Here is a 57,325-nt window from a genome sequence, read left to right as displayed (position 1 = left end):
AACAGCTCTGCGCCCGCGGTGAGGTTGCCGTGGGTCACCACGGCGGCCTTCGGCACTCCGGTGGTGCCCGACGTGTACAGCAGCAGAGCGGGGTCGTCGCGGCCCGGATCGGCGCCGCGTACCGGGCCGGACCACGGCAGCGCGGGCAGCGATCCCGGCGCCGGGTCGGTCTTCGCCGCCCAGTCGCCGATCGAGGTCAGCACCACCGTCCGCACATCGGTGTCGCCGTCGGCGATCACCGCTTGCGCACCCGCGGCGTACAACTCGTCGAGACACACGAGCGCCCGCGCACCGGTGTCGACCAACGCGAACGCCGTCTCCCGCCGGGTGTTCATCGGGTTGAGCGGTACCGCGATCCCGCCGGCCTTCCACGCGGCGACGAGGGCGATGACGAATGCGGGGCTGTTCTGCGTGAGGATCGCCAGCCGGTCGCCCGAGGAGAATCCCTGTCCGATCAAGTGGTGCGCGAGCGCATCCGAATGCCTGTCGACGTCGCGCATCGTGAGCACGCCGTCGAAGTAGCGGATCAGCGGACGGCCGGAGCCGGCGGCGACCGCCTCGTGGAACATCGTGAGCCCGGATGTCGGCCTCGGCAGGTCGGATCCGTCGTCGATCATCAGTTCGCGCCCTCATTCGTCGCTGGTTGCCCGCACCCGCGATTGTAAGCGGCGGCAACCGGGACAAGGTCGCTTTCGCGGCCCGGTCGCGCCCCGGAACCGTTGCGGCCTATTACCGTTGACCCCATGCCCGATCCATGCGCCCGCGCGCAGCTGATGATCCGGCCGGCTCGCGAGCTCGCCGGGATCTCGATGCGAGAGCTCGCCCGTCGCGTGGGAGTCAGCGTCGGGACGATGAGCGGGATCGAGACCGGCAAGACCGCGGCCTCACCGGAACGGCTCGCGGCCATCGCCGCCGAACTCGACACGACGATCACCGCGCTCACCGAGCTCCAGTCACCACAGCCGGCCGACGCGGCCAAGGAGTTCGACTGGCGCGACTATCCCGACCGCGAGATCGACCCCGCCCTCGCCGCGGCCATCGGTTGCTTCGTGGAGACCGGATATCACGGCGCGACCATGAGGACCGTCGCGGCCGCGGCCGGACTCAGCGCAGCCGGCGTGTATCACCACTATCCGAGCAAGCAGTCGTTGCTCACCGCCGTCTTCGACCTCGCGTACACCGAGCTCGCGGCACACGTCGAGGCCGCCGCGGACGTCGACGACCGGGTGCTCGCACTCGGCAACGTCTGCGAGGCGGTCGCGCTGTTCGCCGCGGTTCGGCGCGACGTGATGCGGATCGTCGTGACCGACCGTGCCAACCTCGACCCCGCGGACCGGCCGCGAATAGAGGCGGTGTCGGGGCGGCTGCTCGAGGTGGTCCGCGCGCAGTTGCCCGACGGCGACGACGAGGACTCCACGGCGACCGCGCGCGCCGTCCTCGACCTCTGCACCGGCGTCTGCCGGCTGGAGCGCATCGACGATCCCGCCGACATCGCGGTCCGCTACCGCCGTTTCGGTCTCCGTCTCGCGGGACTAGACGGCGTCGGGTCCCGGCCGGGCTGAGCCGGTCGGGACCCGACCGCCGACAGGCGCGGGGCGACGCCGTTCAGGCGCGCGCGGCCGCCTGGTCGCGCAGCGTGCGGCGCAACACCTTGCCGGTCGCGGTCTTCGGCAGTTCGTCGAGGATCTCCACCGATCTCGGGTACTTGTAGGCCGCCATCTGCGACTTGCAGAACTCGACGATCTCCTCGCCGGTGGCGGCCTTGCCCGGTTGAAGGGAGACGAAGGCCTTCACCGTCTCCCCCCGGTACTCGTCGGGCACGCCGACCACCGCTGCCTCGGCGACGGCCGGATGACCGTACAAGACGTCTTCCACTTCACGGGGCCACACCTTGTAACCGGATGCGTTGATCATGTCCTTCTTGCGATCGACCAGGTAGAACCAGCCGTCGGAGTCCATGAAGCCGACGTCGCCGGTGCGCAGTTCACCGCCGGGAATCGACTCGGCGGTGGCGTCCGGACGGTTCCAGTATCCCGGCACCACCTGGGGCCCCGAGGTCGCGAACTCGCCGATCGCACCCACCGGCAGGTCTTCACCGTCGTCGTCGACGACCCGGACCACGGTGTTGAACACCGGCACCCCGACCGACAGGGCCCCGGACTCGCCGTCCACCGGCGCCCGCACTCCGAAGGGCACCGCATGCGACGGTGAGTTGGTCTCCGTGAGGCCGTAGATGTTGTGGATGTACGCACCGAACACCGATTCGAGACGATCGGCCACCGCGGGCGCGATCGGCGCGCCGCCCGAGTACAGGGCCCGCAGCGAGTCGAAGTCACCCGGCCGCGCGCCGCCGGAGTCGGCGAGGGCGATGTAGGCGGTGATCGCACCGACGGTGAACGTCGGACGGTGTTCGCGCACGGCGTCCACCATCACCGCGGGCGCGAACCGGTGCGTGAGGACCAGCGGAATCCGGAGCAGCGGAGCGAGCATCACGTGGCCCACGAGACCGGTGATGTGGAACAGCGGCGCGACGCCGAGCACCACGTCCTCACCGGTGAGCCCGATCCAGTCCCGGTAGGTCTGCGCATTGAACGCCAGGTTGCCGTGAGTATTCAACGCACCCTTGGGTTTTCCAGTGGTACCGGACGTGTAGGTCAAGACCGCCAGATCGTCCGCAGACGGCGCCGTCGGCGTCACGGGAGTGCCGTCGTGCTCGGCGATGATCGCCGACAGGGCACGGGTGCCGACCGGCACGTCGGCGCTCTGGTCGCCGAGCACCCGGTCGTCGTCGCGCGACTGACCGTCGAGCGCCGACACCGAGATCACCGTGCGGACGGCGGTCGTGCCGCCCGCGATGACCTCCGCGGCCACCTCGTCGTACAGAGTGTTCAGCGTCAGCAGCGCCGTCGCCCCCGAATCCTCGAGGAGGTAGGCGAGTTCTCGCTGTCGATTCATCGGGTTGACGGCCACGGCGGATCCGCCGGCCTTCCACGCCGCGAGGAGTCCGATCACGAACGCCGGGTTGTTCTGCACGTAGACCGCCAAGCGATCCCCGGCCGTGAAGCCGTCGGCGCGCAGTGCACCGGCGAGCGCGTCCGCGGCCGCGTCGAGTTCGCCGTAGGTCAGCACTCCGTCGAAGTACTTGATCGCCGGAGCGTCAGGAGCGTGGGCGGCGGCGCTCATGAAGATCTGGAGTGCGGACGCGTTCTCCGCGGTGATGTCCGTCGGCGTACCGGCCCGATACCGCGCGAGCCAGGGACGGTCGGTGTACGCGCTCACTTGATCGCCACCGGGTTCACCGGGGCACCGGTGGCGCGGTGGATCTTGAGCGGGGCCGCGACGTAGAACGACGTGTAACGACCGTCCGCCGCGGAGTCCTCGGCGAGTCGCTCCAAGTCGCAGATCTCGGTGAACGCGATACCGAGATTGCGCATCAGCGCGTTGTGCAGCACCAGCGCGACTCCGCTGTCGGGGTCGAAGGTCACCTCGTTGGCGATGGTGTCGGTGACCAGGTTCGGGATCTCCATCTCCTGGAACCACTCGACGAGCTCCGGCGAGTACACCAGTCCCGACTCGCAGAAGTCCTCGTAGAAGGCGTCTCCCTTCTCGAAGAACAACTGCAGGTGGTTGGTCCGGATCATGAGGATGTCGCGCTCGGCGATCGGCGTGCCCTGCGCTTCGGCGCAGGCGATCAGATCCTCGTGCGTGAACGTCTCCCCCGGGTCGAGATAGTCCTTCCCGCGGAATCGGGCCATGTCTAGCAGATTCGCCCGCCCCGCGACACCGCGCTGGGCGATCGGCTCCACGCTCGCCTTGTCGAGGCCACCGATGGTGGTGCGGGCGTCGAAGCCGTTCCAGATCTTGCCGTCGTACCAGACGTGGCCGAGCGCGTCGTATTGCGTGGACCCCTGCAGGAATGCGTTCAGCTTGTCGTCGGCGTAGTGCAATCCGCCCGGGAACGCCGGCCCGTCGCCGCCCTCGTCCCAGTGCGACTCGTCCAAGATCATCTCGCGGGTGGCCGGACTGCGGCCCGGCCACACCGGATCGCCGGCGGGGTCTCCGATGAGCCGCTGCAGCGTGAACAGTTCGCCCTTCCGGATCTCCGACGCCCCCGCGAGAACCTGGTCCGGGGTCAGGTAGTTCAACGATCCGACCTCGTCGTCGGGGCCCCACTTGCCCCAGTTGGACGGTGCGTCGGCCAGCAGATCGGTAAGGTCGGGAGCATCGGTCATGGGAGTCACACCTTCCAGAATTGAACACTCACTACCGAGCGTTCGGTTTGTTCAGGTGTGACTACACTCACCCCTCTTCTTCCAGATGTCAAGGCTTCGCCGCGGAATCGCGTGAAAGCCGACGTCAGCGATCCCGTCGCGACGGAGCGAACGGTGTGATGAACTCCGGGGCCCCACCGGTTCGGCGCAGCAGCGGCGAGCCGAAGAACGGCGCCACCAGCCGGCAGGGCACCACGCGCACGTCGCGGCCCTCGAGAGCGTTGACGACCATCGCCGCGGCGCGCGGCGAGCCGCAGATGCCCAGGTGGTCGGAGAAGTCCTTGCCGCACCCGTCCTGCAGGACGATGTTGGTGACGTCGTGACCGGGTCCGCCCTCCACCTGCCCCGAGGTGTACGGGCGCACCAGTTCGTCGTGAACCGTGGAGATGTTGGTGTACGCGGTCCCGCGCACGTACGGACTGCCGCCGGAGTTCAGGCGGCGCAGGAACGTCGACCCCTGCATCATCTGCGGCAAGGCATGACATGGGATCACCGCGCTCGGATCGATCCCCAGCCGGCGCTCGAGTTGCGCGGCCACAGGGCGTGCGCGGGCGAAAGTCGAGGTCCCCTGCCACAAGGGGGCGAGGGAGACGTATCGTCGGATCCGGTCCTCCCCGCCCAGGAACTTGGCCCAGTACGCCGGGACGAGCGTGCCCTGCGAATGCCCCACCACGTCGATGCGGTCGGTTCCCGTCGATGCCATCACCTTCTCGGCGAATCGGCCGAACTCGGCGGCGCTGTCCTCGATCCGGCGCATGCCGCCGAGCGCGGAGATGGGCCACCTGGCGCCCTCCGTGGCTCCGTAGGTGAGCGTGAACACCGAGAATCCCGCACCCACCAGGAGCGGAACGTACGTGCCCCAGTTGGTCTGCGCACCGCCCGCCGTGCCGTGCACGAGGATCACCGGAACCGGATGCTCCGGATCACACGGAACGTCCCACCGATTCGCGCCCGGCAGCGATCCGCCGGGATGCGCCAGTTCGGGACCGATTCCGGAGAAGAAGTCGTAGACCACCCGGTTGGACGCGCGCTGCCGTTCGCTGCCGACCTCCACGAGCAGGTCGAGAGGCAGAGCCTGCGCGAGCGTCTGCGCCGCACGCAACGCCGGCGCGGCCGCCTTCTGGCCGGCGCGGATACCCGCGGTGATCGCATCGGCGACCGGTCGGCCCCACGCTCGGTGCAGAATGCTCACGTCTCGCAGCACGCCTCTCGTCCGGCCGCGACTCCGTGGGCCGGGTCGATCAGCTCTCGAATACCTCCACCACGACGGCCTTCGCTCGCCGCGTCACCCGCATGTAGTGCTCCAGGAACTCCTGCGCCTCGTCCTGCGGCCATCCCGCAGCGTACGCGACCGATCGCAGAGCGCGCCCCGGCCCCGGCAGTTGATCGACCGGCTTGCCGCGCACCAGCACGAGCGCGTTGCGCGCCTTGGTCGCGGTCAGCCAGGCGTCCGCCAGCATGTCCACCTGGTCCTCGGTGAGCAGCTCCAGCTCCCGGATCGCCTCGAGTGTCTCGAGCGTGGACGTGTTGTGCAGTTGCGGGTACTTGTGCGCGTAGCGCAACTGCATCAACTGCACCGTCCACTCGACGTCGGCGAGCCCGCCGCGGCCGAGTTTGGTGTGAGTGGCCGGATCGGCGCCGCGCGGCAGTCGTTCGGAGTCGACGCGGGCCTTGATGCGCCGGATCTCCCGAACAGCCTCCGCGGACACCCCGCCCTCGGGGTACCGCGTCACGTCGATCATGTGGAGGAAGCGCAGCCCCAGGTCGGAATCGCCGGCCACCGAGTGGGCGCGCAACAGCGCCTGCACCTCCCACGGCTGGGCCCATTGGCGGTAGTAGGCCTCGTACGATCCGAGGGTCCGGACGATTGGCCCGTTCTTCCCCTCGGGCCGCAGACCGACGTCCACCTCGAGCGGCGGATCGGCGCTCGGCGTCCCCAGCAGACTGCGGACCTGGTCGGCCACCGTCTGCGCCCAGCGCAGCGCCTCCGATTCGTCGACGCCGTCGGCCGGCTCGCACACGAACAGCACGTCGGCGTCCGACCCGTAGCCGAGTTCGCCACCGCCGAGCCTGCCCATCCCGATGACGGCGATCCGGGCCGGCGCCCGCGCCCCGCGGTCCAGCGTCGACGCGATCACCTTGTCGAGCGCCGCGCCGAGCACCGCCGCCCAGACGGTCGACAGCGCCCGGCACACCTCCTGCACCGACATCAGCCCGAGCAGATCGGCCGAGGCGATCCGCGCGAGTTCGGCGCGTCGATGCGACCGCGCCACGGCGATCGCCCGGTCGAGGTCGGTGGCCCGCATGGTGGAGGCGACCAGACCTTTCACCACGTCGGCCGAATCGACCTCGGTGAGCTTGGGTCCGGTCGCCCCCGTCGAATACAGCTGGATCACGTCGGGCGAGCGCATCAGCAGGTCGGCGATGTACTCGCTGGTGCCGAGAACGTGCATCAGCCGTTCGGCGACCACCGCGTCGTCGCGCAGCAGGCGCAGGAACCAGTCGACGCCCACCACCTCGTCGCACAGCCTGCGGTAGTTCAGCAGGCCGGCGTCGGGATCGGGGGTGTCGCTGATGTGCTCGAGCAGACTCGGCAGGATCAGCATCTGGATCTGGCCGCTGCGCCCCGGCTCCGATCCGAGCACCCGGATATGCGCGAGCGCGCGATCGGGGAACGCCCAGCCCAGCACGGCGAGCTGACGCTTGGCCGACTCGTCCGACAGCCGCAGCGCCCCCTTGTCGAGTCGGGCGACCGACTCCAGCAGCGGACGGTAGAAGAGCTTCTCATGCAGCTGCCGGACCCGGGTCCGCTGTTTGCGCAGCTCGCGGCCGAGGACCTGGGTCGCGTCCTTGTCGCCCTCGGGCCGCACGTGCGCCGCCCGCGCCAACCACCGCATGGCCGCGGTGTCGTCGGGATCGGGCAGCAGATGAGTGCGCTGCAGGCGCTGCAGTTGCAGGCGATGCTCCAGCATCCGCAGGAACTGGTACGACGCCGAGAAGTTCGCGCCGTCGTCACGCCCGATGTACCCGCCGTCGGTGAGCGCGGCGAGAGCGTCGACGGTCGACTGGACGTGCAATTCCGGATCCACGCGGCCGTGAACCATCTGGAGCAGCTGCACCGCGAACTCCACATCGCGCAGTCCGCCGCGCCCGAGCTTGAGATTGCGAGCCTTCTCCTCCGGCGGCACCAGTGCCTCGACCCGGCGGCGCATCGCCTGCACCTCCGGTACGAAGTCGTCTCGTTCGGACGCGTCCCAGACCATCGGCGAAGTGGCCTCGATGTAGGCGGCGCCGAGCTTCATCGATCCCGTCATCGGGCGGGCCTTCAGCAACGCCTGGAACTCCCAGGTCTTGGCCCACCGACGGTAGTACGCCACATGCGATTCCAGCGTCCGCGTGAGGGCGCCGCGCTTTCCCTCCGGCCGCAGTCCCGCATCGACGTCGAAGAACGCCGACGAGCCGATGCGCATCATCTCCCCCGCGATGCGCGCCGACACCGAGTCCGCCGGCTCGGCGACGAAGACCACGTCTACATCGCTGACGTAGTTCAGTTCGCGCGCCCCGCATTTGCCCATCGCGATCACCGCGAGATCGATCTCGAGGGGATCCTCGTCGAGCACCGTCGCGATCGCCACCGCCAGGGCCGCGGTCATTGCGGCGTCGGCGAGATCGGACAGGCGTGCCCCCACCTCGGGCAGATACAGGACGGGCTCGTCTTCGACCGTCGCCGCCAGATCGTGTGCCGCCAGGACGAGTAACTGGTCCCGGTAGGCGCAGCGCAGCGCGGCTACCGCGTCCGGACCGGTGACCCCGGCGCGGTACAGGAGATCTCCGCGTTCGTCCGCGCCCGGCTCGGGGGTCGCGGCCACCGCGCTCAGCAGCGACTCGCGGACCGCGATCTCGTCCGGCAGCTCGTCGTCGAGAAGCAGCCGCCACGTGCCGGGCTCGGCGACCACGTGGTCGCCCAGCGCGTCCGACCCGCCGAGCACGGAGAGCAGACGCCCCCGGAAATGCTTGTTACGGGCCATCAGCCGGCTGATCTCCGGCCAGGCGTCGGGGTCGGCGTCGCGGAGCCGGATCAGCGCGGCGAGGGCCAGATCGGCGTCGGCCGCCCGCGAGAGCGACCACAACAGGTCGATGTGCTCCGGTTCGGTCCAGCCGAGTGAGGCCAGACGCGCGCGCGCCTCGGGCTGCAGCAGACCGAGGCGGCCGGGGCTGGGGACGGTGGAACGGCCACGGGAAACAGTCACACGTGCCTCCCTTACAGCGGCAGGTAGTTCTCGAGCTCGTACGGCGTCACCCGGCCGCGGTACGCGTTCCACTCCGCGCGCTTGTTGCGCAGGAAGTAGTCGAAGACATGCTCACCCAGCGTCTCGGCCACCAGTTCCGACTTCTCCATCTCGACGAGCGCATCGGCGAGTGAGCCCGGGAGCTCGCGGTAGCCCATCGCGCGACGTTCGGCCTCGGTGAGCGCCCAGACGTTGTCCTCGGCCTCGTCCGGCAGCTCGTACTCGTTCTCGATCCCCTTCATGCCCGCGGCCAGGAGCACCGCGAACGTCAGGTAGGGATTGCACGCGGAGTCGGGTGTCCGGATCTCCACGCGGCGCGACGACGCCTTGTTCGGTGTGTAGAGCGGCAGCCGGATCATCGCCGAGCGGTTGGCGCCGCCCCATGTGGCGGCGGTGGGGGCCTCGTCGCCGTAGATGAGGCGCTTGTAGCTGTTCACCCACTGGTTGGTGACGGCGCTGATCTCACCGGAATGCTTCAGAATCCCCGCGATGAACTGCTTGCCGACCGTCGACAGCTGCATCGGGTCGTCGGGATTGTGGAAGGCGTTGGTGTCGCCCTCGAACAGACTCATATGCGTGTGCATCGCCGAGCCCGGGTACTCGCTGAAGGGCTTGGGCATGAAAGTGGCGCGGACCCCGTCGCTGAAGGCCACCTGCTTCACCAGGTAGCGGAAGGTCATGACGTTGTCGGCCATTGACAGTGCATCGGCGTAACGCAGGTCGATCTCCTGCTGCCCCGGCGCGCCCTCGTGATGCGAGAACTCCACCGAGATGCCCATCGCCTCCAGCGCGTCGATCGCGTGGCGGCGGAAGTTCGGTGCCAGGGCATGGAACGCCTGATCGAAGTAGCCGCCGCGGTCGGCCGGAATCGGCGGCGTGCCGTCGATCGGCTTGTCCTTCAACAGGAAGAACTCGATCTCCGGATGGACGTAGCAGGTGAACCCCTGATCGGCCGCACGGTTGAGCTGCCTGCGCAGCACGTTGCGAGGGTCGGCCCAGGACGGCGAACCGTCGGGCATCGTGATGTCGCAGAAGATGCGCGCCGAGTACAGGTCGCCCTCGTCGCGCCACGGCAGGATCTGGAAGGTCGACGGGTCGGGCTTGGCCACCATGTCGGCTTCGGACACGCGAGAGAAGCCTTCGATCGCCGACCCGTCGAAACCGATGCCCTCGGCGAACGCGCCTTCCAGTTCGGCCGGCGCGATCGCCACCGATTTCAGATAGCCGAGGATGTCGGTGAACCACAGTCGGACGAAGCGGATGTCCCGCTCTTCGAGGGTGCGCAGCACGAATTCCTGTTGGCGGTCCATACCCGAACCTTAGAGGGCCGCGGTTACGCGCGTGTTACACACGCGCGTAACCGCGCCCGCGCGCCAGGGCTTGTCACGACGGGCCCGCCGTGTGACCAATCCCACCGAACCGCGGGTTCTCCCCTCCTCGGCCCGGTGGAACAATCGAGGGCGTCCACACCAACCCGGGTACCCGCACGAGCGGGACTCGAGGCAGAAATGAGGCAGATCATGTCGGATGCACCCGTCTACGGCTCCACTCCGGACACCGGCACGCAGGCACCTCGCCGCGCGACCCGCGTCCACCATCTCGCGCAGTGGAAGGCCGAGGGTCACAAGTGGCCCATGCTGACCGTGTACGACTACTCCACCGCCCGCATCTTCGACGAGGCCGAGATCCCGGTCCTGCTCGTCGGCGACTCGGCCGCCAACGTCGTCTACGGCTACGACACCACCATCCCGATCTCGATCGACGAGTTGATTCCGCTGGTCCGCGCGGTCGTCCGCGGAGCACCGCACGCCCTCGTCGTCGCAGACCTGCCGTTCGGCACCTACGAGGCCGGTCCCCAGCAGGCGCTCGAGACCGCCGTGCGCTTCTTCAAGGAGGGCGGCGCGCACGCGGTCAAGCTCGAGGGAGGCGAGCGCGTCGCACCGCAGATCGCGGCGCTCACGGCTGCGGGCATCCCGGTCATGGGCCATGTCGGGTTCACCCCGCAGAGCGTCAACGGACTCGGCGGATTCCGCGTTCAGGGGCGCGGCGACGCCGCCGATCAGTTGGTCGCCGACGCCATCGCGGTGCAGGAGGCGGGCGCGTTCTCGGTCGTCATGGAGATGGTCCCGGCCGACGTCGCCGGGCAGATCACCCGCAAGCTGACCATCCCGACCGTCGGTATCGGCGCGGGCAATGAGACCGACGCCCAGGTGCTGGTCTGGCAGGACATGGCCGGATACACGCACGGCAAGACCGCCAAGTTCGTGAAGCGCTACGCCGCGGTCGGCGACCAGCTCCGCGAGGCCGCCCGCACCTACGCCGCCGAGGTCGCCACCGCCGCCTTCCCCGGCCCGGAGCACTCGTACTGATCCGAGCCGCGGTCACATCAGCCAGCGCCGATCACCGGTCTCGCACGGGCATGAGCGCCGTCGGCGCGTGACTTAGGCTGAGGGTATGCGCACCCTGTACCCACCGATCGAGGCCTACGAATCCGGACATCTGAACGTCGGTGACGGACAAGAGATCTATTGGGAGACTTCGGGTGACCCCGAAGGCAAGCCCGTCGTCTTCGTCCACGGCGGGCCGGGCGGAGGAACGGCGCCCAGACAGCGCCGGTTCTTCGATCCGGCCCGCTACCGGATCGTCCTGTTCGATCAGCGCGGCTGCGGACAGTCGCGGCCGCACATCGCCGACGGCGGCGACCTCTCGGTCAACACCACCGACCATCTGATCGCCGACATGGAGGCGCTGCGCGTCCATCTGGGTATCGACGCCTGGCAGGTCTTCGGAGGCTCGTGGGGATCGACCCTCGGCCTGGCCTACGCCCAGGCCCATCCCGAGCGCGTCACCGAACTGGTGCTGCGCGGGATCTTCCTGCTGCGCCGCAGCGAGATCGACTGGTACTACAACGGCGGCGCGGCGAACATCTTCCCCGATCTCTGGGAGACCTACCTCGATCCGATCCCGGAGGATCAGCGCGGCGGCGATCTGGTGGAGGCGTACCACCGGATTCTCACCGGCGCCGACCGCGAACGGGCACAGCGGGCCGCGACTGCATGGAGCACGTGGGAGAACAAGACGAGTTATCTTCTGCCACAAGATAACTCGGATCAGACTGATCGATTCGACCTGGCCTTCGCCACCATCGAGAACCACTACTTCATGAACCGCGGATTCCTCGCGGATGGACAACTGCTGGCGAACATCGACCGCATCGCGCACATCCCGGCGGTCATCGTCCAGGGCCGTTACGATGTGGTCTGCCCGATGCGCAGCGCCTGGGATCTGCACCGCGCCTGGCCCGCCGCGCAGTTGGAGATCGTCGACGACGCCGGTCACGCATCGTTCGAGCCGGGCATCGTCCACCATCTCGTCGAGGCAACCGACAGTTTCTCCCGCAGCAGGAGCGTATGACATGAGCCCCTCCGATTCGATCGAGATCGAGCTGAAGTTCGACGTCGACGCCGGACTCCCCGCCCCCGACCTCACCGGTCTCGTCGACGGCGGCACCGTCGGCGAGCCCACCACCTACCTGCTCGAGGCGACCTACTTCGACACCGCCGACACCGCGCTCGCCAGGAACCGGATCACCCTGCGTCGCCGGACCGGCGGCACCGATGCGGGCTGGCATCTGAAGCGACCGTCGTCCGTGCCCGGCGGACGCAAGGAGACCGCGGTCGGCTTCGACGAGGCCGGCGACGCCCAGGTGCCAGCGCACCTGCGCGAGCAGGTGCTGACCATCGTCCGGTCGGCGCCGCTGGTGCCGGTCGCGACGATCACCACCGACCGGACCGTCACACGCGTCCTCGACGCCGACGGCCGCTCGCTCGCCGAGTTCTGCGAGGATCTGGTCTCGGCCGAGTCCCTGCTGCCCGGCGGCTCCGTACACCGCTGGGCCGAGTGGGAGTTCGAGCTCACCGGCGGCGATGCGAAACTGCTCAAGCGGGCCAAGGGCGTCCTCCGCTCAGCGGGCGCGCGTGAGGCGTCGAGCGTCTCCAAACTGGCGCGGGCCATCGGCAGCCGGCCGCACGACGACCTCGTCCGGGCACTCCCGAAGAAAGCGACTGCGCTCGGCCTGGTGCAGTACGACCTCGCGGCACACCGCGACGCCCTCGTCGCCTGGGACCCGATCGCGCGGGAGAACGGCGAAGACGCGGTCCATCAGATGCGAGTGGCGGCACGAAAGATCCGGTCGATTCTCGCGTCGTACCCGGGCGTCATCGCACCCGAGGCCGCGGCACCGGTGGCCGAGGAATTGCGCCTGCTCGGCGAAGTTCTCGGCGACGCACGCGATCGCGAGGTCCGTCTCGCCGCCAACGCCCAGTTGCTGCACCGCGAGCAGGCGCCCGACGATCTGGTCCGGGCACTGATCGACGACGAGCGGCTCCACCACGAGCGCGCACTCAAGTCGATGCGTTTCGCACTCACGACGCTCCGCTATCTCCGACTGCTCGACGATCTCGACGCGTTGATCGAGGCGCCCATCCCGGGCCCCGCGGCCGCCCGGGACGCCCGCGACGTGGCCGCCGACGCCATCGGCCGCGCCTACTCACGGATGGTCTCGGCCGAGAAGCGGCTCAAGAAGTACAGCCCCTGGTCCGCGGAGTGGGTGGAGCAGTTGCACACGATCCGCAAGCGCGCCAAGGCGGTCCGGTACACCGCCGAGTCGGCCGATCCGCTCGGCAAGCGCGCCTTCCACCGGGCCGGCAAGGAGGCCAAGCGCGTGCAGAACCACCTCGGCGTCTTTCACGACACGGTGGTCAATCGGCGGCACCTGGCCGGGGTCGCGGCGAATCCGGATCTGAGCCGCGAAGCCCTGTTCGTCCTGGGCCGGCTCGACGCGCACGAGGAAGCCCGGGGACGTCGCGCGGTGAAGAAGTACCGCCGCACGAGGTGATCGCGCGGACTCACACCGCGCGGAAGGACACCTCCGGCACCGCCGGATCGGCCGTGACCACCTCCACCGTGCAGGGAGTCCCCGCCGCGGGTGCGTTCTCGCAGCGGGCGACGATCGCCGGGGATTCGATGAAGATCTCCGGCGGCCGCCGGCCGTCGGCTCCGCGCATCACGACGGCGTCGAACCGACGGCCGACCTGGTCGGACAGCACGACTGCCTCGGTGAGGTCGATACTCTTGCGCTCGGCGGTCGCGGCCACCGAGTCCGAGCCGCTCATGGTCTTCGGCAGTTCCGGCAGCACTTCGCGCACCCACGTCGGCACCTCCGCCCCCGCCGTGACGGCCAGCGCGACCTCGGTGGCGTATCGGTCGCCCAGACGACGCAGGGGTGCGGTCACGTGTGCGTAGAGTCCGCCGACCCCGGCGTGCTCGCGGCGCTCCGCGGGCAGTGCCGAGGACTCACCGGCGAGGGACAGGTAGCCGGCGCCGCGCATCAGTCGCGCCCCGACCGTCATCAGCGCGAGGGTGGTCGGCGCATCGGGTTCGAGCGTCGCGAGGAACTCTCCCGGAGAGAGTCCGTCGCGCCACTCGATCCCGAGGTGTGCGGCAGCCCGGCGCAGATCCTCCACCGCCTCCGTCGAGGCCGGCGGCAGGGTTCTGAGCAGACCGATCCCCGCGTCATTCTGGATCCGGCCCGCACACATCCCGATCAACAGCGACACCTGCGCATTCCATTGGTCGGCCGGCGTGCGCGGCGCCATCCGCAGCGTCCATGCTCGTCCGGGTTCGGTGTGGGGCACGATCTCCTGGTCGGGGAGGTCGAGTTGCACCGCACCGCGGGCGAGCGACCATGCCAGGCGCGTGCGGCCGAAGTCCGGCAGCGCCGCGATCGCCGGATGGAGCCGGTCTGCGGACAGGTCGGCCATCACCCCGGCGTAATCGAGGCGAGCCCGGGACCGGACGAGTGCCCGCGAGACCTCGACGCCCCGGCACTGGCCGTCGACCGCCACATCGGCCGTCCACAGAACGGCCGGTCGTCGTTGATCCGGCAAGAGCGAGCCGGCCCCCTCCGAGAGCGCCCGCGGATGCAGCGGAACGCTCCCGTCGGGGAAGTAGACGGTCTGTCCCCGCCGCCGGGTCTCCAGATCGAGGGCGCTGCCGGGCTCCACCAGTGCCGCGACGTCGGCGATCGCATAGTGGACCAGGAAGCCTCCGTCGTCGGCCCGGATCACCCGCAGCGCCTGATCGAGGTCCATCGATCCCGGTGGGTCGATCGTCACCAGCTCGAGGTCGGTGCGATCGACGCGCGCGTCCGCGAAGCGGTCCACGGCCGCGGCCGCCTGCTGCTGAGCCTCCGCGGAGAACTCGCCTGCGATCCCCATGTCACGGCGCAACTGAGCGAAATCGATTGCCGGCGCCCGCATTCTCCGCTGCATATCTGAACAGCATAGGAGCCGTGGCGGGCGGACGCCGGGCCCGCCTCGGGTCAGCCGGCCGGTGTCACGGTCACCTTGCCGCCGACGAACTTGATCGTGCCGTTGTCGTAAGTCTGTTCGAGACCGCCCTCGATCTTCGTCTCATCGCTGGTCGGGTAGCCCAAGCGGCCGTTCTCGTGGTTCAGCCGGCCCCACTCGTCGCCGATCTCGCCGTGCACGGCGTAGACCGCGCCGGTGGCCGGATTCTGGTACAGCGAGCCGTGTTCGAAGGTGATGAACGAACCGCCGGACTTGAGCTTCACGACGGGACCGAGCGGCTTGCCCAGGTAGCCGTCGGGTCCGCCGCGTTCGCCGTACGACTTCGCGATCGCCTCGTCGCCGATGGTGATCTGCTGACCGCCGACGGTGGTCAGCTCGGTGTCGGTGGTGATCGTCGTGGGTTTGGACGCCCCCGAATCCATCCCGTTCGGCTCCATCGCATCGGACGACGCGGTCGCACCGCTCGCGTTCGACATCGGGCTCGACATCGCCGCCGACGTGTTCGACGCCGAGTCGTCGTCGGACGAGCACGCGGTACCCAGCAGCCCGATGGCCCCGACGGCCACGACGACGGCGGCCACTTTCCTGGAATCGACATTCATGAACAGTCCCCTGCCTCGTTCGGTGCGTGTTGCCGCCCGCCGTCCTCCGCGGCGGTGCGTGGGCGAGATGCTATGTCGCGCCGTCCGCTTGCGCGGTGTTCGATGGCCGGATCACCGCGTATGAGTGATACGCGAGCCGGAATCGTGATGTGCGCTCGACCGAACCGTGAGAAAAGTGCGGTGCCCGCACCGCGCAGGCGGGCGAAGGAGAGAGCGAACGAGCCGGCGTGTAAGCCGGATCCTGTACCGGCCCGAGAGCCGGTGGCGACCATCCATCTGGACACACCGTCGCCGGGTGCCTCGAGCGGCCAACCCGCGAGCTCGGACGAGCAGTCCTCGGTCACTCGCGCACTCGCACACGCCGGCCGGCGGTGCGAGCTTCGGCCTTGCTCCGGGTGGGGTTTACCGAGCCGACACGGTCACCCGCATCGCTGGTGCGCTCTTACCGCACCGTTTCACCCTTACCCGCACGCCATGCGTGCGGGCGGTCTGTTCTCTGTGGCACTGTCCCGCGGGTCACCCCGGGTTGCCGTTAGCAACCACCCTGCTTCTGTGGAGTCCGGACTTTCCTCGACTCGGGCCTGCACGATCGCTCGTGCGGTTCCCTCGCCGCGGCCGCCCGGCCGACTCGTTCGCGAGATTCAGGATAGCCCGGCGGGCGGTCGGACACCGAATGCCGCGGGCTACTGCAGGTGTGCGGTGTCGTTCACGAGCCGGACCACCGATCCGCCATCGGGGAAGAACTCGACCACGGAGATCGACGCGAGGTCCAGATGCAGCCGGAAGAGCAGTTCCGGTCCCACCGTCAGCGCCTGTCGCAGCATCGATTTGATCGGCGTCACGTGTGAGACGGCGAGCACGGTCCGGCCGGGGAATCGGGCGACGATGTCCTCGCGGGTCGCGGCGATCCGCTCCTGCACCTGGGCGAAGCTCTCTCCGCCGGGCGGGGCGACGTCGGCGTCGGCGAGCCACCGGCCGTGCACCTCGGGGTCGCGGCGGGCGGCTTCGCCGAAGGTGAGTCCCTCCCACGCACCGAAATCCGTCTCGATCAGCCCGTCGCACACTTCCACCTCGGCGCCCAGCCGTTCCGCGGCGGCGGTCGCGGTATCCATCGCCCGCACCAGCGGAGAGGACAGCACCGCGTCGATTCGACCGAGGCCTCCCCCGCCGATCCGCTCGCCTGCCGCGGAGGCCTGTGCGCGGCCGAGGGCGGTCAGTTCGGGATTGCCGCGGCCGGAGTACCGACGGTCCACCGAGAGCGCCGTCTGGCCGTGCCGGAGCAGGACGATCCGGGTCGGCTCCTCCATCTGTCCCTGCCAGTTCGGCGACTTCCGCGGTCCGGTCCGGCGGTCGGCGGTCACTGAGCCGATCCGGGTCGCGGCAGACCCGACTGCTCGGTCCGCACCATGATCGCCCCGCACTCCTCGCAGCGCACCACCTCGTCCTCGTCGGCGGCGGCGATTCTCGACAGCGTCCGCGGATCGAGTTCCATCCGGCACGCGCCGCATCGACGCTGGCGCAGCAGTCCGGCGCCGACCTTGCCCTGCGACCGCAGCCTCTCATAGACCGCCAGCAGCGACTCGTCGACGCCCTCCACCACGGCCGTCCGTTTGACGGCGAGGTCGTCGATGCGTTCGTCGACCGCGACGCCCGCGGCGTCGCGCCGTGCGATCAGGTCGAGTTCGCGTTCGGTGGCGTGCAACAGCGCGGCCTCGGTGCGCTCGGCTTCCGCCGTCGTCGCCTCCTGCTGCTCCATGATCTCGAGGAGTTCGGTCTCCAGGTTCTCCGACCTGCGCTGCAGACCGGTCACCTCGTGCTGGAGTTCGGCAAGTGCCTTGTGGTTGAGCGCACCCGACTCGATCTGCGCCTGGTCGCGCCGCAGGTGCTCCGTCGTGCCCGACAGTTCCGCGTCGATGCGCTCGTACTCGCTCTGCAGATCGTCGACCGCCACCTGAGCACGGGCGCGGTCCTCACGGATCTTCTCCATCTCCTCGGTGAGTCGGGCCAGCTCCGCGACCTCCGGGAGGCTGCGGCGTTCGTGGCGAGCCTTCGCGAGATCGGCATCGATCTCGGCCAGGTCGAGCAGTCGGCGCTGCTGAGCGTTCGGGACCTTCACTGCTGCTCCTTGGGGCCGGCGATCACCGTGAAGGGATCGGTCGGGTCTTGGAATACGGTCGTCCGGCAACCGATCTCGGTCAGGATATCGGCGACGCTCTCGCACCACGGGAACTCGGTGGCCCAATGGCCGGCGTCGACCAGGGCCGGCGATCGGTCGCGTAGCGATTCGTCGACCACGTGGTGGCGCAGATCGCCGGTCAGGTAGACGTCGGCGCCGGCCGCGCTCGCCGCACCGATGAGCGAGTCACCGGCACCACCGCACACCGCGACGGTCTCCACCGTCGCAGCCGGATCACCCGCCCCGCGGACCGGCCACGCCGCGGCGGGCAGGACGCGTCCGGCGTGGGCGACGAACTGGCCGAAGGTCATCGGCTCGGGCAGTCGTCCCACCCGGCCCAGACCCACGTCACCGTCCGTGACGGCCTGCTCGAACACGTCGAAGGCCGGTTCCTCGTACGGGTGCGCCTCGCGCAGCGCACCGAGGACCAACCGGCGCAGATGCCGCGGCGCGACCATCTCGAGCCGTTCCTCATCCACCCGGGTCAGGGCTCCGACGGCCCCCACAGCGGGCGAGGCACCGTCCACCGGCAGGAATTGTCCGGTACCGACCACACTCCATTGGCAATTGCGGTACTCGCCCAGAGCGCCCGCCCCGGCGTTGAACATCGCCTCACTCACCTGATCCGCGCTGCCCTCGGGGACCATCACCACCCATTTGTCCAATGCCGGCGCGGGCTCGGGAGCCAGCGGCACGGTGTCGAGGAGACCGAGCGTCTCCGCGAGCGCATCCGACACGCCCCGGCGTGCCTTGTCCGCGTTGGTGTGCGCGGCGTACAGCGCGCATCCGCCCCGGATGAGGCGATGCACGATGCGGCCCTTGGGAGTGTCGGCGGCCACCGACGTGACGCCCCGCATCAGCAGTGGGTGGTGGGCCACGATGAGCGTCGCACCGGCTTCGAGCGCGGCGTCGACCACGGCGTCGGTGACGTCGACGCAGACCAGCACGCTGTCCGCGGGTTCGGCCGGGTCGCCGCAGACCAAGCCGACGGCGTCCCAGCTCTCGGCGAGCCGGGGCGGGTACACGCGCTCCAGCTCCGCGATCACCTCGTCCAGTCGCGGGCTCGGCAGACGGGGACTCATGTGGCCTCACTCTCTCGGCTCTGTCGGGTGAAGGGCGGTGCGTTCTCCGCCATCACATCTTGCAACGCGCCGACGAGCACGTCGGTGAGTTCCGGGCTCCGGACCGCGATGCGCAGATGGTCCGGTCCGAGCCCGACGAAGTTGGCGCAGCTGCGAACGCCGATCCCGCGGTGACGCAGGCGTTCCTTCACCTGCAGCGCGTTCGGCACCCGGATCAGCACATAGGATGCCGCCGCGTCCGCCGCGGGCGGCCACCCGCACTCGGCGAGCCGGGTGCTCAGATACGCGCGATGCGCTGCCACCGCCTCGCTCTGGGCCCGCGCGTACGCCTGCCCTTCGTCGCCGGCGCACACCGCGAGCGCGACGAGCGCGAGCGTGCCCAGCGGCCAGTGCCTGCGGCCCGTCGAGAGCCGCGCGATGATCGCAGGCGAGGCCAGCAGGTAGCCGGCGCGCAGCCCCGCGAGCGCGAACGTCTTCGTGATCGACCGGACGACGATCAGATCGTCGGAGCGCTCTCCTGCCAGCGACTGCGGTTCGTGGGCGCCGGTGACCGGGTCGAGGGTGAGATCGGCGAAGGCCTCGTCGATCACCACGGTCCGGCCCGGCCGCCGGAGCGAGTCGATGTGCGCGCGCGTGTGCAGCACGGACGTCGGATTGGTCGGGTTGCCGACCACCACCATGTCTGCGTCGTCGGGAACGTGGACGTCCGCCAGCGACCAGGGGTCGGTCAGGATCACCTGACTGATGCGCGCACCGGCGGCACGCAGCACGCGCTCGGGCTCGGTGAACGACGGCTGGACCAGCGCGACGTGTTTCGGTGCGAGCTTGGCGAGCAGTTCGAACCCTTCGGCCGCACCACCCAGCAACAGCACCTCCGACCGATCGCGGCCGTGCAGGCGCGCCACCGCGCTGGTGGCCGCGGTCAGGTCCGCCGCACTCGGATATCGGCCCAGATCGGCGATCCGATCGCGCAACGCCGAGACGAGGAATTCCGGCGGGCCCGGCCGCACGTTCACGGCGAAGTCGATCACACCCGGAGCGGTGTCCTCGTCGCCGTGCCGATCGGGATCGAAGAACTCGGCCGATCCGGACGGCGTCTGCTCAACGACGGACGTCGTCTGCGAGTTGCCCGGTTTCATGACCTCTGACACTACGTGCACGGTCGACGGCACGGGCCCGGGCCCCGCGCCCGGCACGTCGAAGGACTGCCGCGGCCACACGCCCGGCCTCGTCCGAGGGCGTCGGTCACGTGTGCGACGTACTACAGTCGAATGTGACAACGCCCCGAGTCGGGACGGTCGGCGTGAGGATCGGTTCCCCGGACAGGTCACGGCCGCGATGGCTGCCGCCGGGCACGCAGCCGTGATGGGAAGAACAACAAACGACTGGACTGCGACGCGGTTCACCAAATCGTGTGAGGAACTCGGTGTCTGACAACTCGCCCCGCACACTGCACGTGTGCTTCGTCTGTTCCGGCAACATCTGCCGCTCGCCCATGGCGGAGTCGATCTTCACCTCGGCGATCGAGGAGGCCGGCCTGGCCGACCGCGTCCGGGTGAGCAGCGCCGGAACCGGCGGCTGGCACATCGGCGAGCCCGCCGACAACCGCGCGCGGACCGAACTGCTCGCCCACGGCTACTCCGATCAGCACGTCGCCGCCCAGCTGACGCCCGATCACCTGTCGGCCGACCTGCTGGTCGCCGCCGACAGCGGTCACGTCGCCGAGTTGGAACGCAAGCGACTCGGGGATCGGGTCCGGCTCCTGCGCAGTTTCGATCCCGACGCCGACGGCGCTGATGTCCCCGATCCGTTCTATGGCAGTCCGGCGGATTTCACCTTGGTTCGCGAGCAGGTCGAGGCCGCCGTTCCCGGGCTGCTGGCGTGGGTGCACGCGACCCTGGCCGACGACGACTGACCGAGCCGATTCCAGCAGCCAGTAACCTGGAGTCGTGCGTGTGCTCAAGACCTTCCTGCGACCGGGCTGGCTGCTCCTGGCCGTCTTCGTGGTCACATTCGCGGCCGCCTGTTTCACGGTTCTCGCGCCGTGGCAGCTGGGCAAGAACTCCGACACCGAGCACCGCAACGACCTGATCCGTACGGCCGAGTCCACCGCTCCGGTCCCGATCGACGAACTCGCCCCGGCCGGCCGGCCGCTGAATCCGGATTCCGAGTGGCGCGAGGTCGAGGTCACCGGCCGGTACCTGGACGACGAACAGACCCTCATCCGCCTCCGCAGTGCCGACGAGCGTCCCTCCGTGGAGGTCGTGACCCCCTTCCAGGTGGCCGGCGGTGATCGCGTTCTGTTCATCGACCGCGGCTACGTGCGGCCCGGCGACAACAACCGCGTCGACGTCGCGCCCGCACCGACCGGCGAGGTGACCGTCACCGCGCGCCTGCGCAAGACCGAGTCGACGAGCCCGGGCAAAGAACCCCGCGTCGAGAACGGGCAGCGCACCGCATACACCATCGACACCCGCCTCTTGGGGCAGTCCACCGGCCTGAACAGCGAGAATCTCTATCTTCAGCTGTCTCCGAACCAGCCCGGCTCGCTCGGCGAGATCGCTCTGCCGCAACTCGAGTCGGGCCCGTACCTCTCGTACGGACTGCAGTGGCTGGCCTTCGGTGTCATGGCCCCGTTGGGCGCCGCGTACTTCATCTACTCCGAGGTGAAGGCGCGTCGCGCCGCGAAGAAGACCGGCGACGACACCGCCGCTCCGCCGCCCCCGCCGCGCAAAGACCGCGAGCGCATCCGCAGCCAGCTGCGCGAAGCGGGAACTTTCACCGGCAACGACATGACGGCCAAGAAGACCGCCGAGATCGGTGGCGGCGCGGCGCCCGCCGACACCGACGACGAGGTGAAGGCCAAGCTCGCGCAGCGCTACCGCAGCTGACGGAGAATGCGCACGGTCAGCTGAACAATCCGCTCAGCAGGTCGCCGAGCGAGCCGGCTACGGACCCGCTGCTGCCGACTGATCCGCTGCTGCCCATGTCGGGGCCGGACCCGCATCCGGTGACCGTGACGCTGCGCCATTGGCGGTCGCCCAGCCACTCCGGCTGTTCGTTCGGCGTCTGGCCGTTGTTTCCGGGAGGGCCGAGCACGATTCGGTAGTCGACGCGATGGGTGGAGGCACCGGGGTTCGGAAGCGCCGGGTTGAACGTCCCGGTCGGGTTCTTCAGATCCTGCACGTAGGTCGCCGTCACCGGTGCCCGGTCCGAGACCATGGTGCGGTTGTCGACGGTGTTATCGGGTACCTCGTCCGGCCAGGTCGGCGAAGCAGCCTTCGATGACATGCCACCGGTCCGGTAGATCTCGAACGGAATATCCTCGACCATTCGTCCGGCTTCTTCGTCGATACGCCAGTCGATCGTGTATGTCGTCACGTTCGTCTTGTTCACAATGGAGAACTCGGCCTTGCAGCCGCCGAGGTTCTTCGCCGAGAATGTGACGGCCCCTTCGGGCGTACCGGGGGCCGGCACCGCATTCGCCGGTGGAGCCAGCACCGTCAGTGTTCCTGCTGCTGCGCCGAGTACTGCGAGTTTGGCACCGTGCTTCATCGGGTCTCCCTTCGAGGATGGTTCGCGAACGATATCAATTCAGACGAATCACCACCGCGCGCTCGGACGCCGTTCACCTGTTCGTTCACCACCGATGCGAGTCACCGCGCGTCGTTCCTGACCGTCCGCGCCTGCCTGCCAGACGCACCGCCACCGCCACGGCGACGACGGCCGAGAGCCGTTGAATCCGGCGCGACAGCACAACCGCCGCGCGCAGATCGGATGCGAGCGGCGCCCGGCCGTCGCCCAGCCGCGGTCGGTCCTCCACCCCGTGCGGGTACACCGTGCGACCGCCGAGTTCGATGCCGAGGGCCGCCGCGAACGCGGTTTCCACCACCCCGGCGTTCGGGCTGGGGTGTGCTCCGGCGTCTCTGCGCACCGCACGCCACACGGTCACGGGCCGGCCGCTCACCAGCGCCGCGGCCACCGCCGTCATCCGAGCCGGCGCGAGATTCGCGGCGTCGTCGATCCGCGCCGCCGCCCACCCGAAGTTCCGGTACCGGTCCGAGCGGTAGCCGATCATCGCGTCCAGGGTGTTGACCGCCCGATAGCCGAGCAGGCCGGGCGCGCCGGCGACCGCGCCCCACAGCAGCGGTGCGACCGCGGCGTCGGACGTGTTCTCCGCGATGGATTCGACGGCGGCGCGGCAGATCCCGGACTCGTCGAGCAGATCGGGGTCCCGTCCCACCAGTCCCGATACCAGCCGGCGCGCCCGGTCGACGTCACCGGATTCGAGGGCTCCGGCGATATCGTCGCCGATCCGGCACAACGACGTGCCGCCGAGCGCGGTGAAGGTCGCCGCCGCGGTGCCCGCCGGGCCCGTCCGCCGCGCCAGGGCACCGACCGCGACCGCGACTGCGATCCATCCTCCGGCGAAGACCGCGCCGGCCGGTCTGGCGTCGGCGTACGCCCGTCGCTCCAGCCAGGCCACGGCGCTGCCGAACAGCGCCACCGGGTGTCCTCGCCGCGGGTCGCCGAAGACCGCATCCGCGACCGCTCCGATCGCCAGTCCCGCCGCCTCCGCCCGATTCCTGCGCATCCGGTGATCGTATCGGCGACTAGAATCGGTCCCCGATGGCCACCGCACGTTCCGAGCCCGAGCCGGGCTCATTCGAGATCTCCACCGGCGTCGCCGAGCTCGCCTCCGACCGCGAGGGTGGCTGGCTGCTGACCGTCAACGGTGTGCAGAGCAGTCACATCGCGCCCGCTCGTCCGGACCTGCTCGAGTTCGAGTACATGCGGCAGGCGGTCGCCGCCGTCGAGGACCGCTATCCCGACCGGTCCGCGGGACTGCGATTCTTACACCTCGGCGCCGCGGCATGCGCGCTGCCCCGCGCTCTGGCGCACACCTATCCCGCCTCACGCCATGTCGCCGTCGAGATCGACGCCGAACTCGCCCGGCTCGCCCGCGAATGGTTCGACATCCCGCGCGCACCCCGTCTGCGAATCCGGGTGGGCGATGCGCGGGAGGTGGTGACCGGTCTGCGCGAACAGACGCGCGACGTGGTGATCCGCGACGCCTTCGCCGAGAGCCTCACACCCGACCATCTGAAGACGGCTGAGTTCACCCAGGCGGTGCGTCGCGTGCTCGCCCCCGGAGGCCTCTACATCGCCAACTGCGGCGACCGTCGCGACCTCAAGTCCGTCCGGAGCGAGGTCGCCACCGTCGCCGAGGTGTTCGCGAACATCACCCTGATCGCCGACCCGTCGATGTTCAAAGGGCGGCGCAGCGGCAACGTGGTCGTCGTGGCGTCCGACGGCCCGGTCCCCGACTCTCCCGAACTGGAACGGCGGCTGCGCTCCGATCCCGAACCGGCCCGGTTGATGACCGGCGACGCCGCGCGGGCGTTCGGTTCCGGCGCCGTCCTGCGCGACGGCCCCGCCACCCGGCCCGGCACTGTTTGATTCACTGCGGGCACAACGGTCGACGACGGCGTCCTCGCCCGGCATCGTCGAAGACCTGCGGGTGTGGCTGAGTGGCGAGGCAGCGGTCTGCAAAACCGTGCGACGCGGGTTCGAATCCTGCCATCCGCTCCATTCATCCGCGTTCAGCCGCCGTAGTCCTCGAACATGAGACGGCGCTGGTGCCATCGCTGGCTGTAGGTGGCCTCTCGGACCACCTCTTCGTTGTCGAAGTTGGAGCCGAGTGCACCGGCCATGGTCCCCATCGACGCCGCGAACCAGCCGATGACGAGGTAATCGACAACCGAGACGGCGTGGCCCAGTCGGCTCGCCAGATACGCCGGCTCCACGACCGCCGTGGCCAGTACGGTCAGTCCGACGAAGAGAATCACGTGCATGAGTGTCACCGCCGACGAGACGGTCACGACGGTGGAGGCATTGTCCAGCGAGCCGCTCTGCGGTGCCAGGTTCCGACGTCGACGGGTCCAGAGCCCGTTGCGCAGGATCAGCCACGAGCTGAGCGCAGCGATCACGCAGACGCTGACCGCCGCCAGACGTGCGAACGACATCGAGTCGGCGATCGGCCACACGCTCCCGAAGAAGATGCCGAAGGCCCCCGAGGCCATACCGACGGCCGTGCAGCCGCGCAGCGCCCGCCCCATGGCGGCCGGCCGATTGCTGTGCACCATCCCGGTCAGCATTCGCGCATGTCCGAGCGGACCTCGTACACCATCGTCGGGTAGCTGAGATGCGGGTGGCCAGACGTGGCTGTGGCCGCCCGGGCGGTAGTCCACGCCGGTGTCGGTCTCTGCGTCCGCTCGGAGTATCTCGCGAACGAGCGTGCGCACCTTGGTGCGCCGTCGCGTACAGCCGAGAGTCGGGACGAACACGACGACCGCCGGTTCACCCGCGGCGAGCAGATAGCGGAGGGCCGACCGCCCTCGATAGTGAGTCAGGTCCGTGAGATAGACGACGTATCGCCATCGGTGGCGCCGCAAGAGGTCCGGCGTGCGTTCGGCGAGGGGAATCGCGCCGCTCGGAGCGATCGGCAACGACTCCTCGCTGACTTCCACCGACCACTGCCCGCCGAGGTCGTCACCGAGATCTTCAGCGAGGCCGCCGCCGATCGCCTCCGCGAGTTGCCGGGGTGCGCCGGGGTCCGCCAGCAGACCGACCGTCGGCGGCGGCCAGAGCCGGAGATCGTCCGGCTCGGCCGCGTCGGCGCGGGTTCCATGTGCATCTGCTGCGTTCGAGACGTATTCACCCACGCCGACGCGGGTACCCGACTCGATCGTCGCCAAACGCGAGCGGACGTCCCCGATCCGCGGCCCGGTTCCTCGTCATGATTCCGGACCGGCGGTGGGCTAGCGTCACAGACTGTGTGCAACGAAACCGAAGCCACGGCAGCGGCGGCACGAGGTCACTACCTGCGGACACATCTGGCCCGCGCGGAGCGGTGGGGCGAGACGCCCTCGCTCGTCTGGGCACGGACAGGCGCCCGGCACGCCGAGCTCAATCGGGTGCTGTGGTTCACCGCGGACGATGTCCCCGCCTGCCTCGAACTGATGGACGACGTGCCAGCGCTCTGGTCGCTGTGGCCGGGGACCGAGGGTTTCGCCGACGTGGAGGCAGCGATGCGCGAATCAGGCCTCGCTGCGGTGGAGGAAGAGCCGCTCATGACGCTGCCACTCGCGCGGTGGGCGTTGCCGACGGACGACGTGACGACCGACCGCGACGCTTCCGAAGTGACGATCCAAGCCTGCAGGTCGCTCAGGGATCTCGATCGCTGGGCGCGCTTCTGGGCTGCCGAGGATGCCGCTTCCGAGCACCTTCCCGGTATCACTGCGGCGCTGGCACCGTTCACCGGATTCGGCCTGCCCGAAAGCGGTTCGGCCGCACCGATCGTGACGCATTTTCTGGCGCTCCACCGTGGAAGAGTCGTCGGGTGTTCAGCGGCGGTGGTCGCCGGAGTGTCCGCGGCTGTGGAACACGTGATCGTCGCTGCGGAGTGGCGCTCCCGTCGGATCGGAACGCGTCTCACCGAAGCCGCGCTCGACCGCGCCGTGCTCGGCGGCGCGAAGACGTGCGTGCTCACCGCCTCGCCCGAAGGAGAAGGCCTGTACCGACGGCTGGGATTCTCGGAGATCTGCCGCGTGCAGAGCTACGGTCGGCGTCCGGTGGCGTGATGCCGGGGTGCGATGCCGAGCCGTCACCGAGCATCAGGTGGGTGGTGCGCGCAAAGGGATTCGAACCCCTGACCGCTGGTGTGTAAGACCAGAGCTCTACCGCTGAGCTATACGCGCCCGGCCGAGACGTGCTGCGGCCCACACCAAGATATCGGCTCGGCGGCGTCGGGCCCAAACCGGGATACGCGCGGCCGCTACGGCTAGCGTGAAGCGGAGCCCCCATTCCACGGAAGGATGCCCAGTGACGACCATCGTGCCGCAGGAACCGCTGATCAGCGCCCTCGAGACGCAGTGGAAGGCCATCGACGACCTCGTCTCCCCACTATCCGACGCGCAATGGACCGCCGCGTCGCCCCTGCCCGGGTGGCAGATCCGCGACATCGTCGCACACATCGCGGGCACCGAGTCGATGCTGGCCGGCAGGCAGCCCGCGTCGTCCATCGACACCTCGCAGATCGCCCACGTGAAGAACCCGATCGGCGAACTCAACGAGCGGTGGATCGACCACTACCGATCGCGGTCCCGCGACGAGCTGATGACCGACCTCCGCACGGTGACCGCTGAGCGCAGCAAGGCGCTGCGCGGCATGACCGAAGGCCAGTGGGACGCCGAGACGGCCACGCCCGCCGGTCCGGACACCTACGGGCGATTCATGCGGGTCCGCGACTTCGACTGCTGGGTGCACGAGATCGACATCCGCGACGCGCTCGGCCTCGGCGTCCCCGAGAACGTGGAGCCGGCGCACTGGGCGCTCCGCGAGATCGAGAGCTCGATGCCGTACGTCGTCGGCAAGAAGGCTCGCGCCGAGGTCGGCAGCACTGTCCGTTTCGACATCACCGGCCTGTATCCGTTCACCTTCTTCGTCGTCACCGAGGACCGCGCCGCGGTGGTGCCGGCCGTCGACGGAGAGCCCGACGTCACGCTCCGCCTCGACGGGCTCGACCTCGCCCGTTCGGTCGGCGGACGGCCCAGCGCCGGCGACGCGGAGGTGGAGGTCACCGGCGATACGGAACTCGGCGCGGCGATCATCCGCAGCCTGCATTACCTCATCTGAGCTCTCCCGGTCCCCCGCCCGCCGACGCCGGGACCACGTTCGACTCGACCGGGAACTGTGACTCAACCGACACGCTCGGGCGTTGCGGCGAGTGTCGCACGTCCGGTGCAATGTAATTGTTGTGACTACTGAGACTCCTGTTACCGACGACCGCCGCCGCACGCGCTTCCGCCGCGGGCGGCGACTCACTGCTGCTGTCATCGCGGCGGCCGCCGTAACGACGATCGTCGCGCCCGCGGCGTCGGCCAAGACCGACGTCGCCGGAACGCTCGACGCCGTCTCCCGGATCATCACTCAGAATCTGAGCACGCAGCGCGGAGTCTCCGACACACCGTTCGACGTTCCGTCGTACCTCTGGGTGCTGACTCATCCGCTCGGATCCGGCACTCAGAATCTGCCGCGCCCGAATCAGAAGACGATGTGCAACACCGTGATTCAGATCGGCGATTCGACGTCGGTGGGTCTGGACAACTCGCTTCGCGTGCCCAGCCCCACCGACCGCATGACCCCCCAGTACCGGCGCGTGGGCGCGAAGAAGGTCTATCTCGACGCGGCCAACGGCCGTGCGGTCGTCGAACCGGCCGGCGGCCGCCCCAGCGGACTCGAAGCGATCGACGATCAACGCCGCCGCGGCCACGACGGCTGCTGGGTCATCGCACTCGGAGCCAACGACGCGGCACGCATCGCGGAGGGCAGTCATATCAGCGCCGACCGCCGCATCGACCTGGTGATGCACCGTCTGGCCGGCCGACCGGTTCTCTGGCCCACGGTGCGCACGGGCGACGGAGCCCTACCCCACTACGCCGACGCACACATGCGCGCATTCAACGCGGCGCTCCGCCGTGCTGCGCACCGCTACCCGAACCTGCGGGTCTACGACTTCGCCGCGCATACGGACCGGTCCTGGTACGTCGACGGGGTGCACTACACCCCGGACGCGATGATTCAGCGCAACCGCCTGCTCGCGACCGCGCTGGCCACCTCGTTCCCCCGGCGCTGAGCCCGGCGCCTCGGTCACACCGTCACGCGGCCCGACCGGTGGAACGGCGCTACCGCGCGACAGCCGCCAACGCCGCGTCCCAGGTCTCGTCGCCGCGCTGTTCGCCCGGACCGACCATCGCCGAGTACGCCACGACACCGTCGCGCCCGACAACGAACGTCCCGCGATTGGCGAAGCCGCGCTCGGCGTCGAAGACGCCGTACGCCTCCGCCACCGCACCGTGCGGCCAGAAGTCCGAGAGGATCGGGAACAGGAAACCCTGCGCCGACGACCACACCTTGTGAGTCGGGGGCGGGCCCACCGACACCGTGACCACGGTGACGTCGTCGTTGTCGAAACGCGGCAGATTGTCGCGCAGAAAGCCGAGTTCGCCTTCGCACGTGCCGGTGAAGGCCAGCGGGAAGAAGACGATCAGCACATTGCGGTCGCGCAGCGCGGAGAGCTTGACGACCTGATTGTTCTGGTCCCGCAACTCGAAATCCGGGGCGAGAGTCCCCGTCGCGAGGGGTGCGGCCACCGACTGAGCGGCCATCAGCGCTTACCCGCGCGCGCCTTCGGCGTGACCAGACGGGCGCCGGACCAGTCTCCGAGATTGACGACGGAGGTCTGCGTGAGTCCGGCGGTCGGCGCGGCCTCCGCGATCTCGCTGGGATCGACGTAACCGTCGCGGCCGGTCTTCGGCGACAGCACCCAGATGAACCCGCCCTCGGCGAGCGGACCGATCGCGTCCATCAGCGCATCGACGAGGTCTCCGTCGTCGTCGCGCCACCACAGCACCACGGCGTCCATGACGTCGTCCGCATCGTCGTCGAGCATCTCGGCATCGATCGCGTCCTCGATCTCGATTCGGAGATCATCGTCGGTGTCCTCGTCCCACCCGATCTCCTGCACCACCATGCCGTTGGTGAAACCGAGCTTGACAGCCCTGCCTTCTGGGGCGGTTACCACCGCGTACGACCTCCATTCGATGTAGCGGGCCGTGCATTCCGCACGTGCCGAGCCACGCCACGACGGCGCAACTTATGTGACAGCGTAAAGGCAAACTACCCCCGAGCACAGTGTCTAACCGCCCGAAGTACGGGATTGGGGCTTCTCTGCAACGGATTCGGGACGGTTCACGCCGATCCCGCGGGGAGATACCCCGCGCACGTGTCGAGTAGTGCGGTACGGTCCGCGTCCCATCTGTCGGAGGCGCCGTTGAGCGCTTGGCGCCGCTTCGCCTGAATCTGCTCGGCCAGGCGTTCGGCACTGGCGACGAACGCCTCCACCTGCGCGTCGACCTTCTCCGGCACCTCGGGCGAGACGGCCTTGCGGACTTCCTCGGCGCCCGTGTCGAGAGTGTCGACCGCCCAGCGGTCCTCGGATCCGACCTTCTCGTAATCCTGGACCTCGTTGAGGCGTTTGACGAAGGCGTTGTAATCGCGTGCCATCACACCGGCCGAAGTGATCACCTGCTGGCACAATCGGACGACGGCGACCTTCTCCGCTTCGGAGGATCCCGCGCGGGCGACGGTCCTGGTGACCGTGCCGACCGAGACCGTCGGACTCGGCGACTCGTCGTCCGATGAGCACGCCGGGACGGCGGCGACAGCGGTCAGCGCCGTCGCCGCGACCACGATCGACCGAGCCGTCCGGCCCACGAGGTCCCCCTTTCGGGAGAGAAGCAGCGGATACGCCGACGCTACCGCACCCGAGCGGCATGTGACTGGACACATCTTGCGCCAGGGCCGGTGATTTGCGGCACGATATAGGCAAGGCCGCACCATCGTTCCGCGGCACGTATCCGGCCGCCCCACCCCGGCGGCCCCGACATGCAGTTCGCGGCGGCAATCGCTTCGGTGGACTGCGAGATAGGTGGCAGACAGTGACTGATCAGATCGCCGGCACCGACAAGGCCGGCGCGCCGGCGTCGAGCGGGAGCCGCGTTCAGGTCATTCGGGACGGCGTCGCGTCCTACCTGGTCGACAACGACCCCACGGAGACCGACGAGTGGCTCGAGTCCTTCGACGCCATGCTCGCCGACGCGGGCCCCGAGCGCGCGCGGTACCTCATGCTGCGCATTCTGGAACGCGCGGAGGACAAGCGTGTGGGCATCCCCGCGTTGACGAACACCGACTACGTCAACACGATCCCGACCGAACTGGAACCCGAGTTCCCCGGGGACGAGGATCTGGAGCGCCGCTACCGCGCCTTCATCCGGTGGAACGCCGCGATCATGGTCCACCGAGCGCAGCGGCCCGGCATCGGCGTGGGCGGCCACATCTCGACGTACGCGTCGTCCGCCTCGCTCTACGAAGTCGGCTTCAACTACTTCTTCCGCGGCCAGGATCATCCCGGCGGCGGCGACCAGGTCTTCATCCAGGGCCACGCCTCACCCGGCATCTACGCGCGCGCCTTCCTGGAAGGACGCATCGACCAGGCGCGGCTCGACGGCTTCCGTCAGGAGCAGAGCCACGCCGGCGACGGCGGCGGGCTGCCGTCGTACCCGCATCCCCGGTTGATGCCGGAGTTCTGGCAGTTCCCCACCGTCTCGATGGGCCTGGGCCCGATGAACGCGATCTACCAGGCCCGGTTCAACAAATACCTGCACGCGAACGGCATCAAGGACACCTCCGACCAGCACGTCTGGGCGTTCCTCGGCGACGGTGAGATGGACGAGCCCGAGTCGCGCGGTCTGGCGCAGGTCGCCGCCATCGACGGGCTCGACAACCTGACCTTCGTCATCAACTGCAATCTGCAGCGGCTCGACGGCCCGGTCCGCGGCAACGGAAAGATCATCCAGGAACTGGAGTCGTTCTTCCGCGGCGCGGGCTGGAACGTCATCAAGGTGGTGTGGGGCCGCGAGTGGGACGATCTGCTGCACGCCGACAAGGAGGGTGCGCTGGTCAACCTGATGAACCGCACCACCGACGGCGACTACCAGACCTACCGGGCCAACGACGGCGCGTTCATCCGCGACCACTTCTTCGGCCGTGATCCGCGCACCAAGGAACTCGTCAACGATCTCTCGGACGAGGACATCTGGAACCTCAAGCGCGGCGGTCACGACTACCGCAAGATCTACGCCGCATACGCCGCCGCCATGGCCCACAAGGGACAGCCCACGGTGATCCTGGCGAAGACGATCAAGGGCTACACGCTCGGCAAGCACTTCGAGGGCCGCAACGCGACCCACCAGATGAAGAAGATGACGCTCGACGATCTGAAGGCCTTCCGCGACACCGCGCATGTGCCGATCACCGATGCGCAGCTCGAGGCCGACCCGTACCTGCCGCCGTACTACCACCCGGGTATGGACTCTCCGGAGATCCAGTACATGCTGGTACGGCGCAAGCAGCTCGGCGGATTCGTCCCGAGCCGCAAGGTGGCGGCCAAGCCGCTGCAGGCCGATCCGGCACCCGCCCTCAAGGCCGTGGCATCGGGCTCGGGCAACCAGCAGGTGGCGACCACCATGGCGCTGGTCCGCATCTTCAAGGAGCTCCTGCGCGACAAGGAGGTCGGCAAGCGCATCGTTCCGATCATCCCGGACGAGGCCCGGACCTTCGGCATGGACTCCTGGTTCCCCACCTTGAAGATCTACAACCCGCACGGCCAGAACTACACGTCCGTCGACGCCGAACTGATGCTCGCCTACAAGGAGGCGGAGAACGGCCGGATCCTGCACGAGGGCATCAATGAGGCCGGTTCCACAGCCAGCTTCACCGCGGTCGGCACGTCGTACGCCACGCACGGCGAGCCGATGATCCCGCTGTACATCTTCTATTCGATGTTCGGCTTCCAGCGGACCGGCGACGGTCTCTGGGCCGCGGCCGACCAGATGGCCCGGGGATTCGTCATCGGAGCCACCGCGGGCCGCACCACGCTGACCGGTGAGGGTCTGCAGCACGCCGACGGACACTCTCCGCTGCTCGCCGCGACCAACCCGGGCGCCGTCTCCTACGACCCGGCGTTCGCGTACGAGCTCTCGCACATCGTCGTCGACGGTCTCGAGCGCATGTACGGTCCGGATGCGGAGAACGTCTTCTACTACGTGACCGTCTACAACGAGCCCATCACCCAGCCGGCCGAGCCGGAGGATCTGGACGTCGCGGGGCTGCTCAAGGGCATCTACCGGTACCGGAGGGCACCGCAGCCCGCGGCGCACTTCGCGAACATCCTCGTCTCGGGCGTCACGATGGGCGATGCCCTGCGCGCCCAGGACCTGCTGGCGCAGGAGTGGGACGTGGCCGCCGACGTGTACTCGGTGACCTCGTGGTCGGAGCTCGCCCGCGACGGCATCGCAGCCGATCGGGCCGAACTGCGCAACCCGGGGTCGTCGACGCGGCCGTACCTCACCGAGGTGCTGCAGTACGCCAAGGGCCCGTTCGTCGGCGTCTCGGACTACATGCGCGGCGTCCAGGAACAGATCCGCGCGTACGTTCCGGGGACGTATCTCACCCTCGGCGCCGACGGCTTCGGATTCTCCGACACCCGCCCCGCCGCACGCCGCTACTTCAATATCGACGCCGAATCCATCGTCGTCGGAGTACTGGTGGCGCTGGCCCGCGACGGCAAGATCGACCGCACCGTCGCGGCCGACGCCGCCCGGAAGTACCAGATCGACGACGTCTCGGCTGCTCCCGAGCAGACCAGCGACCCCGGCGTCGCCTGACCGGTCCGACCACCCGAACGCCGGCGACCTCGCGTCGCCGGCGTTCGGTCGTCTCGGCGCGGGGGGACGTTCGACGGACAGCGCCCGCGACCATCGGCCCAGTCCGGCCGGCCGATACGACCCGGCCACAGCGGGTCGCGAGCGGTCTACATTGAATCCGTGCCTGATGCCGAACCCGACCCCCGTCTGAAGACGACGCGCGCCACCGACGTCTTCGGCGCGCGCGGCGCCCACGTGCCCGCGCCGGCCACCGTGCACGACGCGCTGCCCGACACCCTGCTGCGCCGCGTGAAGCAGTACAGCGGCCGACTGGCCACCGAAGCGATCCACTCGATGTCCGAGCAACTGCCCTATTTCAGCGACCTCGACGCGGCGCAGCGGGCCAGCGTGCAGTTGGTGGTCCAGACGGCGGTCGTCAACTTCGTGGAGTGGATCCAGGACCCGGAGGGGAACGTCAAGTTCACCGTCCAGGCATTCCAGGTGGTCCCCCAGGACCTGGCCCGGCGCATCTCACTGCTGCAGACGGTCGAGATGGTGCGCGTGGCGATGGAGTTCTTCGAGAAGTGGCTTCCGCTCCTGGCCCGGAACGACGCCCAGCTCCGCGCACTCACCGAATCGGTGCTGCGGTACGGCCGGGAGATCGGATTCGCCGCCGCCGCGATCTACGCCTCGGCCGCCGAGTCGCGTGGCGCGTGGGACTCGCGCATGGAGGCACTCGTGGTCGACGCCGTGGTGCGCGGTGACGAGGGCCCGCAGTTGCTCTCGCGCGCGGCGGCACTGAACTGGTCCACCGACGCCGCGGCGACGGTGATCGTCGGATCTCCGCCCCCGGAACAGAACGTGTCGGTCGCGTTGACGCTCCACAACACCGCCAAACAGTACGACCGCGCCGCACTCTCGGTGGTGCAGGGCAGCACCCTCGTCGCGATCGTCGAGGGGCCGCTGCGGCCGTCCGACCGCTTTCTCACCGACCTCCTCGAGCACTTCGCCGAGGGTCCCGTGGTGATCGGCCCGACCACGCCCAACCTGGGATCGGCCCACGCGAGCGCCGTCGAGGCCATGGCCGGACTCCGGGCGGTGGTCGGATGGCCCAACGCGCCGCGACCGGCTTACAGCTGGGATCTGCTTCCCGAGCGGGCGCTCAACGGCGACCGCTCAGCGATCGAGACGATGGACGAGACGATCGTGGAACCCCTGAGCGGTTCGGAGACCCTCGTCAACACCGTCGAGGCCTACCTCGACAGCGGCGGCCAGGTGGAAACTTGTGCCAGGGAACTGTATATCCATCCAAATACTGTGCGGTATCGCCTAAAGAAGGTGGCCGACATCACCGGACGTGACGCATCTAACCCCCGAGACGCTTTCGTTCTGCGTGTCGCACTGACCATCGGGAGATTGGCACGAAACCATCAAGGAACGCCCCATTCAGCCCCCTGAGTAACACTCGTCACGGCAAAGTAGCCGTATAGACCCTGTTCGGTGTTTGTCAGACTCGATCGCGTAACGGATCTCAACCCGATGACGATGGGAACACCGACAGAGTCACTTTTGTAGGAACCCTACAAATATCGCCGCCAAGGTTCGTACCCAGCAACACCACTACGACACAGCTGAAAGGTGTTCCCTAGTCACGTGCTTTCGTTGCTTGCGCCCGGCCAGGGCTCCCAGACACCCGGCATGCTCACCGAATGGTTGGAGCTGCCCGGGGCTCGTGACCGCGTCTCCGCGTGGTCCGAGGCCATCGGACTCGACCTCGAACGCCTCGGAACCACAGCGACGGCGGAGGAGATCACCGATACCGCGGTCACCCAGCCGCTCGTGGTCGCCTCCGCACTGCTCTCGTTCGACGAGTTCCGCCGCCGCCACGGCGAGTTGCCCGCGGACGTCGTGATCGCCGGACACTCGATCGGCGAGGTCGCCGCCGCCGCCGTCGCGGGCGTCCTGACGGCCGATGAGGCGATGATCCTGGCCGGCGTGCGTGGCGCCGAGATGGCCAAGGCCTGCGCGCTGGAGGAGACCACCATGGCCGCGATCCTCGGCGGCGATGAGACCGAGGTGCTCGCCTTCCTCGACGATCTCGACCTCGTGCCCGCCAACCGCAACGCGAGGGGACAGATCGTCGCCGCGGGTTCGGTCGTCGCCATCGACAAGCTGATCTCGGCGCCGCCTGCCAAGGCGCGCACGCGCAAACTGGCGGTCGCCGGAGCGTTCCACACTCGGTTCATGGCACCGGCGCAGGACGCGTTCGCCGAGGCAGCGGCGCAGATCACGCCCGCCGACCCCACCCGGACCCTGCTCTCGAACGCAGACGGTCGCCCCGTTCCCACCGGCGCCGAAGCCCTGCGCCGACTCGTCACTCAGGTCACCAGCCCCGTACGCTGGGACCTCTGTTCGGACTACCTCCGCGAGGCGGGCACCGACGCGATCGTCGAACTCGCGCCGGGCGGGACGCTCGTGGGCATCGCCAAGCGTGAATTGAAGGGCGTGCCCTCGCGAGCCGTCAAGGTCCCCGCCGATCTGGAGGACCTCCCAGGACTTGGATAGCGGTCGGCAGCACCCGACCCCCGGAAGGCCTCACGGCCCGTCCACTCAGCACACGCTGACTCCGGAAAACCAGATAGCAGTACAGAAACGAAGAAGGGAGCCACACCGTGGCCGCCACTCAGGAACAGCTCGTCGCAGGCATCGCCGAGATCATCGAGGAAGTCACCGGCATCGAGCCGTCGGAGGTGACGCTGGAGAAGTCGTTCGTCGACGATCTGGACATCGACTCGCTGTCGATGGTGGAGATCGCCGTCCAGGTCGAGGACAAGTACGGCGTGAAGGTTCCGGACGAGGATCTCGCCAGCCTGCGCACCGTCGGCGACACCGTCGCCTACGTCCAGAAGCTCGAGGCCGAGAACCCCGAGACCGCTGCAGCCATCGCCGCCCAGATCGAGGGCGGCCAGGCGTAGCATGACCGAGCTGCGTGACTTTTCCACTCGCGGTGGAGAGTTCCCCAGCGTGGTGGTGACCTCCATGGTCGCCACCACGTCCCTGGGAGCTGATCTCGACACGACCTGGGAAAATCTCGTCGCCGGTAAGACCGGCATTCGGGAGCTGACCGACGATTTCGTCGAGCAGTACAAATTGCCGGTCAGCATCGGTGGTCGTCTCGTCGACGACCCGACCAACGAAGTGACTCGCATCGAGGCGCGACGCATGTCGTACGTCGAGCGGATGTCGCATGTGATGAGCAAGCGCCTGTGGGCGCAGGCCGGCGAGCCGGAGGTCGACCCCGACCGGCTCGGCGTGGTTCTCGGCACCGGCATCGGCGGCGCGGACTCGCTGATCGACGCCGACCGAGCTCTGAAGGACACCGGCAACTACCGCAAGGTGTCGCCGCTGGCCGTCTCGATGGCGATGCCCAACGGGCCCGCGGCCGTCGCAGGTCTCAACATCGGCGCACGCGCCGGCGTCATCACCCCGGTCTCGGCATGCTCGTCGGGTGCGGAGGCGATCGCACACGCATGGCGTCACATCGTCATGGGCGACGCCGACATGATCGTGTGCGGCGGCGTCGAAGGACACATCGACGCGGTGCCGATCGCAGCCTTCAGCATGATGCGCGCGATGAGCACCCGGAACGACGATCCGGCGTCCGCGTCGCGCCCGTTCGACTCCGACCGCGACGGATTCGTCTTCGGCGAGGCCGCGGCCATGCTCGTCCTCGAGCGGGAGGACCACGCCAAGGCGCGCGGTGCTCACATCCACGCTCGGCTGATGGGCACCGGCATCACCTCGGACGGGTTCCACATCGTCGCCCCCGACCCCTCGGGGCAGGGCAACACCCGCGCGATGGCCCGAGCCCTGCAGACCGCCGGTCTGCAGAAATCGGACATCACGCACGTCAACGCGCATGCGACGTCCACCCCCATCGGAGACACCGCAGAATCGCTGGGCATCCAGGCCGCCGTGGGCAACCACGCAGCCATCTACGCGCCCAAGTCAGCCCTGGGCCATTCGATCGGCGCCGTCGGCGCTCTCGAAGCGGTCCTGACCATCAAGTCGGTGGAGGACTCCGTCATTCCCCCGACGCTGAATCTGGACAACCTGGATCCGGAGTGCGGCGACATCGACGTCGTACACGGTGAGGCTCGCCGCGGACAGATCGACTTCGCGCTGAGCAACTCCTTCGGATTCGGTGGGCACAACGTGGCCTTGGCATTCGGCCGATACTGATCCCCAACCCCCGCATAGGAGAACCCGATGACCACACTGGCACCCATCCCCGGCCGTGAGGAGGCGACGGATCCGCGCGATCCGTTGCTGCGGTTGACTAGCTTCTTCGACGACGGAACCGTCGAGCTGCTGCATCCCCGAGACAAATCGGGTGTGCTGGCGGCGATCGGCGACGTCAACGGTGTTCGCACCGTCTCCTATTGCACCGATGGCACCGTGATGGGCGGTGCCATGGGGATCGTCGGCTGCGCTCACATCGTGAACGCGATCGACACCGCGATCGCCGAGCAGGCGCCCGTCGTGGGCATCTGGCACTCGGGCGGCGCTCGACTGGCCGAGGGCGTCGAGGCCCTGCACGCTGTGGGGGGCGTGTTCGAGGCCATGGTGCGCGCATCGGGTTACGTGCCGCAGATCTCCGTGGTGGTCGGGTTCGCCGCGGGCGGTGCCGCGTACGGACCGGCCCTGACCGACGTCGTGATCATGGCTCCGGAGGGCCGGGTCTTCGTGACCGGGCCCGACGTGGTCAAGAGCGTCACCGGCGAGCAGGTCGACATGGAATCGCTCGGCGGACCGCACACCCACGGCAAGCGCTCCGGCGTCAGCCACATCACCGCCGACTCGGAGGCCGACGCGTACTGGCGCGCCCGCCGTCTGGTCGGCACGTTCTCGCAGCAGGGTCACTTCAACCGGGAGAAGGCGGAGGCTGGCGACACCGACCTGCGCGCACTGCTGCCCGAGTCGAATCGGCGCGCCTACGACGTCCACCCGATCGTCGAGGCCCTCCTCGACACCCAGCTCGCGGCGGACGGCGAGTCGGAGGTCACCACCTTCGAGGAGTTCCAGGCCAAGTGGGCCCCGAACATCACCGTCGGCTTCGGCCGCTTGTCGGGCCGCAGCGTGGGCATCGTCGCGAACAACCCGCTCCGGATGGGCGGTTGCCTGAACTCGGAGGCCGCCGAGAAGGCCTCCCGCTTCGTGCGCCTGTGCGATGCCTTCGGTGTGCCGATCATCGTCATCACCGACGTCCCCGGCTACCTCCCGGGCGTCGGCCAGGAGTGGAACGGCGTCGTGCGCCGCGGCGCCAAGCTGCTGCACGCGTTCGCCGAGTGCTCGGTGCCGCGTGTCACGCTCGTGACCCGCAAGATCTACGGCGGCGCCTACATCGCCATGAACTCGCGCGCCCTCGGCGCCACCGCTGTCTTCGCCTGGCCGGGCTCCGAGGTCGCCGTCATGGGCGCCAAGGCCGCCGTCGGCATTCTGCACAAGAAGACCCTCGCCGCGGCCCCGGAGGAGGAGCGCGAGGAGCTTCACGAGCGCCTCGCCCAGGAGCACGAGCAGATCGCAGGCGGCGTCGGCCGTGCCCAGTCGATCGGCGTCGTCGACGAGATCATCGATCCGGCCAAGACTCGCAGCATCATCGCCGAGGCCCTCGCTTCGGCGCCTGCCCGACGCGGACGGCACAAGAACATTCCGCTGTGACGCGCACTTGGAGCGCATGAGTTCGACGATGTCCCCGGACGCCGGTACGGCGCCGGGGACATCGTCGTTCCCGGCGGACTGCGCCGGCCCGTCGTCCGTCGCCCGTCGTCCGTCGAGGAACACATCCGCACCAAAAAGAACTAGCGCAACACGCACATCACAAGGCATACTTTGTATCAGCAGTGTGATATCCGAGTTCCGGCGTAGGTGCGCTTGGGGAAGACGTTCCTCGTCGAACCGGAGGTGAAAAGGTGCGCAATCTGAATCAGTTTGCGGACATGACGAGCGGCGTGGTCTACATCCACGCCTCTCCCGTCGCGCTGTGCCCGCACGTGGAGTGGGCGCTGTCGTCGACTCTGAATGCGCGGGCCGACCTGAAGTGGTCCGAACAGGACGCCGAGCCCGGCCGCATGCGTGCGACCGTCGACTGGACGGGGCCGGTCGGTACCGGCGCACGGCTGACCAATGCGCTGCGCGAATGGTCCGGCCTGGTCTTCGAGGTGACCGAGAACCCCAGCGAGGGTGTCGACGGCGAACGCTTCTGCTATCTGCCGGGGCTGGGTCTGTGGCGTGGGTCCACCGGAGCCAACGGTGACGTGATCGTCGGAGAGATGCAGTTGCGCGCGCTGATGGACGCACAGCCCGACAGTGCCGGCCTGGCCGGAGAGCTCGACGCCATCCTCGGCACCGCGTGGGACGAGGGCCTGGAGAACTACCGCATGGGCGGTGTCGGCGCAGAGGTCACGTGGCTGCGCCAGCGGGTGGGTTGAACCGCCGCCGCACCCCGGTTCTTCGACAGACGACGGCCGCTCGGAGCGTTCTGCTCCGAGCGGCCGTCGTCTGTCGCGAGCTCTGTCCTAGGTACTCAGCGGGTAACGCAGCCGAGCCGTCACGGTGCCGTTCCAGATGTCGGAGACGATCTCGGACGCGCGAACCGGAATCACCCGGCCGCCCGTCTGCAGCACCCACACCGCGATGCGTGACAGCAGGTCGTAGCCGTCGTCGGCGTACGTGACGTCGCCCGTCTCGTTGTCCAGGCGCCCGAGGACGTCGACGGTGAAGTCGTACACCAGGGTGTCGACGTTGCCCGCGACCGCCGCCCGTGCCACATCCACGAGGTCGGTCGCGACGAGGCCCTTGGCCACGCCGTCGGCGATCTTCTCAACCGTCGCGTTGGCGCGGCGGGAGTTGATGTCCGCGAGTTCCTGGCGGATCCTGGCATCGATCTGCACCGCCGTCAGTTCGTCGGGGCTTCCGGGCACCGCGACGAGTTCGCGGAAGCCGCGGTCGAGGTTCCGGTACATGTCCAGCAGCGGATCGGCGGCGAACACGAACAGCGGGCGCTCGGCGGACGGGTCATCGGCGTCGATCGCCTTCACCACCACCTCGTGCACGCGTTTGGCGTACGTCTCGAGGAGCAGCTTGGTGCCCTCGTCGCCGTGCAGCCGACGGGCATGGATCCGTCCGCGCACCGTCGCGCGATTGGTGGCCTCCGCGACATCGCCGATGCCGTCTGCCTCCACCTCCATCTCCGACGCCAGCTCCGTTCCGGACGCCTGCCACAGGTTCCACCCGTCGGCCGACAGCGTCAGCGCGTAGGCGTCCTGCGGGGCCGCCGCCGCGCGCACCAGCTGCCCGACGTCGAAGTAGCTGCCGACCTGAAGCTGGTTCTCCAACTGGTTCGGGAGGACGAACATCTCCCCCTCTTCCGGAGTGATGAACACCGCCAGCGAGTGCGACAGCTTGCGCCACCCCTCGTCGGCGAGAATCGCCGTGGTCCTCTCGCGCAGGGCCGACTCCAGCGCGTGGTTCCCGCCGCCGTTGCGGAGCGACCGGATGGCGCGGTCCATCGCGCTCTTGACCGTGGTTCGGGCGAGATCGTACTGCGCGGCACTGGCCTGCGCATAGACGGTCACCGCGTGATCGCGCGGCGACCCGAGTTCGAGCAGCTCCGTCGTGGTCGGGAGTTCATAACGTGCCACGAAACGCCTCCTTCGGGTTCTCGGGTGCGAACGCGGCGACGACGCGCCCCCGCACCCGACTGACTCCACCCGGATGTGAGGCGAGACCGCGTCCTGGTTCCGAGGCTACCCGCCGGAGCCGTCGAGTTCGTCGAGTATTTCCTGGTTGAACTCACTCCAGAGGGGCTTGGCCCACGGCCCGAAAGGCCGGTCGGTGAGGACCACCGCGGCGGCCCGCCGATCGGGGTCCACCCACAGGAAGGTCCCGGCCTGGCCGAAGTGCCCGTGAGTCCGCGGGGAATGAGCGGGAGCCGTCCAGTGCGGGCTCTTGGTTCCCCGGATCTCGAAGCCGAGGCCCCAATCGTTCGGCCGGTGCTTGCCGTAGCCGGGGACGAATCCGTCGAGCCCGGGAAACTGCACCGACGCCGATTCCGCTGAGAGACCGGTGGAGATCAGCCGGGGTGCGAGCCGCTCGGCGGCGAACCGGGAGAGGTCCGCGACGGTCGACCGCGCACCGTGCCCGGCCGGACCGTACAGTTCCGTCGCCGTCAGTCCGAGCGGATCGCAGACGGCCTCGCGCAGATAGTCGGCGAAGGCGATGCCGGTCTCCGCTTCCACCGCTTCGGCGAGCACCTCGAATCCCGCGCTCGAGTAGATCCGCTGTTCGGCCACGCCGGCGACCACCTGCCGGCTGTCGAAGGCCAGGCCCGATGCATGCGCCAGCAGGTGCGCGACGGTGGCTCCGGGCGGGCCGGCGGGAGTCCGCAGATCGATCGCGCCCTCTTCCACCGCGACGAGCACGGCCTGCGCGACGAGGAGCTTGGTGACCGACGCGAGCTCGTACACGCGGGCGAGGTCGCCGAACGTTCCGGCGGTTCCCTCCGCGGTGAGCACGGCCGCGGAGACGTTGTCGACAGGCCAGTCCGAAAGCGTCTCGAGTGATCTCACGCCTACCGACCCTACTCACCGGCACGATCGCGCGTTCGGTGTCCCGGCGTGGCGGGATCCCGCTCCGCCCTGATGATGTTGACCGACCGCGCGTAGACCGACTCCACTGTCAGCACCACCGCGCACAGGATCGCGATCGTGCCCGGTACGAAGACCAGCAGATCGTCGATCCTGTCCCATGCGGCCGGACTCCACAGCGCGACCCACGTCAGCATCAACGCCACCACCGTCGAGAGTTCGCCGAGAAAGCTCACCACCACGAACAGCAACGCGGCCCGCCGATGACGCCGCACCGACGTACGCGAGAAGTGGAAGTTGGCCGCGAACGCCAACAGCAGGACCGCGAACAATGACAGCAGTAGCCCGAGATCGTCACTCGTCAGCTCACGCACGGCACTCCCCGTCTCCGATCGGTGCGGTCAGCGGACCGGCGTCGGCGTGCCTGCGGGAGCGGGCGTCTCGACATCGGTGTTGACCGAGGGCTTGCCGTCGGAGCCCGTCGTGAACTGGTCGTCGTCGAGCGTGGAGGTGACGTCGTCGACGTCGCCGAGCACGGCGTCGACCCGCTCCACCGGGATCCCGCAGTTGTTGATCGCCTCGGAGACCCACTTCTTCGTCAGCCGGTCCTTGCCGTCAGCGTGCGCCTGGTCCACCGTGCCGTCGAGTATCGTCGCCGACCGCCGGAGATCGGGTACGTCGGCGCAGACGTGGAAGACCGAACCGCCCTTGGTGTAGTACACGCGGTTCTTGCCCGTCAGCTGCTCGACCACATTGGTCTCGACGCCGTACTGCTCCACCGAGGGCGGATCCCAGTCGGCGCCGGCCAATCCGACCAGAGCCGCGACGACGATCGCCACTGCGCCCGCGATCCCCTTCTGCTTCCCGTCCATGTCCTTGTTCAGGAAGATCAGGACGATCAGCGGGAGGAAGGCGATCACCGTGACGATCACGCCGAGCTGGTTCTGAACGAAGAATCGGACCCGGTCCTTCTCGGACGCCGGATCGTAGCGATTGGCCTTCTTCCACAGCAGCGATCCGGCCAGCGCGAACGCGCCGATGACGACGATCATCACGATCAGCAGCCACATCCGGAGCGGATCCTGACGCAGCACCCAGAAGATGGTGACGAGTTCACCCGCGATCGCAACTGTCCACAGCACTGCGGCGACGATGCGCAGAGTCAGAGCCGTCGACTTCGCCTCCGGCGAGGCCGCCCAGGCTCCGCCCTCGACGGTCTCGCGCTCGGCGATCTCCGCTCCCCGCTCGGCACGTGAACGCGAGCTCCTCTTCTCGGTCATCTCTCCCCTTCGCCGCCGGCAGTCGGACCTCCGGCCGCTGCCCGGGCCCACTGCATATGAAGATCCGCCGGCCCGATGAGCCGGCGGATCTTCAGGATGTCAGAATCTCGCGAGCGGGGCCTAGCGATCGGCGTCGGTGTAACGGATGACGCCGCGGATGTTCTTGCCGTCGAGCATGTCCTGGTAGCCCTCGTTGATCTGGTCCAGACTGTACTGGCGGGTGATCATCTCCTCGATCTTGAGCTTGCCGATCTTGTACATCGACAGCAGATTCGGGATGTCGAGCTTCGGGTTGGCGCCGCCGAAGATGCTGCCCTGCAAGTTCTTCTGCAGCAGCGTCAGCATCGACAGGTTGAGCGTGACCTGGTTCTCCATCATGTTGCCCATGCCGGTCAGCACGCACGTGCCGTTCTTGGCGGTGATGCTCAGCCAGGTGTCGACGTCCTCGCCGTGCACCTCGCCGACGGTGACGATCACCTTCTGGCACATCCCCCACTCGGTGGCGTTACCGATCTCGTTCATGGCCTCCTCGACGGACGCGAAGGCATGAGTCGCACCGAACTTCAGGGCCTGCTCACGCTTCCACTCCACCGGATCGATGGCGAAGACGTTGCGCGCGCCGGCGATGACCGCACCCTGCAGGGCAGCTGTTCCGACGCCACCGACGCCGATGATCGCCACATCCTCACCCGGGCGGACGTCGCCGCTGCGGGTGGACGATCCGTAGCCGGTCGGGATGCCGCAGCCGCACAGTGCCGCGACCTCGAACGGGATCTCCTTGTCGATCTTCACCGCCGACGCCTCGTGCACCACCATGTACGGGCTGAACGTGCCGAGGAGGGTCATCGGGTACACCGGCTCACCGGCGGCCGTGTGGATGCGGAAGGTGTGGTCGGAGACGGCTTCGCCCTGCAGCAGCATGGCACCGAAGTCGCACAGGTTGGCCACGCCCGCCTTGCAGGAGCGGCACTTGCCGCACGACGGGATGAACGACAGCACCACGTGGTCGCCGACCTCGAAGTCGGTGACGCCCTCACCGATCTCCTCGACCACACCCGCTCCCTCGTGACCGCCGAGGATCGGGAACCCGCCCATCGGAATGCCGCCGGTCATCAGGTGATGGTCCGAGTGGCACATGCCCGCTGCTTCCATGCGGATCTTGATCTCGTGCGCCTTGGGATCACCGATCTCGATCTCTTCGATCTTCCACGGCGTGTTCAGCTCCCGGAGGATGGCGCCCTTGGTCTTCACAGTCATTTACCTCGATTTCGAATCCCGTTGCGGCGAGGCCGCATCCCACAGATGACGTACGGCCTCAGCCGCATCTGCTAGTGAGGGTAGTCACTTCTCGACAAAAATGAAACACGTTACAGTTCTCAATTCTTGAGTCCGGCGTCTTTGCTGCCGTACGCCTCTCGCAACTGCGGCTTGACGACCTTTCCGCCGGCATTGCGCGGCAGTTCGTCGACGATGACGAGATCCTTCGGGTGCTTGAACCGCGCCAGATTCTCGTTCAGGAACGGTTCCATCTCCTCCAGCGTCAGGTCGTCGACCCCGTCGGCGAGGACGACCACCGCGACCGGCACCTCTCCCCACTTCTCGTGCGCGCGGCCGATGATCGCGGCCTCGGCGACCTTCGGGTGGCCGAAGAGCACGTTCTCCACCTCGGCGCAGTAGATGTTCTCTCCCCCGGATATGATCATGTCCTTCGCTCGGTCGACCACGTAGAGGAAACCCTCCTCGTCCTGACGCACCAGGTCGCCGGAGTGGAACCAGCCTCCGGCGAAGGCGTCCGCGGTGCCCTGCGGGTTCTGCCAGTAGCCGGCCATCAGGTTGGGGCCGCGGTACACGATCTCGCCGACCTCGCCCTGCGGCACGTCGTTCATCGCGGCGTCCACCACGCGCGCGGTGACGCACGGGACGACCTTCCCGATGGAGCCGAGTTTGCGCAAGGCGTCCTTGCCCTCGAGCACGCACGTGATCGGCGACATCTCGGTCTGTCCGAACACGGCCACGTTCATCGCGTCCGGGAAGGTCTCGTTCATGGCTCGCAGCACCGTGTCCGAGGCCGGCGCAGCGCCCCAGCTGACCACGCGCAGCTTGAGCTCGCGGGGACGTGCCTGCTGCGCGGCGCACACCGCCTGCCACTGCGCGGGCACCAGGAAGATGGAGGTCGTGCCCTCCGCCTCCAGGACGTCGAGCATCTGCTCGGGATCGAAATTGCCGAGCGGATGAATCACGGTGGTCGCACCCATGTAGAAGGTCGGCGTCATCGCACCGAGCGCCGCGATGTGGAACATCGGGGCGACGCAGGACGCGATGTCGTCGGATGCGGTGTTCAGCGCCTGAATGCACGTGACCGCCTGCGCCTGCAGATTCTGGTGCGTCAGCATCGACCCCTTCGGCTTGCCGGTGGTGCCGGACGTGTACATGATCAGGGCGACGGTGTCCTCCGGCACGTCGATATCGGGCAGCGGCTCACCCTGCTCGGACACGAGATCCTCGTACGCCAGGTGCGCGGGGTTCGCGACGTCGCCGACCGTGATGATCTCCTCGACGGAGCCGGTGATCTGCGAGACGGCGTCGGCCAGCGGGGCCAGCATCGTCTCGGTCGCGATCACCCGGGCACCCGAGTCGGAGACGAGGAAGGCCACCTCGGCGGGTGCCATCCGGATGTTGACCGGGACCGGGATCGCCCCGATCAGATTCGCGGCGAGCGTGAGTTCCACGTACTCGGTCCGGTTGAGCATCAGGACCATGATTCGATCGCCGAATCGCACACCGCGGCGCAGCAGCGCCGCCGCCAGCGAATGCGTCCGGTGGTCGAGCTCCCGCCATGTGGTGCTCTTGCCCAGGAAACGCAAGGCCACCCCGTCCGGGCGGGTCTCGGCGTGTCGGCGGACCTGGTTGTTCCAATGGTTGCGGCGCGAACGGAGCGGTTCGTCGGTGAGCGTGAAGCCCAGGGTCTCGGTCATGTCATCTCCTGTCGAGGTGCGGAAATAGCGGGCGCGGCGAGACGCACGGGTGACGCCGGTCGGTCAGCGGCCGGCGACGAACGACGTCAAGGCGGACTGGAACTCCGGCGACTGGAGGAGCTCGGTCTGACCGGAGATCTCACGCTCGAGCGCCTCGTCGAATCCGCTCAGCGAATGGCGGTCGAGAGCCGACTTGGTCAGCGCGAGCGCGCGCGGGGAACGGCGGGCCAGTCGTCCGGCAACCCGGTCGACGGCCGCCGCGAGCCCGGCCGGGTCATCGAAGAACGCCGTGATGAGCCCGGCGTCGTACGCATCGGCGGCCGACAGCTTCTCCCCGAGCAACGCCATCGCGTTGGCCCGAGCACGGCCGACCGCCGCGGTGAACAGGGCCGACGCTCCTCCGTCCGGCATCAGGCCGATATTGACGAATGCGAGCATGAAGTAGGTGCGGCTGGTGGCGTAGACGAGATCGGCCGCGACAGCCAGCGACGCGCCGATGCCGACTGCGGCACCGTCGAGCGCGGCGATCACCGGCATCGGCAGCCCCCGAACCGCGCGGACCAGATTCGACCCGTTCTCGATGATCGCCCGGGAGGCGGCCTCGTCGAAGCCTCCCGAGCCCCGCGCGTCCTGCGCCATCCCCGCCACATCGGCTCCCGCGCTGAACGATCCGCCTCGACCGGACACGATCACCACGCGGACGTCGGGACTCGCCGCCCACTCGTCACACAGGGCGATCACGCGCGCGGACGCGGGCCCGTCGAGTGCGTTCATCTGCCGGGGCCGGTCGATCTCCAGACGCGCGATCCCGTTCGCATCGATGCTCGCCCAGACCCCGTCACGGCACTCGGCCTCGCTGATCATCGCGCTCCTCGACTCGGTGAACCCTGGCAATCGCCCCCACCGTAGCACCGGAAGTGATCTACGTCATGCGAATGTAAATTAACTTACCACCCTAATAATTGTCCTCTACCAGCTTGTTCTCTCTTCTAGGTTTCCAGATTCATCGCAACGGAGGTTCGCTAGCATCGTTTCTCATGGAAACCGGAGACGACTGCGGCACCGCCGAACGCACACGCAGACGCCCGGCCGACAGGCGGGAGGTGATCCTTGCTGCCGCCGCGCGCAGTTTCGCTTCGTCCGGATTCCACGCCACCCGCCTCGGGGCGATCGCCGACGAGGCCGGAATCTCAGCGCCCGCGCTGTACAAGCACTTCTCGGGCAAGTACGAACTCTTCGCTGCCTCGCTGATCCATCTGGCCGGACAACTGGCCGCCGCGGTCGCCGCGGTGCCCTCCGAGGACGACCCGCGCAGCGAACTGCTCGCCGTCGTCCGGTCGATTGCCGCCAACGCGCTCGACAACCGCGAATCCGGGAACGTCTACCGGCGCGAACCCCGGCTGTTGCGGGGAGACGATCGCCGACGCCTTGCGGAACTGTCGGCGACGACCCGGAACCGGCTCACCGCACTCCTGCGCGGAATGCGCCCCGAAGTCGACGACCGGACCGCGCGGATTCTGGTGACCGCCACCCTGTCCGTCGTCGCCAGCCCGGTGACGCACCGGATCGGTCTCGCCCGTCGTACCGTCCTCGACGTCCTGTGCGCGGCAGTGGAGACTCTCATCGATCTGGACCTGCCAGAGCCGCAGCCCGCGGCCGGCACTCGGGGTCTCGCCCCGGCCGGTCGGCGCGAGACGATCCTCACCGAATCGATCCGACTGTTCGCCGACCGCGGGTTCCATGACGTGACCCTCGAGCAGATCGGCGCCGCCGCCGGTCTTCCGCCGTCCGGTGTGTACCGCCATTTCCCGTCGAAGAACGCGATTCTCGCCGCGGCCCTGTGGCGCGGCTCGGAACGCACCACCGCCGCGATCGCCGAAGGTCTGGCACACGCGAACACTCCCCGCGAGGCACTCGTCGCGCTCGCCGCCGAGTACAGCGCACTGTGCGTCGGCGACCCCGGGATCATGACGGTCTACCTGCGCGACACGGGAGTGCTCGATCCTGCCGACCAGCGCGCGCTGCGGCGTCAGCAGCGCGTCAACGTCGACGAATGGGCGACGTGGCTGCAGCGCGCCCGGCCCGGGGTGGCCCCCGGCGTCGCCCGATTCCTGGTGCACGCGGCACTGAACGTCGCCACGGACCTGACGATCGCCGACCGCGACCTCGATGCACCGACCATCGCGGTCGTCGTCACGGCGGTGCTCACCGGCGAGACCGCTTCGGCACAGGCCGTCGGGGCGCTCACACCACCGACAGATCCGACAGCTTCCACGAATCACCGTCGCGCGACATCGTGATCTTGATGCGCGACTGGTAGTCGATGCCCTCCTTCGACGCATCGGGCGCCAGCGGCGTCTTGACGTTCTGGTCGATCGCGACCAGGACCACCGCCTCGTCGTCGGAGATCGACACGACTCCGGCTTCCCTGGCCACGGCCGTTCCGGTGGCCTGCGCGGCGTCGTTGCCCTCCCGCGCCTGCTGTGAGGATCGGATGTACCGGTCGGCGAAATCAGGCGTCGAGATCGATCGGATCCGCTTGTCGAGATCGGCGTAGTCGCCCGCCGAGTACGTCAGCACGGTGGTCGCGTACTGCTTCGCTGCGACGATCGCCCCCTGCTCGTCTGAGCGCCCCGAACCCGCCGAGTCCTCCGAGACGAGCAAGTAGGCGAGGATCCCGACGACCACCACCAGAAGCGCCGTCGTCGCGGCGAACGCGATGGCGAGCTTGCGCGGCGAATCGGCCGGTCCGCCGACACCGATCTCGATGAGATCCTGATCGCCGTCGGCCTTCTCGACGCGCTCTTCGTCACGGATCCGGGCCCGGCGTTCGCGGTTCTGCGCCAACAACTCCGCTCGGTCCGGGTCCGTTGCTTCCGGCTTCGTCGCTCGTTCGTCGTCGCTGCTGTCGGCCATGATCACCCACTGTAATGATGCGCGAAGGATGGTCGTATGTGACACATGCCACTTCCCCGATCGCTAGATATATGTGATACGACTTGTAGGGATCTGTTTCATTCAGCCGATGTCAAGGAGTCACCCCGTGGTCGAATTCACCCCCGAACAGGCAGCTTTCGCACAGGCGGTCGCCGACTTCTGTGAGCGCGAGGTCGGCACCCGGCAGCGGCGAGACGCACTCACCAACAACGGGACCGAGGCCCACTCCGACGAGCTGTATCGGAAGATGGCCGGCCTCGGCTGGGCCGGAATCAACGTGGCAGAGGAATTCGGCGGCGCCGGCGCGGGCAACGTCGAGATGTGCATCTTCCTGGAGGAGGCCGTCCGCGGCCAGGCTCCGATCGGCGCGGTGGGCCCGACCCTCATCACCGCTGCCGCGTACGCCAAGTTCGCGCACGACGACCTGCGGCGCGAGGTGCTCGCGGGCGTGGTCGCGGGCGACTCACTATCGATCTCGATGTCCGAACCCGAGGCGGGGTCGGACGTCGGCGCCCTGACCTGTCGCGCGGAGAAGGTCGAGGGCGGCTGGAAGATCAACGGGCAGAAGACCTGGTGCTCCAACGCACACTTCTCGAAGAGCATCCTTCTCATCGCCCGCACCGACCGCTCCGGCGGAAAGCACGAGGGTCTCACCCAGTTCCACGTCCCGGCCGACACCCCCGGACTCAAGATCAGCGGTATCGACACGCTCGGCGGCCGCGAGGTGAACGACCTCTACTTCACCGACTGCTTCGTTCCCGATTCCGCAGTCGTCGGCGAGGTCGGCAACGGGTGGCGCCAATTGATGTCCGGGCTCAATTCCGAGCGCCTCATCCTGGCGGCGATGCAGTTGGGACTCGCGCGACGCTCATTCGACGACACTCTCGCCTTCATCACCGAACGCAAGCAGTTCGGTCGCCCGGTCGGCTCCTTCCAAGCGCTGCGCCATCGGATGGCCGACCACGCCACGGAGATCGCGTGCACCCGGGAGCTCGTCTACAGCGTCGCCCGGGCCGCGGATGCTCATCCGGACCGGCTGATGCCGCGGGAGGCGTCGATGGTGAAGCTGAAGGCAACCGAGACGAGCAAGAAGATGACCATCGACGGGATGCAGATGATGGGCGGGTACGGCTACGCCACCGAATTCGACGCCGAGCGTCTCATGCGGTCGGCGATCATCTCGACCGTGTTCGGCGGCACCAACGAGATCCAGCGCGACATCATCGGAAAGACCTATGGCCTCTGACGCCACCCCGGTCCGTCAGCGGCGACGCCCGCAACTGTCCGAAGAGGTCGCGTCGATCCTCCGGCACAAGATCATGACCGCCGAGGTGCTGCCGGGAGCGCGGATTCGCATCGACGAGACCGCCGTGGAACTGGGCGTGAGCGTCACCCCGGTCCGCGAGGCACTGCTGACCCTGCGGGGCGAGGGCATGGTCCTCCTCGCCCCGCATCGCGGCTACGAGGTCGCTCCGCTCACTCGGACCGACGTCGACGATCTGTTCTGGCTCCAGGGCGAGGCCGCGGCACGGATCGCCCGTCGCACGGCGCGGGTGGTGACCAGTGCGCAGATCGACGAGCTCGCCTGGGCCAACGCCCGGTTCCGCAGCGCCGTGAGGTCAGGCGATCACGAGGACCTCACCGATGCGGAATTCGAGTTCCACCGCACGCACAATCAGATCAGCGGCAATACGAAGCTGGCCTGGGTGCTGCTCAACACGACCCGCTACACACCCCACGCGCTGTACGCGTCGGACCCTGAGTGGGGAGAGCTGACCGCGGATCTGCACGACGAGCTGATCGTCGCCTACCGATCCGGTGACCCGGACGCTGCGGCCGAGTGCATCCGCCGGGAGTTCACCGACGGCGCCGCGCGGCTGATCGCCCATCTGTCGCAGACTCAGATTTGGCAGAACGCCCCCTGAACTGCTGTTTTGCACTCTCCCGGAGACATGGGATAGAGTCTGTTCTCGTTCGCAACGAGAGCAATCCCCCATAGCTCAACGGCAGAGCACTCGACTGTTAATCGAGCGGTTATTGGTTCGAATCCAATTGGGGGAGCGACGAGAGACCGCCTCTTCACCGAGGCGGTCTCTTCGTTTTCCCACCGGTCTGGCGACACGGCGAAGCCGGTCAACACCGCATCAGCGAACGCCCGGCGTTCCATGCATCGACGAAGGCATCGTCCAGCCTGCTCTCCACTGCCTGGAGGGCCCGGATCCCGAACACGACGTCGTCGGCGAGATCCGGCTCGTCGGCGATGAGCGGCGCGACGACTTGATCACGCATCACGAGCTCGTGCACGGCGTCGGCCTCGACGTGTTCACGGTAGAAATGCCGGGCCGCCTCCGGAGCGTCGATCCGCTCGAGTCCTTTGAGAAGCCACGCCGAGCCCACCGGCGAGGTCATCTCCGTGGCGGCGAAGTGTCCGACCGTCGCTCCGCGGCGTGAGCCTCGCAGCGCGAGACACGACATGAGGTTCACGGTCGCCAGCACCACGGCGGGAGCGTCGTTGAGATAGCCGAGATAACTGTGGTCGAGCCCTGTGGCCGACAGCAGATCGGCGTACAGCTCCTGGTGAACACGCTCACCGCGTCCGCCGCCGTACTCGTCGAACTCCACCGCCACGAAGGCCGCCTTGGCATCTCGACGCAGCCGGGGAATCGCCCACGCGTGGGGATCGGCCTCCTTCAAGTGGTAGACGGAGCGCGCCTTGAAATAGTCGGCGAACTCGTCTTCGGTGCCGTGACGGCGCAGATGCGCCGTCGCTCCCTCGGGAACGGCCCGTGCGAGCGCGTCGAGTTCGGCATCGGCGGTGCCTTCGTCGCTCAGCGGCGACAGCCGATCCGCCACGGCGTCGAGGAACCGGTCCTCGAGACGGACGCGCGCGTCGATGACTGCCGGGTCCCACTCGCAATCCCTCCCGGCGTCGGCCCACCCGCGATAGTGCAATTCGTGGCACACGGTCAACGACAGCTGCAGATCGTCGCCCCACGGATCGAGCCCGTCCGGCACGTCGATCCGGGACGGACGGCGGTCGACCTTCGCGCGTATCGCCTCGATGAGGACTTCGGACATCGGTCCGCGCGGTTCCGGCATTCGCGGGATCACGCGTTCCCGAATCGATCCCGGTCGGGACATCGGGCATCACCTGCCTTTCATCGCCACGGCAGAAGTACCCTCCCTGAACGAAAGCAAACCATCGCAGGACGTGACCGACGCCCGGTCGGGTACCCGATGCTTCATCAGGCACTGAACGAAACACGCGAGACGGAGCGAGATCGATGGCCGACCAGAACACCCCGCAACGGAGCACCGCTCCCCTTTTCACCCGTCAACCGCCGCCGACACCCCGGCTGCGCACGCTCGAGACATTGGACGAGGTCGTCGACGAGATCGCCGACCGCGAGCCGGTGTACATCAGATACTCACACGGTCCGGCGACGGACGCGGAGGCCGGACCGAGCCTCGACTACGAGGCGGCATTCACGTTGCCCGGGTTGTCGGTCGCATCGCTGACTCCCGAACCGTGGTGGACACGGAGCCCGAAGCCGTGGATCGCGCGACGCATTCGCAAGTATGCCGAACTCGACGCCCCCGACCGCTACGCCTGGCTTCTGGCCGGCGAGGTGGTGGGCCGCGGGCCCGACCACGAGCCGCTGGTCCGCCGGGTCGACGTCATCGCCCGCCTCGCTCCGCAGGTGCTGTCGGAGGCGGCTGAGGTCTACGAGGAGATGTTCGAGGCGGGCCGCGATTCCCGGGCCGACGCATCCGACGGTTGATCGGCCGCACGGCGGGGTACTCCTCACTCGACCGACGAGCCCGTGTGCTCGTACCCAGATGGCCGGAGGTTTGTCCATGAGCACGACCGCGTCGAGAGCTGAGTCCGTATCGAGGCAGCGACCCCTCGGAGTGCGAAGCGCCGTCACCGACTCGCTCCTGATCACGTCGGACGTGTCCGCGCTGCACCGTGTCCAGGACGTCTATCGACCTCAGGAGGACACCGCTCTGCTGGTCGACGAACTGACCTCGGCAGACCTCTCAGGACTCCGCGTGTTGGATCTGTGCACGGGTTCAGGCGCGGTCGCCGTTGCCGCCGCTCTGGCCGGCGCCCAGGTCACCGCCGTCGATTCCTGCCGCCATGCGGTGGCCCGAACGCGCCGGTCAGCCGCGGACGCCGGGGTCGAGGTACGGACCGTCTGTGCCGATCTCGCGGACGTGAGCGAGACCGGCTTCGATGTCATCACTTGCAACCCGCCCTATGTGCCGACCCCGCCCGGCACGGAGATGTCGGCGGTCGGGCCCCGGCACGCGTGGAACGGTGGCCCTGATGGCCGCGCCGTGCTCGACGTGGTGTGTGCCATCGTGCCCGGGCTGCTCGCCGACGGTGGAACGGTGTTAATCGTGCAATCCGAACTGTCCGGCGTCGACGCCACGGTGGCCGCACTGCGCGCCGCGGGTCTGCGGACCGAAGTCACGTCCGAACGACGGATTCCGTTCGGGCCCGTCGTCAGGTCGCGTCACGACGCCCTCGTGGAGTCGGGATTCCTCGACCCTGAGTCGGACGACGAAGCGATCGTCGTCATCCGGGCGCAGCGGACCGGGGACCGCCCGGGACGAGCGGAGTCGGCATGACCGACGGACGCCGCCGAGTACGAGTGGTGCCGAAAGGCCCGATTCTGGTGGAGGGGCCGGTCGACGTGCAGCGGCCGGACGGATCGGTGCTCCACTGCGACCGTTTCCAGGTGGCTGTCTGCGCGTGCGGCTTCAGCGCGACGCCGCCGCTGTGCGACGCCTCCCATCGTCGGCGGCGACCGCGGAAGCCGACCGGCACCGCCGAGGCCGCAAACGGAGACTAAGCGCCTCGACCTCGGCGCGGCCGGTCGGGCACGAAACCGTGGTGCACACCCCAGAGAACGGCCTGCGCACGCGTGGTGACACCGATGCGGCGATAGCACGTGCGGATATAGGTCTTCACCGAATTGATCGACAACCCGGTGCTGTCGGCGATGTCGGCATTGCTCAGCCCCTGCGTGATGAGGGCCAGTACCTCGGCCTCCCGCTGGGTGAGACCCTCCTCCCGGCCAGGCCAGTCGCCCGCACTGCTCACCGCGGTCTCCTGCCGGCTCGCGAAGACGGTCGAGGACGGTTTCGCCGCGTGGATCTGCTCCAAGGCGTCCACGAGTTCCCCTGCGGGGAGTTTCTTGGATACGAGCGCGGCCGCACCGTTGTCGAGGGCCGCAGTGACAGCCGGCTCCGAGACCTCCCATGCGTACACGACCACCTTGCGCACCCGATGGTTCGCGACCAGGTCGGAGATCATCGAACGGTCGGCCGGCGGATTGGCGAAGGAGTCGTACAGCGCGATGTCGACGTCCTCGGCGACCTCGCCCGAGGTCGAGAGCGCCTGTACGCGCACGCGGTCGGAGTACCGCCGGAGCATCGTCGCCAGCCCCCGCACCACCACGTCGTAGTCGTCGATGAGGGCTACTCGAATCGGATCCATACCCAACCGTACCCATTTCCGGTACACCCCTAGGGGTGAGCCTTTTAACCCCTCGAGTCGCTTACGGTCGACGCGACGGCGGATCGAATCCCTCCGCCCGACGACAGGTGCAGGCCCGGCCCGCACCGACTCCGAAGAGGACACTCCTGTGCAAGGACACGACGGCGTCGCCGATCCCGTCGACCCCAGGCTCGCGGTCGACCAAACCTTCCAGTTCGGACGGTTCTGGTATTACCGCGATGACGACCGCTGGGAGTGGTCGGATCAGTTGGCCCGCCTGCACGGCTACGAGTCGGCCGAGTCGGTGGTCCCGACCAGCGACCTGCTGCTCAGACACAAGCACCCGGACGACAAAGACCGAGTGGCCGACCTCATCGATCGTGTCCGGCGGGCCGGCGAGCCGTTCAGCAGTCAACATCACATCATCGACACCCGCGGCGCGGTGATTCCGGTTATCGTCATCGCCGACGTACTGCAACATCCGGACGGTCGGCGACAAGGCACGTTCGGCTTCTACGTCGCGGCATCGCACAGCGGGACTGCGGCAGGCGGCAGCGCGGTGGTGCCGTCCGGGCGGGCCCACATGGACATCGACGAAATGGTCCGCCGGCGGTCGACGATCGAACGGGTCAAGGGCGCACTGATGCTGGTCTACCGGCTCGACGCCCAGCAGGCCTTCGACTTACTCGTCTGGCGCTCGCAGGAGTCGAACACGAAGCTGTACTCCCTCGCAGCCGCCATCGAGTCGAGATTCGTCGACGTCGACATGCCCTCGCGCGCCCGAACCAGCTTGGATCGAGTCGTGCTCAGCGCGCACGAGCACGTCCGTCGCGACCGGTCGGAGCACGCCTGAACCGCCGCGCGCACGTTTAGATCCGGGCGCACCCGGGCAACCACACCGTGGACACCATGTCTATCGAGTGAGGAGTCCCGATGCGTGCCGTCACATGGCAGGGCCGACGCGACGTCCGGGTGGAGACCGTCCCCGACCCGCGGATCGAAGAACCGACCGACGCCGTGATCCGCGTCAGTTCGACCAACATCTGCGGGTCGGACCTGCACCTGTACGAGGTCCTCGCGCCGTTCATGAAGGCCGGGGACGTCCTCGGCCACGAGGCGATGGGAACCGTGGAAGAGGTGGGGGCCGACACCGGCGACCTCCGAGTCGGTGACCGCGTCGTCATCCCGTTCCAGATCTCTTGCGGTCGTTGCTACATGTGCGACAGATCGCTCTACACCCAATGCGAGACCACCCAGGTCCGCGAAAAGGGGACGGGCGCGGCGTTGTTCGGCTACTCGGAGCTGTACGGCTCGGTCGCCGGCGGTCAAGCGGAGTATCTCCGCGTGCCCCAAGCCCACTTCACCCATATCAAGGTGCCGGACGGACCTCCCGACAGCCGGTTCGGCTACCTCTCCGACGTGCTGCCGACAGCGTGGCAGGCGGTGGAGTACGCGGACGTTCCCGACGGCGGGTCGCTCGCCGTGATCGGCCTGGGGCCGATCGGCGATATGGCCGCACGCATCGCCGCGCACCGCGGGATCCGCGTGATCGGCGTCGACAGAGTGCCTGAGCAGCTCGCCCGAGCCGACGCGAACGGAGTCGAGACGGTCTCCGCCGACGACGACGTCGCTACTGCGGTGCGCGATCTGACGTCGGGCCGGGGCACCGACTCCGTGATCGACGCGGTGGGCATGGAAGCGCACGGATCACCGGTCGCGAAGGCTCTGCAGCACGCCGTGGGCCTGCTCCCCGACGCGGTCGGTCGGCGGATCGACACCGCCTTCGGCGTCGACCGGATGTCGGCGTTGCACACCGCGTGCGACGTGGTCCGGCGAGGCGGAACGGTCTCCGTCTCCGGTGTGTACGGCGGTGCGATCGACCCGATGCCGATGTTCAAGCTCTTCGACAAACAGGTGCAACTCCGGATGGGACAGGCCAATGTGAAGCGCTGGACCGACGCCATCATGCCGCTGCTGACCGACGACGATCCCCTCGGGGTGGACCGCTTCGCCTCGCATCGGCTGCCACTAGACGACGCCGCAGACGCGTACCGGAAGTTCCAGGAGAAGTCGGACGGATACGTCAAGGTCGTCCTCGAACCCTGACGCCGCGCCGCCCGTCGCGGGTTTGACAACGAGAGGAGAAGCTCATGCTGGCGCTGGACTCGGACGAACCATGCGTACTGCTGACCGATCACGTCGACACTCTGGCGGACTTCTGGTCGAAAGCGCTGCACCTCGCCGTCGGGGACGCGGACTCCGATCGCGCCGAACTGGTCGATGACGGCCGGCGCGTCCAGCTCATCGTGCGACGCGTGATGCCGCCGCGGCCGCAGTCTCGGATCCGATTGTCGGCCTTCGATACTCAGGACGTCGCCGCCGCTGTCGAGCGGCTGATCGCGTTCGGCGCCTCGTCGCCCCGGACCCCCTATCCGTCGACTCCCGGGCACGCTGTGGTCATCGATCCCGACGGCAACACCGTGGAGATCACCGCGACGGTGGGCTCGGACGACTGACCGCGGCGCACCACGGGGCCGATCACGTCGCCGTCAACTCCTGCCGCAAGGTGGCGATCGACTGACGCAACAGCCGAGAGACATGCATCTGCGACATCCCCGTGCGTTGGGCGATCGCGCTCTGCGAGAGGTCTTCGAAGAATCGGAGACCGAGGATGCGGCGCTCCCGCGGCCGCAGTCGCGCGAGCGCCGGCCGGAGAGACTGCGCGACGTCGACCAGATCGTAAGCCGGGTCGGGACGGCCGATCCGGTCGATCGCGGATCGGTCGTCGGCTGCGCCCGCCGGCTGATCGAGCGAGGCCGGAGCCGATGCGGCGGCCGCCATCCGCGCTTCGTCGATGTCGG

The 57,325-nt window shown here is 68.4% G+C and carries 55 protein-coding genes, 3 tRNA genes and 1 other RNA gene (2 of these 59 only partly in view); 28 read left to right on the top strand and 31 right to left on the bottom strand.

Annotated elements, in window-relative coordinates; all coding sequences use genetic code 11:
• Positions 1-617, bottom strand: partial view of an AMP-binding protein gene (locus Y710_RS05165; RefSeq protein WP_062366648.1) — the beginning only. The gene continues 946 nt to the left of window position 1, outside the view; the window shows 617 of its 1,563 coding nt (coding positions 1-617); its start codon is at positions 615-617; the stop codon falls past the left edge of the window.
• Between the two features lie 126 nt (positions 618-743).
• Here Y710_RS05165 and Y710_RS05160 point away from each other — a divergent pair, with 126 nt between their 5' ends.
• Positions 744-1,562, top strand: coding sequence for a TetR family transcriptional regulator (locus Y710_RS05160; RefSeq protein ID WP_062366646.1), 819 nt, complete (start codon positions 744-746; stop codon positions 1,560-1,562).
• Positions 1,563-1,605: 43 nt separating this feature from the next.
• On the opposite strand, the gene Y710_RS05155 is transcribed toward Y710_RS05160, so the two are convergent.
• The 5 genes from Y710_RS05155 to glnA all read right to left on the bottom strand — a co-directional run bounded on the left by Y710_RS05155 (position 1,606) and on the right by glnA (position 9,870).
• A complete protein-coding gene (locus Y710_RS05155) occupies positions 1,606-3,279 on the bottom strand; it encodes an AMP-binding protein (protein ID WP_006895247.1) in 1,674 nt (557 codons plus the stop codon).
• Positions 3,276-4,232, bottom strand: a complete 957-nt coding sequence (locus Y710_RS05150) for a cyclase family protein (protein ID WP_006895246.1) — start codon at positions 4,230-4,232, stop codon at positions 3,276-3,278. The genes Y710_RS05155 and Y710_RS05150 overlap by 4 nt, the downstream gene beginning before the upstream one ends.
• A gap of 124 nt (positions 4,233-4,356) precedes the next feature.
• Positions 4,357-5,463 carry an esterase/lipase family protein gene (locus Y710_RS05145; RefSeq protein WP_231875680.1) on the bottom strand — a complete coding sequence of 369 codons (1,107 nt, stop codon included), beginning with the start codon at positions 5,461-5,463 and terminating at the stop codon, positions 4,357-4,359.
• A 49-nt stretch (positions 5,464-5,512) separates the two neighbouring features.
• Complete coding sequence (locus Y710_RS05140) at positions 5,513-8,521, bottom strand: bifunctional [glutamine synthetase] adenylyltransferase/[glutamine synthetase]-adenylyl-L-tyrosine phosphorylase (protein WP_062366641.1); 3,009 nt, start codon at positions 8,519-8,521, stop codon at positions 5,513-5,515.
• Positions 8,522-8,532: 11 nt separating this feature from the next.
• Positions 8,533-9,870, bottom strand: coding sequence for a type I glutamate--ammonia ligase (gene glnA / locus Y710_RS05135; protein WP_006895243.1), 1,338 nt, complete (start codon positions 9,868-9,870; stop codon positions 8,533-8,535).
• Positions 9,871-10,080: 210 nt separating this feature from the next.
• Between glnA and panB the strand changes: the two genes are divergently transcribed.
• From panB to Y710_RS05120, 3 genes are all read left to right on the top strand, one after another.
• Complete coding sequence (gene panB, locus Y710_RS05130; protein ID WP_006895242.1) at positions 10,081-10,929, top strand: 3-methyl-2-oxobutanoate hydroxymethyltransferase; 849 nt, start codon at positions 10,081-10,083, stop codon at positions 10,927-10,929.
• Positions 10,930-11,014: 85 nt separating this feature from the next.
• The gene (gene pip / locus Y710_RS05125) at positions 11,015-11,974 is read left to right on the top strand and encodes a prolyl aminopeptidase (protein WP_006895241.1); all 960 of its coding nucleotides are present in this window, start codon (positions 11,015-11,017) and stop codon (positions 11,972-11,974) included.
• A gap of 1 nt (position 11,975) precedes the next feature.
• Entirely contained in the window at positions 11,976-13,457 is a 1,482-nt protein-coding gene (locus tag Y710_RS05120; RefSeq protein WP_006895240.1) for a CYTH and CHAD domain-containing protein, read from the top strand.
• 10 nt (positions 13,458-13,467) lie between these two features.
• Here Y710_RS05120 and Y710_RS05115 read toward each other — a convergent pair whose 3' ends face one another.
• The 7 genes from Y710_RS05115 to cobC form a co-directional block, all read right to left on the bottom strand.
• On the bottom strand, positions 13,468-14,892 hold the full coding sequence (locus tag Y710_RS05115; protein ID WP_039866933.1) for an RNB domain-containing ribonuclease: 1,425 nt from the start codon (positions 14,890-14,892) through the stop codon (positions 13,468-13,470).
• A gap of 50 nt (positions 14,893-14,942) precedes the next feature.
• A complete protein-coding gene (locus tag Y710_RS05110; protein ID WP_006895238.1) occupies positions 14,943-15,533 on the bottom strand; it encodes an LGFP repeat-containing protein in 591 nt (196 codons plus the stop codon).
• Between the two features lie 214 nt (positions 15,534-15,747).
• Positions 15,748-16,164: RNase P RNA component class A (gene rnpB / locus Y710_RS05105), an RNA gene on the bottom strand.
• A 52-nt stretch (positions 16,165-16,216) separates the two neighbouring features.
• Positions 16,217-16,840 carry a histidine phosphatase family protein gene (locus Y710_RS05100; protein WP_045538702.1) on the bottom strand — a complete coding sequence of 208 codons (624 nt, stop codon included), beginning with the start codon at positions 16,838-16,840 and terminating at the stop codon, positions 16,217-16,219.
• Positions 16,841-16,890: 50 nt separating this feature from the next.
• Positions 16,891-17,649 carry a zinc ribbon domain-containing protein gene (locus Y710_RS05095; RefSeq protein WP_006895235.1) on the bottom strand — a complete coding sequence of 253 codons (759 nt, stop codon included), beginning with the start codon at positions 17,647-17,649 and terminating at the stop codon, positions 16,891-16,893.
• Positions 17,646-18,791 (bottom strand): Nif3-like dinuclear metal center hexameric protein, encoded by a 1,146-nt coding sequence (locus tag Y710_RS05090; protein WP_006895234.1) that lies wholly within the window; start codon positions 18,789-18,791, stop codon positions 17,646-17,648. The genes Y710_RS05095 and Y710_RS05090 overlap by 4 nt, the downstream gene beginning before the upstream one ends.
• The gene (gene cobC / locus Y710_RS05085; protein ID WP_081598072.1) at positions 18,788-19,930 is read right to left on the bottom strand and encodes an Rv2231c family histidinol phosphate aminotransferase CobC; all 1,143 of its coding nucleotides are present in this window, start codon (positions 19,928-19,930) and stop codon (positions 18,788-18,790) included. Before cobC ends, Y710_RS05090 begins: the two co-directional genes overlap by 4 nt.
• A 287-nt stretch (positions 19,931-20,217) precedes the next feature.
• Between cobC and Y710_RS05080 the strand changes: the two genes are divergently transcribed.
• Together Y710_RS05080 and Y710_RS05075 are read left to right on the top strand one after the other, a co-directional pair.
• Positions 20,218-20,706, top strand: coding sequence for a low molecular weight protein-tyrosine-phosphatase (locus Y710_RS05080; RefSeq protein WP_006895231.1), 489 nt, complete (start codon positions 20,218-20,220; stop codon positions 20,704-20,706).
• Positions 20,707-20,740: 34 nt separating this feature from the next.
• Positions 20,741-21,682, top strand: a complete 942-nt coding sequence (locus tag Y710_RS05075; protein ID WP_006895230.1) for an SURF1 family cytochrome oxidase biogenesis protein — start codon at positions 20,741-20,743, stop codon at positions 21,680-21,682.
• Positions 21,683-21,698: 16 nt separating this feature from the next.
• Here Y710_RS05075 and Y710_RS05070 read toward each other — a convergent pair whose 3' ends face one another.
• On the bottom strand, positions 21,699-22,346 hold the full coding sequence (locus tag Y710_RS05070; RefSeq protein ID WP_045538697.1) for a hypothetical protein: 648 nt from the start codon (positions 22,344-22,346) through the stop codon (positions 21,699-21,701).
• A gap of 85 nt (positions 22,347-22,431) precedes the next feature.
• Positions 22,432-23,385, bottom strand: coding sequence for a cobalamin biosynthesis protein (locus Y710_RS05065; protein WP_062366639.1), 954 nt, complete (start codon positions 23,383-23,385; stop codon positions 22,432-22,434).
• A gap of 35 nt (positions 23,386-23,420) precedes the next feature.
• On the opposite strand from Y710_RS05065, the gene Y710_RS05060 reads away from it, so the two are divergent.
• A complete protein-coding gene (locus Y710_RS05060; protein WP_045537690.1) occupies positions 23,421-24,251 on the top strand; it encodes a spermidine synthase in 831 nt (276 codons plus the stop codon).
• 57 nt (positions 24,252-24,308) lie between these two features.
• Positions 24,309-24,383, top strand: a tRNA-Cys gene (locus Y710_RS05055).
• A gap of 11 nt (positions 24,384-24,394) precedes the next feature.
• Here Y710_RS05055 and Y710_RS05050 read toward each other — a convergent pair.
• Positions 24,395-25,516 carry a hypothetical protein gene (locus tag Y710_RS05050; RefSeq protein ID WP_156479411.1) on the bottom strand — a complete coding sequence of 374 codons (1,122 nt, stop codon included), beginning with the start codon at positions 25,514-25,516 and terminating at the stop codon, positions 24,395-24,397.
• Positions 25,517-25,627: 111 nt separating this feature from the next.
• Between Y710_RS05050 and Y710_RS05045 the strand changes: the two genes are divergently transcribed.
• Complete coding sequence (locus Y710_RS05045; RefSeq protein ID WP_062366634.1) at positions 25,628-26,434, top strand: GNAT family N-acetyltransferase; 807 nt, start codon at positions 25,628-25,630, stop codon at positions 26,432-26,434.
• A gap of 42 nt (positions 26,435-26,476) precedes the next feature.
• Here the strand turns inward: Y710_RS05045 and Y710_RS05040 are convergent.
• A tRNA-Val gene (locus Y710_RS05040) sits at positions 26,477-26,551 on the bottom strand.
• 124 nt (positions 26,552-26,675) lie between these two features.
• Between Y710_RS05040 and Y710_RS05035 the strand changes: the two genes are divergently transcribed.
• Both Y710_RS05035 and Y710_RS05030 read left to right on the top strand, forming a co-directional pair.
• Complete coding sequence (locus Y710_RS05035; RefSeq protein WP_062366632.1) at positions 26,676-27,488, top strand: maleylpyruvate isomerase family mycothiol-dependent enzyme; 813 nt, start codon at positions 26,676-26,678, stop codon at positions 27,486-27,488.
• A 121-nt stretch (positions 27,489-27,609) separates the two neighbouring features.
• Positions 27,610-28,488, top strand: coding sequence for an SGNH/GDSL hydrolase family protein (locus Y710_RS05030; RefSeq protein WP_062366630.1), 879 nt, complete (start codon positions 27,610-27,612; stop codon positions 28,486-28,488).
• Between the two features lie 49 nt (positions 28,489-28,537).
• Here the strand turns inward: Y710_RS05030 and Y710_RS05025 are convergent, their stop codons facing one another.
• The 3 genes from Y710_RS05025 to Y710_RS05015 all read right to left on the bottom strand — a co-directional run bounded on the left by Y710_RS05025 (position 28,538) and on the right by Y710_RS05015 (position 30,128).
• Positions 28,538-29,020: a redoxin domain-containing protein gene (locus Y710_RS05025; protein WP_062366629.1), complete on the bottom strand. Its 483-nt coding sequence runs from the start codon at positions 29,018-29,020 to the stop codon at positions 28,538-28,540.
• Positions 29,020-29,436, bottom strand: coding sequence for a DUF3052 domain-containing protein (locus Y710_RS05020; protein WP_006895215.1), 417 nt, complete (start codon positions 29,434-29,436; stop codon positions 29,020-29,022). The genes Y710_RS05025 and Y710_RS05020 overlap by 1 nt, the downstream gene beginning before the upstream one ends.
• A gap of 167 nt (positions 29,437-29,603) precedes the next feature.
• The gene (locus tag Y710_RS05015; protein WP_006895214.1) at positions 29,604-30,128 is read right to left on the bottom strand and encodes a hypothetical protein; all 525 of its coding nucleotides are present in this window, start codon (positions 30,126-30,128) and stop codon (positions 29,604-29,606) included.
• 224 nt (positions 30,129-30,352) lie between these two features.
• On the opposite strand from Y710_RS05015, the gene aceE reads away from it, so the two are divergent.
• The 7 genes from aceE to Y710_RS04980 all read left to right on the top strand — a co-directional run bounded on the left by aceE (position 30,353) and on the right by Y710_RS04980 (position 39,609).
• The gene (aceE, locus tag Y710_RS05010) at positions 30,353-33,139 is read left to right on the top strand and encodes a pyruvate dehydrogenase (acetyl-transferring), homodimeric type (RefSeq protein WP_062366628.1); all 2,787 of its coding nucleotides are present in this window, start codon (positions 30,353-30,355) and stop codon (positions 33,137-33,139) included.
• A gap of 159 nt (positions 33,140-33,298) precedes the next feature.
• Entirely contained in the window at positions 33,299-34,576 is a 1,278-nt protein-coding gene (locus Y710_RS05005; RefSeq protein WP_006895210.1) for a PucR family transcriptional regulator, read from the top strand.
• Positions 34,577-34,771: 195 nt separating this feature from the next.
• Entirely contained in the window at positions 34,772-35,683 is a 912-nt protein-coding gene (locus Y710_RS05000; RefSeq protein WP_006895209.1) for an ACP S-malonyltransferase, read from the top strand.
• A gap of 107 nt (positions 35,684-35,790) precedes the next feature.
• Positions 35,791-36,093, top strand: a complete 303-nt coding sequence (gene acpM / locus Y710_RS04995; RefSeq protein ID WP_006895207.1) for a meromycolate extension acyl carrier protein AcpM — start codon at positions 35,791-35,793, stop codon at positions 36,091-36,093.
• Between the two features lies 1 nt (position 36,094).
• Entirely contained in the window at positions 36,095-37,360 is a 1,266-nt protein-coding gene (locus Y710_RS04990; protein ID WP_062366627.1) for a KasA/KasB family beta-ketoacyl-ACP synthase, read from the top strand.
• Between the two features lie 27 nt (positions 37,361-37,387).
• Positions 37,388-38,839 (top strand): acyl-CoA carboxylase subunit beta, encoded by a 1,452-nt coding sequence (locus Y710_RS04985; protein ID WP_006895204.1) that lies wholly within the window; start codon positions 37,388-37,390, stop codon positions 38,837-38,839.
• 251 nt (positions 38,840-39,090) lie between these two features.
• Entirely contained in the window at positions 39,091-39,609 is a 519-nt protein-coding gene (locus tag Y710_RS04980; protein WP_045537680.1) for a DUF3145 domain-containing protein, read from the top strand.
• 87 nt (positions 39,610-39,696) lie between these two features.
• On the opposite strand, the gene Y710_RS04975 is transcribed toward Y710_RS04980, so the two are convergent.
• From Y710_RS04975 to Y710_RS04945, 7 genes are all read right to left on the bottom strand, one after another.
• Entirely contained in the window at positions 39,697-40,821 is a 1,125-nt protein-coding gene (locus Y710_RS04975) for a baeRF11 domain-containing protein (protein ID WP_062366626.1), read from the bottom strand.
• A 105-nt stretch (positions 40,822-40,926) separates the two neighbouring features.
• Entirely contained in the window at positions 40,927-41,748 is an 822-nt protein-coding gene (locus tag Y710_RS04970; RefSeq protein ID WP_062366625.1) for a serine hydrolase domain-containing protein, read from the bottom strand.
• Positions 41,749-41,759: 11 nt separating this feature from the next.
• Positions 41,760-42,140 carry a hypothetical protein gene (locus tag Y710_RS04965; protein WP_045537674.1) on the bottom strand — a complete coding sequence of 127 codons (381 nt, stop codon included), beginning with the start codon at positions 42,138-42,140 and terminating at the stop codon, positions 41,760-41,762.
• 27 nt (positions 42,141-42,167) lie between these two features.
• Positions 42,168-43,046, bottom strand: coding sequence for a hypothetical protein (locus Y710_RS04960; RefSeq protein WP_045537672.1), 879 nt, complete (start codon positions 43,044-43,046; stop codon positions 42,168-42,170).
• 120 nt (positions 43,047-43,166) lie between these two features.
• Positions 43,167-44,297 carry an NDMA-dependent alcohol dehydrogenase gene (locus tag Y710_RS04955; protein ID WP_039866974.1) on the bottom strand — a complete coding sequence of 377 codons (1,131 nt, stop codon included), beginning with the start codon at positions 44,295-44,297 and terminating at the stop codon, positions 43,167-43,169.
• Positions 44,298-44,422: 125 nt separating this feature from the next.
• Positions 44,423-46,021 (bottom strand): fatty-acid--CoA ligase FadD5, encoded by a 1,599-nt coding sequence (gene fadD5, locus Y710_RS04950; RefSeq protein ID WP_006895192.1) that lies wholly within the window; start codon positions 46,019-46,021, stop codon positions 44,423-44,425.
• A 63-nt stretch (positions 46,022-46,084) separates the two neighbouring features.
• The gene (locus tag Y710_RS04945) at positions 46,085-46,885 is read right to left on the bottom strand and encodes an enoyl-CoA hydratase/isomerase family protein (protein ID WP_062366624.1); all 801 of its coding nucleotides are present in this window, start codon (positions 46,883-46,885) and stop codon (positions 46,085-46,087) included.
• A gap of 173 nt (positions 46,886-47,058) precedes the next feature.
• Here Y710_RS04945 and Y710_RS04940 point away from each other — a divergent pair, with 173 nt between their 5' ends.
• Entirely contained in the window at positions 47,059-48,321 is a 1,263-nt protein-coding gene (locus tag Y710_RS04940; protein WP_062366622.1) for a TetR/AcrR family transcriptional regulator, read from the top strand.
• Here the strand turns inward: Y710_RS04940 and Y710_RS04935 are convergent.
• Complete coding sequence (locus Y710_RS04935) at positions 48,266-48,937, bottom strand: hypothetical protein (protein ID WP_006895188.1); 672 nt, start codon at positions 48,935-48,937, stop codon at positions 48,266-48,268. The genes Y710_RS04940 and Y710_RS04935 overlap by 56 nt on opposite strands.
• Positions 48,938-49,064: 127 nt before the next feature.
• On the opposite strand from Y710_RS04935, the gene Y710_RS04930 reads away from it, so the two are divergent.
• The 3 genes from Y710_RS04930 to Y710_RS04920 all read left to right on the top strand — a co-directional run bounded on the left by Y710_RS04930 (position 49,065) and on the right by Y710_RS04920 (position 51,019).
• Positions 49,065-50,204 (top strand): acyl-CoA dehydrogenase family protein, encoded by a 1,140-nt coding sequence (locus Y710_RS04930; RefSeq protein ID WP_006895186.1) that lies wholly within the window; start codon positions 49,065-49,067, stop codon positions 50,202-50,204.
• Positions 50,194-50,883 carry a GntR family transcriptional regulator gene (locus tag Y710_RS04925; RefSeq protein ID WP_062366620.1) on the top strand — a complete coding sequence of 230 codons (690 nt, stop codon included), beginning with the start codon at positions 50,194-50,196 and terminating at the stop codon, positions 50,881-50,883. Before Y710_RS04930 ends, Y710_RS04925 begins: the two co-directional genes overlap by 11 nt.
• A gap of 64 nt (positions 50,884-50,947) precedes the next feature.
• Positions 50,948-51,019: transfer RNA gene (locus tag Y710_RS04920), tRNA-Asn, on the top strand.
• A 72-nt stretch (positions 51,020-51,091) separates the two neighbouring features.
• Here the strand turns inward: Y710_RS04920 and Y710_RS04915 are convergent.
• The gene (locus Y710_RS04915) at positions 51,092-52,036 is read right to left on the bottom strand and encodes an iron-containing redox enzyme family protein (RefSeq protein ID WP_231875679.1); all 945 of its coding nucleotides are present in this window, start codon (positions 52,034-52,036) and stop codon (positions 51,092-51,094) included.
• A gap of 206 nt (positions 52,037-52,242) precedes the next feature.
• Between Y710_RS04915 and Y710_RS04910 the strand changes: the two genes are divergently transcribed.
• From Y710_RS04910 to Y710_RS04900, 3 genes are all read left to right on the top strand, one after another.
• The gene (locus Y710_RS04910; protein ID WP_062366616.1) at positions 52,243-52,740 is read left to right on the top strand and encodes a DUF6098 family protein; all 498 of its coding nucleotides are present in this window, start codon (positions 52,243-52,245) and stop codon (positions 52,738-52,740) included.
• A gap of 130 nt (positions 52,741-52,870) precedes the next feature.
• The gene (locus Y710_RS04905) at positions 52,871-53,593 is read left to right on the top strand and encodes a HemK2/MTQ2 family protein methyltransferase (protein ID WP_231875678.1); all 723 of its coding nucleotides are present in this window, start codon (positions 52,871-52,873) and stop codon (positions 53,591-53,593) included.
• Positions 53,590-53,817 carry a CDGSH iron-sulfur domain-containing protein gene (locus tag Y710_RS04900; RefSeq protein WP_006895173.1) on the top strand — a complete coding sequence of 76 codons (228 nt, stop codon included), beginning with the start codon at positions 53,590-53,592 and terminating at the stop codon, positions 53,815-53,817. The genes Y710_RS04905 and Y710_RS04900 overlap by 4 nt, the downstream gene beginning before the upstream one ends.
• On the opposite strand, the gene Y710_RS04895 is transcribed toward Y710_RS04900, so the two are convergent.
• Positions 53,814-54,464 carry a response regulator transcription factor gene (locus Y710_RS04895; RefSeq protein ID WP_006895172.1) on the bottom strand — a complete coding sequence of 217 codons (651 nt, stop codon included), beginning with the start codon at positions 54,462-54,464 and terminating at the stop codon, positions 53,814-53,816. The two genes, Y710_RS04900 and Y710_RS04895, sit on opposite strands and share 4 nt — an antisense overlap.
• Before the next feature lie 148 nt (positions 54,465-54,612).
• On the opposite strand from Y710_RS04895, the gene Y710_RS04890 reads away from it, so the two are divergent.
• The 3 genes from Y710_RS04890 (at position 54,613) to Y710_RS04880 (ending at position 56,980) form a co-directional block, all read left to right on the top strand.
• A complete protein-coding gene (locus tag Y710_RS04890) occupies positions 54,613-55,317 on the top strand; it encodes a PAS and ANTAR domain-containing protein (protein ID WP_062366614.1) in 705 nt (234 codons plus the stop codon).
• Between the two features lie 80 nt (positions 55,318-55,397).
• Complete coding sequence (locus Y710_RS04885) at positions 55,398-56,570, top strand: zinc-dependent alcohol dehydrogenase (protein WP_062366611.1); 1,173 nt, start codon at positions 55,398-55,400, stop codon at positions 56,568-56,570.
• Positions 56,571-56,614: 44 nt separating this feature from the next.
• Entirely contained in the window at positions 56,615-56,980 is a 366-nt protein-coding gene (locus Y710_RS04880) for a VOC family protein (RefSeq protein WP_039866925.1), read from the top strand.
• 22 nt (positions 56,981-57,002) lie between these two features.
• Here the strand turns inward: Y710_RS04880 and Y710_RS04875 are convergent, their stop codons facing one another.
• Positions 57,003-57,325, bottom strand: partial view of a SigB/SigF/SigG family RNA polymerase sigma factor gene (locus Y710_RS04875; protein WP_052692385.1) — the final stretch only. It continues 436 nt past the right edge of the window; only the last 323 of its 759 coding nucleotides appear in the window; the start codon falls outside the window, past its right edge — the gene reads right to left on this strand; its stop codon occupies positions 57,003-57,005.

The sequence above is a fragment of the Gordonia sp. QH-12 genome (assembly GCF_001578675.1).
GTDB classification, from domain to species: Bacteria; Actinomycetota; Actinomycetes; order Mycobacteriales; family Mycobacteriaceae; genus Gordonia; species Gordonia sihwensis.
This window is presented reverse-complemented; position numbering and strand designations above follow the sequence as displayed.

What these genes read in the sequence shown, in the direction of transcription:
- Y710_RS05160 (WP_062366646.1), top strand. Translation starts at nt 744, where the DNA reads ATGCCCGATCCATGCGCCCGCGCGCAGCTGATGATCCGGCCGGCTCGC.
- Y710_RS05150 (WP_006895246.1), bottom strand. Translation starts at nt 4,232, where the DNA reads ATGACCGATGCTCCCGACCTTACCGATCTGCTGGCCGACGCACCGTCC.
- glnA (WP_006895243.1), bottom strand. Translation starts at nt 9,870, where the DNA reads ATGGACCGCCAACAGGAATTCGTGCTGCGCACCCTCGAAGAGCGGGAC.
- panB (WP_006895242.1), top strand. Translation starts at nt 10,081, where the DNA reads ATGTCGGATGCACCCGTCTACGGCTCCACTCCGGACACCGGCACGCAG.
- pip (WP_006895241.1), top strand. Translation starts at nt 11,015, where the DNA reads ATGCGCACCCTGTACCCACCGATCGAGGCCTACGAATCCGGACATCTG.
- Y710_RS05120 (WP_006895240.1), top strand. Translation starts at nt 11,976, where the DNA reads ATGAGCCCCTCCGATTCGATCGAGATCGAGCTGAAGTTCGACGTCGAC.
- Y710_RS05115 (WP_039866933.1), bottom strand. Translation starts at nt 14,892, where the DNA reads ATGCAGCGGAGAATGCGGGCGCCGGCAATCGATTTCGCTCAGTTGCGC.
- Y710_RS05110 (WP_006895238.1), bottom strand. Translation starts at nt 15,533, where the DNA reads ATGAATGTCGATTCCAGGAAAGTGGCCGCCGTCGTCGTGGCCGTCGGG.
- Y710_RS05100 (WP_045538702.1), bottom strand. Translation starts at nt 16,840, where the DNA reads ATGGAGGAGCCGACCCGGATCGTCCTGCTCCGGCACGGCCAGACGGCG.
- Y710_RS05090 (WP_006895234.1), bottom strand. Translation starts at nt 18,791, where the DNA reads ATGAGTCCCCGTCTGCCGAGCCCGCGACTGGACGAGGTGATCGCGGAG.
- cobC (WP_081598072.1), bottom strand. Translation starts at nt 19,930, where the DNA reads ATGAAACCGGGCAACTCGCAGACGACGTCCGTCGTTGAGCAGACGCCG.
- Y710_RS05070 (WP_045538697.1), bottom strand. Translation starts at nt 22,346, where the DNA reads ATGAAGCACGGTGCCAAACTCGCAGTACTCGGCGCAGCAGCAGGAACA.
- Y710_RS05065 (WP_062366639.1), bottom strand. Translation starts at nt 23,385, where the DNA reads ATGCGCAGGAATCGGGCGGAGGCGGCGGGACTGGCGATCGGAGCGGTC.
- Y710_RS05060 (WP_045537690.1), top strand. Translation starts at nt 23,421, where the DNA reads ATGGCCACCGCACGTTCCGAGCCCGAGCCGGGCTCATTCGAGATCTCC.
- Y710_RS05025 (WP_062366629.1), bottom strand. Translation starts at nt 29,020, where the DNA reads ATGGCCGCTCAGTCGGTGGCCGCACCCCTCGCGACGGGGACTCTCGCC.
- Y710_RS04990 (WP_062366627.1), top strand. Translation starts at nt 36,095, where the DNA reads ATGACCGAGCTGCGTGACTTTTCCACTCGCGGTGGAGAGTTCCCCAGC.
- Y710_RS04985 (WP_006895204.1), top strand. Translation starts at nt 37,388, where the DNA reads ATGACCACACTGGCACCCATCCCCGGCCGTGAGGAGGCGACGGATCCG.
- Y710_RS04960 (WP_045537672.1), bottom strand. Translation starts at nt 43,046, where the DNA reads ATGACCGAGAAGAGGAGCTCGCGTTCACGTGCCGAGCGGGGAGCGGAG.
- fadD5 (WP_006895192.1), bottom strand. Translation starts at nt 46,021, where the DNA reads ATGACCGAGACCCTGGGCTTCACGCTCACCGACGAACCGCTCCGTTCG.
- Y710_RS04945 (WP_062366624.1), bottom strand. Translation starts at nt 46,885, where the DNA reads ATGATCAGCGAGGCCGAGTGCCGTGACGGGGTCTGGGCGAGCATCGAT.
- Y710_RS04940 (WP_062366622.1), top strand. Translation starts at nt 47,059, where the DNA reads ATGGAAACCGGAGACGACTGCGGCACCGCCGAACGCACACGCAGACGC.
- Y710_RS04935 (WP_006895188.1), bottom strand. Translation starts at nt 48,937, where the DNA reads ATGGCCGACAGCAGCGACGACGAACGAGCGACGAAGCCGGAAGCAACG.
- Y710_RS04925 (WP_062366620.1), top strand. Translation starts at nt 50,194, where the DNA reads ATGGCCTCTGACGCCACCCCGGTCCGTCAGCGGCGACGCCCGCAACTG.
- Y710_RS04915 (WP_231875679.1), bottom strand. Translation starts at nt 52,036, where the DNA reads ATGTCCGAAGTCCTCATCGAGGCGATACGCGCGAAGGTCGACCGCCGT.
- Y710_RS04910 (WP_062366616.1), top strand. Translation starts at nt 52,243, where the DNA reads ATGGCCGACCAGAACACCCCGCAACGGAGCACCGCTCCCCTTTTCACC.
- Y710_RS04900 (WP_006895173.1), top strand. Translation starts at nt 53,590, where the DNA reads ATGACCGACGGACGCCGCCGAGTACGAGTGGTGCCGAAAGGCCCGATT.
- Y710_RS04895 (WP_006895172.1), bottom strand. Translation starts at nt 54,464, where the DNA reads ATGGATCCGATTCGAGTAGCCCTCATCGACGACTACGACGTGGTGGTG.
- Y710_RS04885 (WP_062366611.1), top strand. Translation starts at nt 55,398, where the DNA reads ATGCGTGCCGTCACATGGCAGGGCCGACGCGACGTCCGGGTGGAGACC.
- Y710_RS04880 (WP_039866925.1), top strand. Translation starts at nt 56,615, where the DNA reads ATGCTGGCGCTGGACTCGGACGAACCATGCGTACTGCTGACCGATCAC.